Here is a 56241-nt window from a genome sequence, read left to right on the forward strand (position 1 = left end):
GCATGCCGTCGTCCCGTTTTAGGGTCCCGGTGAAACCGTAGACGTATTTGGCGTCGGATGCGCGGGCGATCGCTTCGGTGTCGACGGAGGCGACATGATGGCATTCGTCGAAGATAATCATGCCGTAATGTCCGATAAGGTCCTTGACATGCTTGTCTCCGGGGACGTCATCTTTGTCAAACAGTGATTGCGCCAATGCGATGTCGATGATGCCGCTTGGTTCGTTGCGTCCGGCTCCTATCTGCCCGATTACGTGTCGTTTCCTCCGGCTGACTCGTCCGGTTGCGGTCAATAGGGGAGGCAATGTAGCAGTGATGTCGAGGAACTGTCCGAGCCGTTCCCCTCCATTGTTCGAGCAGTGCGGAGGATCTCAGGACAATCAGCGTATTAGTTTTTCGCTCGGCGATGAGGTACGCCGCGATCACGGTTTTGCCGAACCCCGTCGGAGCGATGAGAATGCCGTCATCATGTGCCAGCAGGTTCTGCGCCGCGGCGTTTTGACGTTCGTAAAGCGTTCCCGCGAATTCCACTTGAATCCGCTTGCCCGGGTTGCGCTCGTTGCGATAATCCGCGGTGGTTCCGATGCGGTCCAACAGCGAGTCCAGGGATTCCTTGCACCCTCTTGGCAGAAGAATGGCTTTGTCGGTCTCCTCGCCACGATAGATGATACGCGGTTTGTTGTAGATGGGCTGTCGCATGGCTTGGGCCCGGTAGAAGTCAGGGTTGGAGAACGCGGCAAGGCGGCGTATAGCATTAAGCGCGGCTGCAGTCATGCCGTCTTTGGGAACGGAGAGCATACCCCGTTCGATGACGGTGACGGTTCGCGGCATATCCGTTGCGGACAGGGAATGCACCCCGGTTTTCGACGGCCGACAATCATTCTTCGCCGGCATGTCAGAGGACTGGGATGGAGAATCCTTGGAAACGGAGGGACTCCCCGGTGTACCGCTCACTGCTTTCGTTAGGGCAGCGATGGCGTGTACCCGTTCTGGCGTGATGCGTTTGATTGAGGAGAGATATGCCCACTGATCCTGGTATGGCACAAATCGTTTGTCGACGAATATGCTGTTGCCGTTGTCTCGCGCCATGCGCTGCAGTGGGAGCGCGATTAGGTTGCCGAATCCTCCTGCAGGCAGAACATCCTGATTGGGGAACATGCGGTCGTAGGATCGAAACTCGATGTGGGTCAGATCGGACGCTTCGTTCAGCAAAGCATCTCCCATGCGACGTACTTGCGCCGCATCCATCTGCTCGGCGAGAAACAACCACAAATGTCCACCGTTCCCGGACCGTGAACGTTCTATTGACGGTATTATGCCGTGCCGTTCGCAAACGTCTCGGACCGCCCTGATTTCATCCTGCCAGCCGTCGTCATCGAAATCGATGGCGAGGAACCAGACCTTCGATTCTTGGGACAGAGGGTAGAGCCCGACGACATTAACGAGTCGGTCGTCCCGTTTGGTGAAATGGTCGAGCAGCACCCGGTCGGTCAAGGGTTTGTATCGTCTCTGACCCGGCGACGTGGGAACACGTTTGCCGTCCGCCAAGGTGGTCCATTCGTTCCATGCCGCCGGCGCATATCCGGTTTTGCCGGTCTTCTTGGATATGAATCCATGCGCGTACACGTCATCGCGCCCACGGAACAAGGAACGGAACAGCCTGATCTTCCGCTCGGATTGACTGTGGGCCGTGACAGGGCCGTCGCCACCGCAATCGGGTTCCGTGACCTTCACCGTGTCGGAGATGGGTGTGCTTTTCGAATCCAGGCCTCTGTCTTCCGGATTCTCATGTTCCTGTGGGTTCAGGCGCCCGTACCAGCCGGACCAGTCGGTGACGGCTTCGATGTTGTTGCCGTCCGGGTCGAGCACGAACGCGGAATAGTATCCGGGATGATAGGGGCGCGGCCCGGGCGCCCCGTTGTCACGGCCTCCGGCGGCGAGTGCACTCGTGTAGAAGGCGCACACGGCGGCTTTGTCCTGCGCGAGAAACGCGATATGGGTGACTGGACGCGGCTGCCGCGCCGTATCTGGTTCGTCGGCGGGCGACAGGTAGAAATCGGAGTGCGGAGTACCGTCGTCGACGCCGAATCCGAGCGTGGGCTCGTGATGAGCTTTGACGATGTAGTCGAGCGGGGCGAGCGCCCGCATGTAAAAGGCGATGCTGCGGTCGATGTCGCGTACCTTAAGCGTCAAGTGGTCGAGCATGTCTCCATTGTCGCGCCGTGTCGGACGCGCCGTGTCGGACGCCGATTCCTTGGCCGCACCGGGTCCGGCGTGGACGGTGGTTGACTTCCGTGGTCTCGGGAGTGTACGATTGCTGGATCGTAGGCCGCGGCTACGGCAGCCGCTTGAAGCATCAGGAATCATCCGAACCACGGATACCGGCACAATTGATTGGATTGCATTCACCGGCCGAATCCGCATCATGCGATATGTCCTTTCGGTTTCCCATCGCATGGCACATGCGCGATGGCGATGCCGTGCTCCGACGCCGGGGGAAGGACGGCCGCCGGAGTCGATCGTTCGTTGTTCGGCAGGATCATTCAACAGGAAAGAGATGTCATATGGAGTTCATCACCATCGATTCGACCTTCGACCATGATTCGCGCGCGCAGGGCGTTCCGGAGGGCGTGCGCGTCCGTATCACCCGATTGACGCCCCATCTGGATTACGATGTCGCCGTCACCGTGCCGGAGGGCATGCTCCCTGCGGAGAAGGAGACCTCTATCGGGGCGTTGATCGTCGGAGGCGCCATGGTCCACCATCGTTCGTTCCGGAAGCTTGATGAGGCGGAGCGTTGGGCTCTGGACTTCACCGACGGTCTGCGCCGATCCGGCCGGATCAGTCGGTCTGACCGGTGACGGCTTCGATGTCGTTGCCGTCCGGGTCGAGGATGAACGCGGAATAATACCCGGGATGATAGGGGCGTGGACCGGGCGCCCCATTGTCGCGTCCGCCCGCGGCGATCGCCGCCCGCATGGCACGTCGCGACGGCGCGACCCTGAGAACCATCCACGTGCCGATCGACGCGGACGGGGATACGGTCGTCGACGTCGTGACCGCCGCGATGACGGACCGCACCTCGTTCATCGTGCTCGACCAGATCACCTCCGCCACGGCGATGCTGTTCCCCGCGCACCGCATCGCGGCCGAGGCGCACAGGCGCGGCATCCGCATCCTCATCGACGGCGCGCACGCCCCGGGCCAACTCGCCGACCCGATCGGCGGACTCGAATCGGATTGGTGGATCGGTAATTTCCACAAGTTCCCATGCGCGCCGCGCGGCACCGCCCTGCTGGTCCTGCCGCCCGCCGGAGGCCGGGACGGACAGGACCTGTGGCCGCTCATCGATTCGTGGGGATACGGCCGTCCGTTCCCGGAACGCTTCGACGAGCAGGGCACGCAGGACCTGTGCGGTCCGATCGCCGCACCCGACGCCTGGCATGAGATCGACCGGCTATGGGGATGGGATGCGGTGCGTTCGTACATGACGGCGCTCGCCGACTACGCCGAACGGCATGTGGCGCAATCGGCGAGCGAGATCTCCAGAGAGGACTGTTCGTCTCCGGTCCGACTCCCCTCCCCCGCCATGCGTCTGGTGCGTCTGCCTCTCTTCGGTCATGGGTACGCGACCACGGAACTCGCCGCGTTGTGCGCCGAATTCCGTTCACGTATCCTCACCGAGCTGGGTGCCGAGGTCTCGGTCACCGAGTTCGGCGGCGGACTCTACCTGCGTCTGACCGCGCATGCGTATATCACGGCCGATGACGTGGACCGTTTCGCCGAGCGTTGCGTGCCGCGCATCATCGGATGGCTGCATGGGTAGAGTGACGCCGACCATCCGCAACGCGGATCGTTTCCCGGGTCGGAGTCGTGTCCGAACGGTGAGACGGCCTCGCCCGACTCCTGTCATGTGCCGTCATTGGCTTTTATGACAGCACAGGAATATCCCGGACGCATCCGGCATCCCGCTGCATGAATGGCGCCCGGCCGGACCGCCCCGCAATCGGGAGTGATGTCATGCGATTGCTTGACGTGATGTTGTGCCGTCGGCCGTTCTTGGATTGAATGGATATAGTGATGAAACTGAGTCCCGAGGAAGGGAGTGATTGCAATGGGCAGGTTCACTCATAACACTTCGGTGCAAAATGGCGGCACCAGACGATTGGTCGTGATACTGCTGTGCGCATCCATAGCATTGCAGGCTCTCGCATTTGCGATTCCGGGCGACATTCTGAGCCTGCTCTGCCGGGCCGTTGGAGTGTTGCTGCTGGCCATGGCTCTGCTTGTAGCTTTGAAAGGCGGCGCTAGATCCTACTTCTTCCTTGCCGTAGGTTTTGGCATGGCCGTTGGTTTGACGGCTATCGCTCCGGTAATCGCGCTCCTGTAACCCAAGCCGCTGAACCCGCCGATGGTTTTCATAGCTTGCTCGGGATACGGATGTCCAATTGCCAGTGCCGCTGTTCCATCTGGATGGCGAAGCTTCCACCGGCCGTTTCGATGATGGTGCGGTAGCGGTCGAGGCCGCTGCGCAGCCCAAGTTTCCCGTCATGCTCAGCGACGGTGTCGCTGACGGAGACGCGGACATCGTCGTTCATATCGAAACTGATGGAGACCGCGTACCATTCGGCCGGGTCGGCGTGCTTGGCGGTGTTCGCGTAGAGTTCGGCCAGCAATCCCGTGAGCAGTCGCATCATGTCAGGTGAAAGCGGATGGCGGAGTTCGCCGAGCAGGTTGTCACCGGTGAAGCCGAGCGATTCGAGTTTCGCCTCCTCGTCGTCGATCAGAGATTGCAGCTCTCCTTGCTGCATGGCGACGTGATCTGCGGCCGGTACCAGCGGAAGAGCTGTCGTGCTGCGCGATTCCGACGGTTGTGATTGTGACTGTCGCTCCGGCCACGTCTCCAGTGAGTCGATGACCGCGTGCGTGTGGGTCATGGCACGATTGGCCGCGTCGCGTAGTTCCCGGAGCTGCTGCCGGTATTCATGCTCGACAGCGGGCATGCCGCTGGCCTCAGCATGATCGATGCGCAGGATGAGATAGGCGAGATCGTTACTGATGGTGTCATGCAGGTCGCGGGCCGTATCCTCGTGTTCCTGCTGGCGACGCAGCAGATACGAGTCATGATCACGTTGACGCATCATATGCAGCAACAGGCCGGTCAATAGCGGGAAACAATAGAGCGCGACATGCATCAACGTAGCCACCAACAGACGGTTGCTACTGGGCGGTGCGGGAGCGAACAATAACATGAGCAACAGTCCGGTGGCGATTGTGCCAGACCATGTATTGAGGTAGGCAAGGAATCCCGTACAGACAATACTGATCACTAGCGGAGTGATCATGAGCGTCCTCATCAGTAATATCTCACCGGCCACAAGCGCCGCCCACAGAAACCATCGCGGACGGAACATGCCACCGATCAGACCGACGAACGTCACCAGAGCCAATGCAAGATGCCGTACGCTCACCGTTGCGGAGACATCCGTCGTAACCTTGGTCAGGTATTCCGCGATGAGAGCCGCAGCTAGCAGCACGCATGCCGCCATGATGACCGGATGGTCGTTGCCCGGGCCAAGTTGCCTGATAAGCCGGTTTACAGCAGATCGTATCGGGCGCATGCCTCCAGCACCTCCCTGCGGCTGGTCACGCCGAGTTTGTCGGACGCCCGGTGCACGTACGTGAACACACTGCCCTTGGCGATACCCAACCGTTGCGCGATCTCGTCAGTGGTGAGGCGCTTCGCGTACAGGCGCAGGATGTCCTTCTCGCGTGAGGACAACGAGTCCTTCATGTCCTCGGACATCCTCGCCGGCACCGTACCGGACAGCAGCTCATGTGCCGATGCCGTGTCATGGAAGCCCAAGGCGGCCTGCTTCACGGTCGGTTTCCCGATGGCCGCCCGCCGCACCGCGTCGGCGATGTCGGCCCCGAGCCGTTCCTTGGCGAGCAGTCCCTGCGCGCCCGCTTTGATCGCTTCATCCCGGTAGACGTCCGTTGAATACGAGGTGACGCAGATGACGCCCACCTTGTTCGTTCTGCGACGGATGCGCCGGCACACGTCCGCGCCCGTGATGCCGCCCAACGCCATGTCCAGCACGAGCACGTCCGGCCGCGTATGCGCGTTGTGGCAGTGCTCGATCGCCGCCGCCGGCGACCCCGTGCCCCACACGATGCGGAAATCCCGGGACATGGCCGCGATCATCGCGCACATCGCATCCAACGCGAACGGATCATTATCCAACACGCCGATACGGACCACGCCCGTCGCGCCCGGCTCGTTCCCAAGTCCCATGACATCCACTGTACCGCCGGCGGCCATTGGTCCTCCGGTATGAAACGGCATCGCTGTCATGCGATTGCTTGACATGATGTTGCGTTTGTAGCTGCTAATGGATTGACTGAGTCGGTATCACCATTATCCGATGACTGCAAAAGGAGGACGGTCATGAATCAGCGGAAGGCCTCAGCTGGAATGGGGCCCGCTGCGGATGACCGAAAGAAGTCCTCAGCCCACCTTTTGCGGAGGCCTCCTAATCCGTGTTAATTCGTCACAATGTCGGGAAGAGACCATCAAAATCAAAATCGAACACATGAAGATATTCGGAGGGAAAGGACAGGCATGACGATTCGTATCGTTCCAATCGAACCGCGGTGGTTCGAGGAGAAGGCGCAGGTGCAGTCGCAAACGTGGCGGGAGCTCAATCAGGGGCATATCCCGCAGGAGATCGTGGATGCCATCACCCCGCAGCTCGCATTGAAACTCACCGAAGCCCACGCCAAGGACCCCGATCAGGTCGTGCTGGTGGCGCTCGATGACGATCATGTGATCGGGTTCACGGAACTACTGCGTACGCCTCGCCCACCAATCGATCGTCCCGAGACGGCGGAACTGGCTTCGCTGTACGTGCTGGCCGACCGGCATCGGCAGGGTGTCGGACGCAAGCTGGTCGAAGCCGGCAAACATGCCATCGGCAATGACCGGCTCGTGCTCTGGGTCGCCGGGTTCAACGACAACGCGCAAGGCTTCTACAGGCATATCGGATTCCACGAGACCGGCCTTACCCAAACCGAAGACATGGGGCCGGAATTTGAAATGACCAACTACCGATAGTGATGTCATCCATTGACGGAAGTTTTCCTGGATATCGGCATTTGCTTGGAATCCTCCACGTCCCCCGCCATACCCTGAAATGACAATCAGGGTGGCGAACCTCTGAGTCAGGGATACTACAGGCATGTTCCGCGTGGGGCGAACGCACACTGGAATCGTATCAACAGCAAGGCCATACGACGGGTCGCGAGGCGGCGGCCGACGATGGGAAGGAAGGCGTGATCATGGTCAATCGACGGTATTCAAGGCATCGCCACGCCATGTGCTTTCCAGCGAAGCGCAGGCCCCGCGCCGCGGTGGATTTCGCGGTTGACGTACATCCTGACCGCGGGGTCACGCTGTCCATCGTCGTGCCTTGCCATAACGAGGAGGCTTGTCTGCCGCTGTTCCTGTCGTCCGCCGAGCAAGCCGTCAACGAAATCATGGCGGCGCATCCCGGTACGACGGTCGAGGTGGTGCTGGTCGACGATGGTTCCACCGACGGCACCGCGACGCTACTGCGTCAGGCGGCGGATAATGATGATGACCGCACTCCCCCGTTCGCGGTCCGTTGGCTGTCGTTGTCGCGTAATTTCGGCAAGGAGGGTGCACTGCTCGCCGGACTTGACGCCGCGCAAGGCGATGTCGTGGCGGTGATGGACGCGGATCTGCAGGATCCGCCGTCGCTGCTGCCGCGCATGTTCTCGATGCTGACGGATGATTCGGCATTGGACTGCGTGGCGACGCGGCGCACCACGCGCGCGGGCGAGCCGCCGATCCGCTCCTTGTGCGCGCACCTGTTCTATCGGCTGATGAACGTCATGTCACCGGTCGAGGTGCCTGATGGGGCGCGTGATTTCCGTATGATGCGTCGCCGGGTCGTCGACGCGCTGACGTCGCTGACCGAACGCAACCGGTTCTCCAAGGGACTGTACGCATGGGTGGGATTCCGTACGGCGTGGATCGACTATCCGAACACGCGCCGGGCCGCGGGCAGGTCCAGTTGGAACTTCCTCGCATTGGTCCGTTACGCGATCGAGGGACTGGTCTCATGCTCCACGATGCCGTTGGCCGTGGCATCGTATATCGGGTTGCTGTTGTGCGTGGTCGCGTTCGGCGCGACCTGTTTCATCGCGGTGCGCGCGGCCGTGTTCGGCGACCCGGTGGCCGGTTGGCCGTCGCTCGCGTGCATCATCACGTTCATCGGCGGACTGCAACTGATGTGCCTGGGCATCATCGGCCGGTATCTGGCGAACACGTATCTGGAGTCCAAGCGCCGGCCGAACTACATCGTGCGTGACGGCAACATCAACGTCCACAATGCCGGCAATACACGTTGCGACCGTCCGGCGCATGACAGGGAGAAGCTGTCATGACCACAATGAATCGCGGAATCGCCGATCCGCGCGTCGGGCCTGTCAGCGGACGAGACGACGACCGTGTCGTTCCCCTCGTTCCCGCTGCCCGCCGCCCGGTTCTCGTTCCCGTATTGGCCGTCTGCTGCGCGCTGGCGACGACCGTGTCGAGCTGGCTGATGGGACGCGGCCAATCATTGTGGTTCGACGAGCAGTACTCGCTGATATTGGCGAACCGACCCATGCCACAACTGATCGCACTCACCGCCGTCGACGCGCATCCGCCGCTGTATTACCTTTTGCTCAAGGTATGGCTGTCCGTCGCCGGCGACGACGTCGCGTTGGTGCGGATCCCGAACTGCGTATGCCTTGGACTGGCTGTGTTCATGCTGGTCATGCTGATGCGCGACCTGTTCGGCGAACGTATCGCGATGGCGTGTATGCCGCTGCTGACGTGCGGCGGGTTCATGCTGCGATACGGCTACGAGCTGCGCATGTATTCGCCGGCGATGCTCTTGGCCGTGGGCGGCACGGCGATACTGCTGCGCGCCGTCGGGGTGATCGCACCGCAAGGCCGACGTCACCGGAACATGGACGACAAGCGTGACGGCCGTCGATGCGGCGATCGACCCCGTGGTCGCCGCCGCATCGCATGGTGGGCCGCATACGCCGTGACCGTCACGCTCGGCATGCTGACGCTGTACCTCACCGCGTTTGTATGGCTGACCCATGCGATCTGGCTGGTTGCACATTCGTGGCGTGCGCGCCGGTTATCCGCATTGCGAGGGTTGTTCGCCTATGCCGTGTCGATCATACTGTTCCTGCCGTGGATGCCGGCGTTGCTGGGCCAGCTCGGCGGAAGCTCTGTCCTGCCTCCGGTTCGCCGACGTATGAACATGTCCGGTGTGGCGAACGCATTCGACATCATGCTGCTCGGCATGACGGAACAGGAGCTGCCATCGATTGTCTCGCTGCTGGTCGCGGCCACGATGATCCTGATCATCGGCATACTCATCGCTCAACACCTGCTCGTGCGGCGGCGTTCAATCCGAGCATCGGCATCGCGACCGTCCGCTGAGGCCGCGGGGCTGATCGTCATGCTGTTCGCCGTGCCGACCGCGCTCCTGATGATCTGGTCCGCCGTCAAGGAACTGTCCAGCGGTGGATACGGCATGTTCTCTGTACGCTACCTGAGCGTGGTCGCACCATTCTTCTACGCCATGTTGATGTTGGCGTGCGTTGCCACGTACCGGTCACGCGGCCGTCGTACGGTGTTCGTCTACGTCGTTGTACTTGCGATACTGGCCGCCGGGACGATCACGTACGGCGTGCGCGGCAACCATAGTTTCGACCGCAACGATACGCCCAGATTGGCCGCACTCAGTCGACAGGTCACCTGTTCGGCAGCGCAACCGGTCGTCGCGCAGGACGAGTACACGTACATCGACGCATACTGGTACTACCGCGACTGCCCATACTACTACTTCCTCGACGTCGACGACGTTCCCACGCGCGGCGGATACGCGCCGCTGCACGGCTCCACCGCGCAACTGAGAACTATCGACGATCTCGATGCGGCTCGATTCACCCTGCTGTCATGGGCGACGACCCGCAACTACGACAAGTTCCTCGGCGACGCGGCTGGCCAATGGACGCAAACCGGCGTCATCAAACACGGTGCGAACGCGGCCATCACCTACCGCCGATAATCGGCGCCCCCGGAACGGGGAATCCTATGGAGCGCCTTTCCCGGGTACTGCGGGAACGTGGACGACGGAGAGACCGGAAGCTTGCCAACCGAGATTTGATGTCATGCGATTGCTTGACATGATGTTGCGGGCGATGAGGTGGAGTGTCTCTAATGGCCGTATCGGTTTGTCGCTTGATCCAGGGAGGCGTTATGGGTTATCTGCTTATCATCGACATGCTGCCCACGTATGGGCTGCTGTTCTATGTATTGGTTTCAGTGTGCGTCTTTGCATTGCTTCATGGTCTGCGCAAAACGTCTCTGGACCGGCGCCGGTTGCGATTCGTCACGGCTGCGACGTTGGTTGTCTCCTGGATCTGCGCTCTGTTTGCCGCATTGGTGTATGCCATGGCGACGCCGGCGTCGCAGCCTGATATGTCGGACTTCTACGTCATGTACCGGCCGGCTTCGCTGGGTGTTCTCTTGGTGCTGTTTCTAGTGCAGGTCGGGTATGGCATAAGGGCCATACGGCGATGATCGTTTTGTCATGCCGGGCGGTGCTGATTTTGCGCGGGCGGTGTGGTGAGACCGTGAACCATTGGCGTGTTCCCTGCTACGTATTCAGTGAGGTTTGCGGGATGTGCCGTGGAAGGAGCCGCATACGCAGGATGACATGACCTCGCCCGGTGGGGAGGCGATGCGCGACGAGGATCTGCTCGCGAGGGTCGCTTCCGGGGACGAGCGTGCCTTCGAGGCCCTGTATGGACGGGTACGCTGCGGCTGTGCGGGCGTTCGTACGTGCGCGCGTGTCGGATGCCGGCACGGCCGAGGAGGTGTGCGCCGACGTGTGGTTGGGCTGCTGGCGGTCGGCGAGGGCGTTCCGCGGTGACGCGAGGGTGCTGTCATGGCTGCTGGGCATCGCGAAACGGCAGATCACCATGCGTGTGCGGCGCGGGCGCCCGGACGTGACCGCGTTGGATGACGCGCCCGAACCGCGTGACGATGGCCCGAGCCCGGAGACGGCCGTGCTGTCCGAAGCGGGCATGGATGATCTGATGGCGTTGCTGCGCCGTCTGCCCGTCGAACTGGTGGAGACGGCGACGTTGGCGTGGCTGCACGGCCTGCCGTACCGGCAGATCGCCCGCCTGCTGGACGTGCCGGAGGGCACGGTCAAATCCCGTGTCTCGCGTGCGCGCCGTCTGCTGCGCACACAACTCGATCACAAGGATGATGCGGATGGAAAGGAACGGTGAACCCCGATGACCGATCATCTTGACGAAACGACCGGCCGCTTGACGGACGATGCGGCCGACGAGCGTCTGCTCGCGGCATTGGCCGCCGTGGAACGATCCCGTTCGGGAGAAACGCCTCCCGCTACGGCGGTGATGGCGCGCATCCGCGCATCGCGGTCCCCGCTGGACGGGCCCGCATGGTCGTGGACACGCAGTCTGCGGTTGTTCATGCTGCTGCTGGGCGGCAGATGAAGGTGGTGCCGTGGCAGGTGGTGCCGGCCACGCTGACGTTGATGGCGTTCGCCGGATTGGGGGCGCGGTTCTTCGCGGTCGGCTGGGGGTGACGGTCGTGTCCCGCGCGTTCTGCTCGATGGTGCTGGCCGGCGTGTTGTTGAGCGTGACGATGGCGTTCGGGAATTCCCGCATGGACATGATCTCGTCGGCCACACCGTTGGGTCCGGGGGCGGTCACGCTGGTCCGGCTGGTGTTCGTGCTCGCCTGCGACGTCGTGTTCGGATTGTTGGTGACCGTTGTGATGGGCGTGCAGGGTTATGGGGAGTTCGGCGTGCTGCTGGTCGGATGGCTGTCGCCTTTGCTGCTGGTCGCCGGCGTGGGCGCGATGCTCGCGATCCGGTTCTCCACGGGCGTCGGCTTCGGCGTCGGCCTGCTGCTGGTCGCCGTGATCCGTACGGACCTGCTCGGGCTCATGGGCCTGCCGGCCGCGGGCTGGATCGACATGATCCGAACATTCGGACCGCTGTTGCTGGCCGTCACGGGCGTGGCGGCGTGCGCGGCGGCGGTGGCGTGCGCCGGACGATTGTCCGAGGCGCGCATGACGGCCGCGGCCGTCTGAACGGATCGAGGTCGATGAGTCGCCGGTGGTCGTTCGGCGTGTCGTGTGAACCATGCGGTCGGCGTCCGCTACCTATCTGGTGACGGACGATAAGGAACGGCCGTCGATTTTCGGACTTCAGGGAGGGACGGCATGTCGGGAATGATTCGCGCGCAGGCCAGGCGCATTGGCGTGGGATTGCTGGCGGCGCCCGCGGTCTGCGGGATTGCTGTTGCGGTTGCCGGCATCATGGTGTCCGGCGTGTGGTCGCGTACGCAGACGTTGACGGTGGTGAACTGGCTCGCCCAGCTGATGGTGATCGGCTCGGGCGTGTGCGTGGCGGTCGCGTTGACCGGTGACCCGCTGGTCGAGGCGAGCGAGTCCACGCCCGTGGGCTGGCGGCGCGTTGAGGCCACGCGGTTCGTCCTGACGGCCGTGTCCGGTCTGGTCGGCGCCGTGTTCATGTTCATGCCGTTGCATGTGCTGGGCCTGTGGCCGCAGGACCTGGGATGGGTAAGCCTGATCGCGCCGACGGGCGCGGTGCTGGTCGTGGGTGCGGCCGGGTTCGTGGCCGCCGCATGGTCCATGTCCACGCAGGCCACGGTCATGGCGGTGGTCGCGGTATGGATGTTTCTCGCCCTCCTGTGGGATCCGTACGTGCTCGACCCGGTCGCGCAGCGCGGCATCCCGCTCGCCGCTGCCGTGATCGCCATCGGGGTCGCGTGGTGGCTGCTGGGCGACGAGGAACGCAACGTGACGCTTGCGAGGAGGAGCATATGAGCATGCGCATCGGTTTCCCGCGATTGGTCCGCGTCCACATGCTCATCGTGTGGCGGCAACGCTCCCTATGGGTCGCGGCCGTCCCATTGGCCCTGTTCGCGCTCCTGCTGGGCGTGATCTCCCCGGCCGGCCCGCACGACCACGGCGCTGGTGATCTGGCGTTCATGGCCAAGACGATGGCCATGTTCATGCCGATCGCCTACATGGCCGCGTTCACCGACTTCCACACGCGTCACGACCGGCTCGGCATCGGTCAGTTGGAGGACTCTACGCCCACACCCGCGCCCGTGCTGGCCGCGGCACGCACGCTCGGCGCGTTCCTGATTCTCATCGCCCCGTCGCTCCTGCTGCTGGCCTGCGCCGGCGTCGTGCGGACCCTGCACGGCTCGTGGTGGGCCATCCCGCAGGCGTTGGCCGCCGGATTCGCGATCACCGGGCCGGCCGTGCTGACCGCGATGAGCCTGTCCTCGCTGCTCGGCGCGATCCTGCCCATGATCGTCGCGCGCATCGCCGGCGTGCTCGCATGGTTCGTGCTCGTGTTCTCCTCGCCGATGCTGCCCGTGCCGACCGTCAACGGCACCATCCTCAACGTGATCGGCGACGCCGTCGGCGCCGGATGGTTCGGACTCAAGCCCGTCTACCCGGCCGTGGGAGGCGTCCTCACGGTCACCGGCACGCCCGCCAACGCGGCCATGTCCCTGATCGCGCAGCTCGCCGCCGCCATACTGCTCATGGCGTTGGGCGGATGGTGCTCGGCACGCCCGCGCACGGTGCGATGAACGACATCGGCGGAACCCTCATCGGAAACATCGACACGGGAAGGAAAAGCATCATGTTCATCTCCATCAGCCATCTGACCAAGGACTTCCCGAGGAAGCCCCGCGCGCTGGACGACGTGACCTGCGACCTGCCGCACGGCATGGTCGGCCTGATCGGGCCGACCGGCGCCGGCAAGACCACGCTCATGCGCATCCTCGCCGGCATCATCCGCCCCACGTCGGGCCAGGTGCTCATGGACGGCCACGATTTGAAGGACGCGAGGACCCGCCGCGCGCTCAAACGCACGCTCGGCTACCTGCCGCAGGACATCGAACCCTACCCGCAGCTCACCCCGCTCGAATTCCTCGACTACGTGGGCGTCCTCAAAGGCATCGACGACACCCGGGAGCGCATGCGCCAGGCACGCGAACTCAGCGACCGGGTCGGGCTCACGGACGTGGCCGACCGACGCATCGGCGGATTCTCCGGCGGCATGCGCCGCCGCGTCGGCATCGCCCAGGCCCTCATGGCGGACCCCCGGCTCATCATCGTGGACGAACCCACCGCCGGACTCGACCCCGAGGAACGCATGCGCTTCCGCACGCTGCTCGCCGGCCTCGGCGGCGACCGCACCGTGATCCTATCCACCCACATCCTCGACGACATCGCACAGACCTGCCCATACGTGTTCGTCCTGCGCCAGGGCCGCATCCGCTACGACGGGCCGACCGAACAACTCACCGGACACGCCGCAGGCCGCGTCTGGCTCACCCAGCCGGCCAACACCCCGCCACCCGCAGGCATGATCGTCGCCAACGCCGTCACCACCGCACGAGGCATACGCTACCGCGTCATCACCGACACCCCGCCCGCCGACGCGCAACCCATGGAACCCACATTGGAGGACGGCTACATGGCCCTCATCGAGGAACACCCCGACCACCACTGACGGCCGGCGGACAGGCAGTTCAATCATCGGAAACACAACGCAAAGGAAACCAGCATGACCAATATGACACCCGCCACCCAAACCATCACAGCCATTGGTCTCGCCGCCATCATGGCCCTGAGCCTGACCGCCTGCATGGACGGCATCAAGCATCCCGAAAACTATCCGACTGACGGAGCCAAGACAATCACCGCGACCAGCAACCCGCAGGACATCAGCGCCGACCAACTCGGCCACACCTGGCCCCTCACCGTCGACCACGGCACCGTCAGCTGCACGCACGACACCAAAGGCGACCCCGTCATGCGCTTCACCGCACCCGACGGCACCCGATACGCCCTCAACCAGACCAGCGACAACAAGGACCTGCCCGACATCGACCAGCTCCTCGCCAACGGCAAATCCACCGGTACCCTCACCAGCTTCGCCTTCACCGTCTGCGACGTGAAATGACAATGTCGGAATCATCGACGAAAGACCGCAGGACTTCTTCCCGAATGATCCTATAGTCTTATAGTCCGGTTTCCCGAGGCTCGTGTTCGAGCACGAGTTTCATCTTGCTGTTGCCCATCAGCCACGAATACAGGTCCCGATCCAGGATCATCGCCAGATCGAAGCACGCCTGCACTGCGTCCGCCAACGTGATGCGCCGGTTCTCGCCGGGAAGCGGGACGCCGTTGACGAGCGGCTCGTGATGGGCGACCCGGTTGCGCAGGGCGTGCACCGTCTTGACGATGTCCAGCGCAAAGCGTCTTGTCCAACGTTCTCCCATCGCACGCGCATACTGGCGCCCATTGGAGAACGTCTTGTCAAGTCCCTTGCGCCACAGATTGTTCTCGTAGTTGGCGCGCCTCTGGTCCGGCCACTTCGTATGAATCGTGCCGCCGTCCTCCAGAAGGTTGCGCCAGAAGCCGAACGTCAATGAAGCAACGAGATGACCGTGCGTATGAATTCTGCGCTGTTGCGGGGTGAGATGGTTCCATGCCTCGCGAATCTGGTATTGGGTACGGTCGTCGAAGCTGAGCCCCGCCATGTACCAGTCCTCGGTATCTGACTGTTCCAAAGCCATGAGGGACAACTGACGGTCCATGTGGTTGCGCAAAGCGACCTCAAGAATGGCGATATCACCCATACAAGCGCTGGCCATGTCATGGTCCCACAGATACAACTGCAGCGCCGGGCATGAACGCCGCCGCGCCTCGGAATCATAGGATGCGAGCCGCTCGTCGGTGATGCCTCCTCGCAGCGCCCTCTCCTGCGGACTGCCCTTGCGAGGAGGCTGTGAGAGGAAATCGGGCGCTGGGTTTGACTGTCGACTCATAACCCATTATCATATTCCATGAATTCCCCCAAAGGGCCTCTCCGGACGGTCATCGACTCAGCCGTGATGCACTGGGGGTTCTCTTTTATCCGGGAGCGTCATCGGTGGGATCTGTCACCCTAGGATCGTGATAAGAGAGCAAGGGAGACGGTTAGGCGACTAATCGAGACCTGGCTGGCGGACCCCGGAGCGCGCGTTTGACGCCACCGGTGTCCGCATCCGCGTGGACGGTCAAAGCATCATGTCGCCTTTGGTTGACGAGTATCCCTCCGATTGGCTGTCACGATGAGACCATGCCATCATTGGCTCTATGGCGGACTCGAGTTTCCGTTGTCGTGCTTGGAAAAGAGGAGAACGGTTACATGACGTGGAATGAGCGAATGATCACGACGGTCACCGCCGGAACGCAACTTCGTGATGCGCTGCTCGCCGTGGGACTGAAGCCGACGGATTCATGCATCGTGCATACGCGGCTCAGTGCGTTCGGTTTCGTTCCCGGCGGTGAGCAGACCGTGGTCGATGTACTCAAAGGCGTGCTATACGACGGCGACGTCATGATGTCCGCGCAGACCACGGATCTGTCCGATTCGCAGTGTTGGGGAGCGCCGCCGGTCAGTCCCGAACTAATCGAAACCGTGAATGCCGCACTGCCGGCGTTCGATCCGGCGACGACTCCGGCGCATGGCATCGGACGCACACCGGAGTACTTCCGCGCATTGCCCGGCACACGACGCAGCAATCACCCGCTGTACTCGATGAGCGCATGGGGACGCCACGCGGACTGGCTGTGCGACCCATGCGGAGGCGAGAACGGTCGCGATTACGACATTCCGTTCGGCGAACATAGTCCGCTCTCGCGTCTCTACGAAATCGATGGCAAAGTGCTCTTTCTCGGCACCGACTTCGGCACCTGCACCGCGATTCACTATGCCGAATCCACAATCGGCCGGCCGCATATCCACGAGACCGCACCGGTCGGCCACGTCGATGCCGTAACCGGCGAACGCACGACCGAATGGGTGACATTCGACACGGTGGAACTCGACCGTTACGACGATTTCGAGTCCTTCGGTGGGCGATTCCTCGCCGAGCATGCCGACTCCGTACGTGCCGTGACGTTGAACGAAGCGAGAATCCTCGCTTTCCCCGTCCGCGATCTGGTGGATGCCGCTCGTAGGTATTATGCGCGACTCGATTTGCGTCATAGCGGCAAGGACGGAGATGACGACAATCAGCATGCGTAGCAGAGCTTTGCTCTATGCGGAGCGATGCCAAAAAGCGGTTGGCATGGGGAATTGACCGATATGGTTTCCAGCACCTACCGGACGTTGATTGCGCAGCGCACGCGGGACATCTCCATGCTGCGCCTGATCGGAGCACGCGGGGCGAACCGCTACGATGGTCCACATCATCCGTGTAGACGAAAGGAATCCCATGCAGCGGCCGATCATCACCGACGAGGCGTTCCTCGCCGTCCCGTCCGAGCCCGCGACCGAGGCCGACGCGGGCATCGCCCGCGATCTTTTGGACACGCTCGCCGCGCACGCCGACGCGTGCGTGGGGCTGGCCGCGAACATGATCGGCGTGGCCAAGCGGATCATCGTCTTCCATGACGAGACGACCGGCCGGAACATGACGATGTTCAACCCGGTCGTCACGGCGAAGTCGAGCCGCTACGAGACCGAGGAGGGATGCCTGTCACTCAAGGGTGTGCGTCCGACGGTCCGCTACAAGCGCATCACCGTGACCTACCGCACGCGGCGCTGGCGCGAGGCGACCGCCACATTCGACGGGTTCACCGCCGAGATCATCCAGCACGAGATTGACCACTGCGACGGCGTCCTCATCTGACGGCATGACGGATGGTCGTCCGTTCCCCCTGATTCGGGCCATGCTCCGGGAACGAACAACCAGCCATGGATTACGCCTATAACGCCCGCCGCGCGGCCGCTCCATGCCGGCTGCATAATGGCGGGGGACGCCGGCGGCGAAGGGACTGCGGCGATGATACGAAAAGGATGGTCTGGGCCATGACGGACAAGCGTGTGAAGGTGGGAAACAGCGACCTGGAGGTGTTTCCGCTCGTGTTGGGCGGAAACACGTTCGGCTGGACGAGCGACGAGGTGACCAGCCGCAGGGTGCTCGACGCGTACGTGGAGGCCGGCGGCAACTTCATCGACACAGCCGACGTGTATTCGGCGTGGGCGCCGGGCAATGCGGGCGGCGAATCCGAGATCATCCTCGGCCGTTGGCTCGCCGTGCGCGGCAACCGCGACAAGGTGGTCGTCGCCACGAAGGTCAGCGAGCATCCGCAGTACACGGGCCTCTCGCACGACAACGTGCTCGCCGCCGCGGACGAGTCGCTGCTGCGCCTCGGCGTCGACGAGATCGACCTCTACTACGCGCATTTCGACGACAAGTCGACACCTCTCGAGGAGACCGCGGCCGCGTTCGACGAGCTCGTCAAGGCGGGCAAGATCCGAGCGATCGGCCTGTCCAACTACACGGCGGACCGCATCGAGGAATGGTTCCGCATCGCCCGCGAGCACGGCTACGCGCTGCCGGTCGCGTTGGAACCGCACTATAACCTCGTCACGCGCGGCAACTACGAGCGCACGCTCGCCCCCGTCGCCGCACGCGAGAACCTCGCCGTGTTCCCATACTTCTCGCTGGCCGCCGGGTTCCTCACCGGCAAGTACCGTTCCGCAGCGGACGCGGAGGGCAAGGCGCGTCAGGGCATGGTCGCCGACTACCTCACCGACGACGGCTTCGCGCTGGTCGACGCGTTGGACGAGGTCGCCAAGGCGCACGGCGTCGCGATCGCCACGGTCGCGCTCGCCTGGCTGCGCCACCGCCCGCAGGTCGCCGGCCCGATCGCTTCGGCTCGTACGCCCGAACAGCTGCCCGCGCTCCTCGCCTCCGTGGACCTCGACCTTACGGCCGACGAGACCGCCACGCTCGACAAGGCATCCGAACCGTTCACGAAGTAATACAATCGCGACACACGCGATAAGACGAAGCATCCATACGGTGGGTCGCTCCCCGTCGTCCGTCATGAGACGACCAGGGAGCGGCCCACCGTTATTCATATGCAAATGGCTTTCATATGAGATTCGCATCGCATCAGTTTCAAATGATAGCCAATTACTTATGAATTAAAACCGACAACAGCGCCACTTGTCTTATAGGCATCAAAACCTTGCGATTCCAACATTTTCAACCATATGAAAGCCGCTTTCATATAGAATGAACGCACAACAGTACACTGCAAATGGTGGCAACGCTTCCCGTAGCTCGGGCACCCCGGGGTTATTCAGACGGACAACGTCTCCATCGCCTCGGACACGACCTCGACGAGCATGTCGACGGCGGCATCGCCGTCGACATGCTCGTCGCAACGACGCGACCATTCCAGCAGGGATTCGACGATGCAGTCGATGATGATCGAAACGGACAGACGCACGGGGAAGGCGGCTCGCGCATCGCCGTCGGCGACGGCGTCACCGCTCCCCCACAATGCAGCGACGGCGTCCGTCCACTGCGGTATGCGCGCGTACATCGCCACGCGCAAACCGTCGTCGGAACGCACGATACGCAGCCGGCGCGCCAAGTCCTTCAACTGAGCCGCCTCAAGCGACCCAAGCACCTGTGGAACCATGTGGCGGACGAGCCCAATCGGGGAATCGCCCTTCCGTTCGGCGATTTCCCGGCGCAGGTCGGCGAACAGCCCACCGTCCGTCGGGAATCCCAGGACGAGATCCTCCTTCGACGGGAAATACCGGAACAGGGTGATCACAGACATGCCCGCCTCGTCGGCGATGCGTTGCGTGGTGACGTTGCCGTAGCCCTGCTCGGCGAACAGACGCAACGCCACGTCACGAATCGTCCGACGCGTGGCGGCCTTCTTACGACGCTGCCAACGGGCGCGCGCCACGGTCGCCTTCACCGAGACGCCGCGACGGTTCGCCGGACGGGAAACGGCATCCGACGCCGATTGTGCGGGCGCAGCGTCCGATGCGGCGACGTCAAGGCCACGGTCCGGCGTCGTCCCGTCAGGTTCCATCACGTCAATGGGCATTTCGAGCTCCTCGCATCTTCCGTACATCGTCGCCGGCCCGGCATCCTCCATCGTACCCGCGCGCGGCCCGTTCCACGGCCCGGCGGACGACGGCGACGGACAGGACACCCGCATCACGCGTACACTGGGCCGCATGTGCAGAAGGTTCGCGCTCGATCTGGATTGGGATGCGGTCGCCGCATGGCTTGGCGTCGACGACGGCGACGTCCGCCGCGACCGGCTGCCGCGTCCCTCGTACAACATCGCGCCCACGCAGACCATCGGCGTCGTCGCGCAGGGCAGGGAGGGCCGCCGGCACCTGACCGGCGCGTACTGGACGCTCGTGCCGCGCTGGAGCCAGAGCAGGACGCTCCCCTACCCCACGTACAATGCGCGCATCGAATCCATCCACGCCAAGCCAACGTTCGTCGACTCCACACGGTCCATGCGCTGCATCATCCCCGCAAGCGGCTACTACGAGTGGAAGGGCAGGCGCCCGTTCTACTTCCACGTGGACGGCGACAGGCCGTTGGCGATGGCGGGACTGTACTCATGGTGGCGGGCCTCCACGGCCGCGCCATGGCTGCTGACCGCCACGATCGTCACATGTCCGGCCGTGGACGGACCGAAAAGCGTGCATGACCGCATGCCGCTGCTCGTGCCGGACGGCATGGCCGCCGCATGGCTGGACCCTTCGCTCGACGGCGCGAAGCTGACCAGCCCCTTGCGCGAACAAGGCACGGAGCTGTCGCGACGGCTGCGGTTCCACGAGGTCGCTCCGCTGCCCGCAAACGGGGACGGACGCCGGCTCACCATGCCGGTCGAACACATCGAGCCGATCGCGCTGTTCTGAACGTCGGACGGAGGGACGTTCAGCGTTCAGGGAGGAATCAGGGAATCCCCTGATGGAGGGCCATGCCAGGCGATGCGATAATGGGACGATTACGGCACATGGAATCCATGCATTCGAAGGAGCGAAGAGAACATGCGTCTGATCGGCAATATCCTGTGGCTGGTGCTCGGCGGACTCGCCATCGCGTTCGGATGGGCGGTCATCGGCCTGGTGCTGTGCGTCACGATCGTCGGCATCCCGTTGGGGCTGCAGGCGTTCAAGATGGCCGGGCTCACACTCACCCCGTTCGGCAAGACCGTACGCTACGGCGGCGGCCTCGGCTCCACGCTCGCGAACATCATCTGGGTGGTGCTCGCCGGAGTCTGGATGGCGCTCGGCTATGTCGCCGCCGGTCTCGCCAACTGCGTGACCATCATCGGCATCCCGTTCGGCATCCAGTCGTTCAAGATGGCGAAGCTCGCCCTCTGGCCGTTCGGCGCGCAGATCTACGATCTGTAAGAGGCACCTGGCGGACATGCCGGAAGGCATCACCATCGTCCCCACGAACAACGCTAATGCCTCAGCCCGCGCAGCAGGGCGATCTCCTCGCGATGCGTGGACTCGGTGAGCTCCTTGGTCTCGAGGATCATCGGCAGCCGCGCCATGCACGGATCGTTGACGAGCCGCTCGAAGAACGGCAGCCCCAGCTTCCCCTCGCCGATATTGGCGTGACGGTCCTTGTGCGAGCCGAGCCCGAACATCGAATCGTTCGCGTGGATGGCTTTGACGTTCTCGAGCCCGATGACGTCGTCGAGCGAGCGCATCACGCCTTCGTAGTCGCCGAGGAGATCATAGCCGGCGTCGAACACGTGGCAGGTGTCGAACGTGACGCCGATACGGCTGCGGAAGGCGTCGTCGACCCCCTCGATGATCGAGCGCAGCTCCTCGAAGGTCCGGCCGCATTCGGTGCCCTTGCCCGCCATCGTCTCCAGCAGAATCATGACGCCGCCGTCCCCATCCACCGTGCCGTCCAAGGTCCCGAACACGCGGTCCAGCCCGTCGGCGATGAGCCGGCAACCGGTCTCGGCGCCCTGCCCCACGTGCGCGCCGGGATGGATGTTGAGATACGTCTCCTGCCCGCCCGCACGGATGGCGCCGAGCAGTGTCAGGTCCTCGACGAGCGCATTGATCGCGAACCCGCGCTTGGCCGAATCCTTACCGGCGAGGTTGTATACGTACGGCGCGTGGACGACCAACGGGCCGTACCCTTCCGCCTTGAGCGCACGACCGAACTCCACGGCGCCGGCCGGGTCGAGCGCCTTGGAGCGTTTGCCGTACGGCGAGCGCGGGAAGAACGCGAACGCGGTCCCGTCCTCCTCGTGCGAGCGTTTGATGAGCGCCTTCCATCCGCCCGCGGTGGACAGATGCGAACCGATGAGGAGCGTCGGGCGGGCGTCGCCGGCGTCGGTTTGGCCGGTGGTCTGCGGATCGGTGGTCTGCGGTGTCGTTGTCGAATCTTCCATCACAAGGCACAAGCATATGCGTCCCCGACGATGGCGTGGGAGTCGCACGACGATCCGCCCGTCGCACTGCTAGACTGAACGTATCCCTATGTCCCGCCGACGATGGCGGGCCGCAACCACAATCAGTCAAGGACGCTTCATCATGTACCAGGTTCTGGTCTCCTTCGCATACGACTAGTCGCCGCGCGATTCCCCGCCGCCGACCACTTCGGTCGCGACCGCCGCACGCAGTCGCGATGTCTTTCCATGCGAAATTCCAGAACATACTCCCATGAGCCGTGCGGGAGGCCCGGTATTCCGGTCTCCGCGCCACGCACGGTCCGGCACCGCCGAGATTCGGACGTACCTCCACGCACCCGGCATCATGGGACGCCCATGAAACGAGACCTTGCCATGAACACCATCACATCCTCATCTTCTTCCACGCGCCGACCGCATTCGTTGTGGCACCTGCCCGCCTACCGCAATTGGTTCGTCGCGGACACCGCCGACGTGTTCGCGGTCAGCCTGCGCACGTTCGCCATCCCGTTGATCGGACTCGCCTTGTCCGGCTCGCCGTTCGTCGCGGGCCTGCTCGTCACCGTCGAATCGACGATCGGACTCACGCTCATGTCCATCGGCGGGGCACTCGCCGACCGGCATGACCGTCGTCGCATGATGATTCTGCTCGGCCTGGTCGGCGGGACACTGTCGGCCGCGGCGACCGTCCTGCTCGCGACCGGGACGATGGGCACGGGCCTGTTCGCGATCACGGTCGCACTGTTCGCCGTCATGAACGGGCTGCTTGGACCGTCCAACGACGCGATGCTGAAATCATTGGTGCCGATGGACCGGTTCGCCAAGGCGCAGGCCATCCGCGAGGCGCGCGAATCCTGTGTGGAGCTGTCCGGCGGGGCCATCGGCGGACTGCTGTACCGCGTCGCGGGATGGTTCCCGTTCCTCGTGTCCGCCGTGCTGTACCTGATCGCCGCCGTCACGGCGGTGAAACTGCCCCGGCATGCGGCGGATGACACGCCGTCTTCGGATGCCGCGCCTCAGGTTTCGGTCGCCGGCGAACCGAACGCGGTGGGAACATGTGACTCGAACGACGCCGAGCTGACCGTGACAGCAACCGATCCGGCCGCCGGCAAACACGGGAACGGCCATGCCCCGGGACGAGAATCCGGCCCTGCCCCGTCGTTCCTCGCGCACTTCGTCGAGGGATGGCGGTGGACGCTGACGCGCGGGACCATCCTCGCGGCGATCGCGCAGGGCGCCGTCGTGAACGTCGCCTGCTACGGGAGTATCGTCGGCGTGCAGATCATGCTGGCCGAACGCGGCACGGATGCGGCGCTCATCGGACTGGTCGGCACCGCGACGGGCGTCTCGGCATTGATCGGCTCGCTCATCGCCGGATGGCTGGTCGACCATATCCCGACCGGACGGCTCATCATCCTCACGTTCGCGGTGTTCACCGCCGCGATGCTCCCGCTCCTGTTCACCGACTCGTACGGGGTGGTCGTCGCGTGCATGGCAGCCACGTCGCTGCTGTTTCCCGCGTTGAACGCGGGCGAGCTCGGGTTCATCTTCGGGCGCACGCCCGACGACATGCAGGGTCGGGTTTCGACGGTGTTCGAGACGACGATCGGGGTTCCCGGCGCGTTCACTCCCGCCCTGGTCGGCTGGCTGCTCGGAACGCCGGGATTGGGTTTTCGTGCGGTCATGATGCTGGTCGTCGGATGCGCGGCCGTCGGTCTCGTCCTCGCCTGCGTCACCCCGACCCGCCGCATCCCGCGCCCCGAGCACTGGGAGCGGATGGAGTTGTGAACATTGAAGCAGGCTGGCGCCTTTCTCTGAGAGGAGCCAGCCTCTCCCGCCATGCCGTCTTTCGGTGACGGGCCTGGACTCCCATTATCGGAATAGCATGGGGAAACGGAACGGCCGTCGCGCCGGAATCCGGAGAATCCGCCCGCGGGTCGGTATGGACCGTGAGCCCGTCGAACGAGGTGTCCTATGAATCCGTCGCCGATCCCCCGCGCATCGCGCAGCGAGCGCCTTCCCCGGAACGAGGATTGGCCGATAGCCGCCCTGCCGTACGATCCGCAACCGGCCGTGCGTCGGCACGACCGCGCCGTGGTCATCGGCATCGTCGCCGGCATCGCGTTAGCCGTCACGCTGTTCACGCTGGCCGCATTGCTGGGCTCGTCCGTGCCGCAGCCGGTGTACGTGCTGCTGGGTGTGGCGCTGGTCACCGTGGTCATCATCATGCTGGAGGACGTGTACGAGGATTTGCGGCAGCGTCGCCTTCCCACCGAGCCGGGGCTCATGATCACCGGCGCCATGATCGGGCGGGCGTATGCAGACCGGCTGCCCCTGCGCCGACTCGCGCTGTCCACGCCGATCATCGGCCACGACCCGTTCAGCGGCGGCGATTTCAGCTATTTCACCCACTACCGGGTCTGCGCCAACGACGTGCTCGTCCTGAGGTTCGCCCCGACCGACCGCGTCCGCTCGTACCTGCTGTACTGGAGCGACCACGATGTCGACTGGACGGACAAGCTGCCCGGCCGATACCGTATGGGCGACTATGCGAAGCCCACGCCCCGGGCGCTGCAGCTGTCGCAACGGCTCCTGAGAAAGCTGGCCCGAGACCGGGGCGTCGACCCGCGCATGCGACCGTGCACGCTGCAGGTGTACGGGGACCGGGCAAGGATTGTCCTACCGTCGAACGCGCCCGAACTGGAGACCGGCGCGCAGGACCCCAACATCGGGCCGCGCATCGACGGCGTCGCCATCCTCACCGACACATTCCGGCGGCAGCGGTAGTCGACGACGGGACGGCTCACCTCACTACTTCGGGGCCGAACCGCTGATACTCCGGCGTCCCGTCCGTCAGAAGTCGAAGTGATCCGGGTCGGCGCCGTTGCGCTTGCCCGTGTCGATCGCGTCGATCGCGGCCATGTCGGCGTCGGTCAGGGTGAAGTCGAACACGTCGATGTTCTGGCGGATGCGTTCGGCGTGCGTGGACTTCGGCAGCACCACGACGCCGCGCTGGATGTGCCAGCGGATCACGACCTGCGCGGCCGACTTGCCGTACCGCTCCCCGATCTCCTTGAGACGCGGATCGGCGAGCAGGTCGCCGCCGGTGCCGCCGAGCGGGCTCCACGCCTCCACGTCGATGCCCTGCGCGTGCGCGAAGTCGATGAGCTCCCGGTTCGCGAACTGCGGCGAGGACTCGATCTGGTCGACCGCCGGCCTCACATCGGTGTGGGCGAGCAGCTCCTCCAGATGATGCCGTTCGAAGTTGCTCACGCCGATCGCCTTCGCGCGTCCGGTCGCGTAGATCGCCTGCAGGTCGTCCCATGCCTGGTTCCAGCCGTCCGCCGGCCAGTGGATGAGGTACAGGTTCACGTAGTCGAGGCCCAGACGATCGAGGCTCTCCTCGAAGGCGTCCCTGCCGCGGCGGGCGCGGATGTCGTCGTTCCACAGCTTGGTCGTCACGAACACGTCGTCGCGCGGCACGCCGGATCGGCGCAGCCCCTCGCCCACGGACGCCTCATTGCCGTAGATCATCGCCGTGTCGATATGGCGGTATCCCGCTTCGAGCGCGGCCGTGACCGCGTTCACCGTGGTCTCGCCGTCCGGGGTCTGGAACACGCCCAGTCCCACCTGCGGGATGACCGTGCCGTTGTTCAGCGTAATCGTCGACTGAATCGCCATGATGCCTCCGTTCCCGTTGGATGTGCTTCCTCACGCATTGTATATGGGCGCGAGCGGCGTCTTCCCCTCCCTCGCCGCGGGATGGGCTCGTCCCGTGAGATGATGGTCACGTAGCGTTCCGGAGGGAGGCCGTCGTGGACGGGACCGATTTCAACCTGATGATGTTCGCTCTGCCGTTCGCCATCGTGGGCTTGGTGCTCGTGTTCGCCGGCATCGCCGTATCGCGCAGCATGCGTCGACGGACCACGCGGTGCGTCGTCTCCACCACGGGCGTCGTGGACCGTATCGTCTCGGTCTACGACGAGGAGGATGGCCATCACTACTACCGTCCGATGGTCTCGTACATCGTCGACGGCGTCACGTACGAGGTGACGACGGACGCGCCGCGCGGCAGCGCGAAATGGAGCATGGGCGAGCCGATGATCGTCGACTACGATCCGTCCGACCCCGCCTTCGCCTACCTGCCGTCCGAGGATCCGGCCACATCGGGAGGAGGCGAAGTGCTTGCCATCGGCGCGCTCTGTGTGTTGATCGCTGCGGGCGCGATCGGCTGGGCCTTGATCATGTGACGGGATTCGACGTTTCTGCGGTTCGATGGCTGGCATGCGGTAGACGACGAATGCAATGTCCGGCCTGTCCCCTAAACTGTGGCGAGGAGCGTTCTCGTCTCGTGATCGTAGGCGACGCCGGGTTCCAACCATCGCAGACTCTCGGGCAGCTTCGGATCCACCGGCACCGGCGCCTCGGCGCGCAGCCCGTCGAACCGGAGACGTCCGGACCTGATCGTAAGCGCCGCGGAACGCGTCGCGGACCCGTCCATCACCGGCAGCACGAGCGTCCGGTCCACGCCGGGCGTGAACAGGATCCATTCGACGTCACCCAGCCACGGATTGCCGTCGACATCGGTCGTGTCCGGGAAGGCGACCAGACGGACAGGCCATGCGCGACGGACCGCCAGAACCCCTTTGGGCAGGCAGCGGAGACGCCGCCACCAGTACAAGCACGGCCCGGCCACAGCGGACACGACGACGATCACGACCGTCGGCGTCTCCCCCGTCCAACCGAACCAGACGTCCAACGGCAACAAGCCCACCACGGCGACGCCCAACGCCAACGACAGCAACAATGCGAGAGGCCAACCCCTCGCCCGCCGCAACCAGATTCGTCGAGCCAACCGTCCGTTACCCTCGATCCATGCGTCATGCTCCATATCACGGATTCCACCACACGAAAGTGAACGCGACACGGACGCCCTTCCTTCCGTGGATTGAGCCTAGTCCGTCTCTTCCCTGTCGATGGCCGTATCGCCTTACCGTGGATAGTCCACAATGTTCCGATGACGGAGCGCGTGACGGCGCCGCTACATGAGCAGTGCACAGGTGATCGCGGTTGCGCCGATGAGCAGGGCGAGGATGCCGGCGGCGACGCCCACGCCCGCGGTCGGCGTCGAACTGTTTTCGGACGGCAGGTAGGCGTACTTGGGGTCGGTCGGATCGTAGGCGACGGTCATCGGATCGCCCACACGCCATTTCGGCGTCCGGCTGCTCCCGTCCGGCGCAACCTCGTACGTGGCGCCGTCGACCGTGTACGAGACCAGTGGATGGTAGTCGTACTCATTGCCCTCATCATGGACCCTGACGACACGGGACACGACGCCTGTGGTGGAGGCGACGCAGCGCTCGGCCCGTCTTCTGTCCCTACGGGCGAACCCGATGCCGATGAGCATGCAAATGAGCCCCACTCCGGCGAACGGCAACGCGAACATCAGCAGCTTGAATTTCATATCGTCCATATCGACTTCCCCTTCGCGGTCCCGACAACTCCATCATCCCATGACCCGTCCTCCTTCGACTCCTATGACGCACCGGAGCCGTTTCAGTGTCAGACCGATCCGCGAGGCGCCGTCCACCGAACCGTTCCCGCCTCCCTGCCAACGTCCCATAATCACTGATGGACCATCGGATTCGGAGTAGTGAATGGAAAACGTCTTCAGCTGATGACACCCCTGTCGATCATCGTCCCGTCGAGGAACCAGTAGTCGTGCGGGTCGCCCCGCAGCGCGGTGAACGGAGTCAGTGTGACGCAGCGGGCGGCGGCCTCGTCGAGGAGGTAGCCACGCACGATCCACGGATATTCGAGGACGCCGGATTCCAAGTCGATGATGGTCTCGATGCGTGAGGCGTCGACGCCGAAGTGTTCGGCGACCTCGCCGGCGGTCAGGTTCAGTCGACGTAGGTTCTCATGGAACTCGCGGATGGTCGCCTCACGTTGCGCAGTGGTCAATGACATATCTGCCCCTCTACCCCTATCGTTGGAATTCCCGGTCATGCCCAATCGTACTTCACGCATATGCGATAGGGCATGCCGCCGCTTCGCGCCGCCGGTACCAGGTGGGACGCTCCCCTATTGGGAGATACAATGTCCCCTCGTGACGCAACGAGAGACAAGTGGACGGGCGACGGCACGGACAACGTCGCGGACGGCACCAGCGGACAAACGGCCGACGGACAAGTCCGGCCTCGGCACGAGGCCGATCGGACGGTTGGCGGTGTCGCTGGCGGTCCCGGCGGTGGTGGCGCAGGCGTGCAACGCGCTGTACACGATCGTCGACCGGCTGTTTCTCGCGCACATCCCCGGCGTGGGCGATCTCGCGATGACCGGCGTGGGCGTATGCTTCCCGATCACGCTGGCCGTGTCCGCGTTCGCGATGCTCATCGGCATGGGCGGAGGCCCGCTCGCCTCGATCGAGCTGGGACGCGGCGACCGGGACAGGGCGGAACGCTATCTCGGCACGTCGGTGGCTGCGATCGTCGCGATAGCGATTGTGCTGTCGGCGCTGCTCCAGCTGTGCAAGACGCCGATTCTCGTGCTGTTCGGTGCGAGCGATGCGACGCTGCCGTATGCGGTCGACTTCCTCACCGTCTATTTGTGCGGCACGCTGTTCGTGCAGCTGGCGTTGGGGCTCAACACGTTCATCACCGCGCAGGGGCGGGCGCTCGTGGCGATGGGTTCGGTGCTTATCGGCGCGTTGAGTTCGTTGGCGCTCGACCCGCTGTTCATCTTCGCGCTCGGCATGGGCGTGCGCGGCGCCGCGTTGGCGAACGTGATCGCGCAGGGCTTGTCCGCCGCGTGGGTGGTCCGTTTCCTCGCCTCGCAGGACAGCGCGATACGGCTGCGCATGCGCGACGTCCGTCTCACGCGTCTGCTCGGCCCGGTGCTGTTCCTCGGCGTCTCGCCGTTCATCATGCAGATCACCGAATCGGTGATCCAGGTGGTGTTCAACGCCTCGCTGCAACGTTATGGCGGCGACGTCTATGTGGGCGCGATGACGATCATGACGAGCCTCATGCAGCTGATCTTCGTGTTCTCGCAAGGCATTTCGCAGGGCGTGCAGCCAATCATCGGCTACAACTACGGCGCGGGGCTGTACGACCGCGTGCGGCGTGCGTATTCGGGCACGATGGTCGTGCAGGTCGCCATCAACTGCACGATGACGACGCTGCTCGCGCTCTTCCCCGGATTCGTCGCCTCCCTGTTCACGTCGGATGCGGCGATCATCGACGTGGTGTCGCGTACGCTGCCGTACTTCGTGTGCGGCATGGGCATCTTCGGCGTCCAGAACGTCGTCCAATGCGCGTTCGTGGGCATGGGGCAGGCGAAACCGTCACTGTTCCTCGCGGTCTTCCGCAAGCTCATCCTGCTGGTGCCGTTGGCATTGCTGCTTCCCCGGCTCGGGCTCGGCACGACGGGCGTGTTCGTCGCGGAGCCGGTTTCGGACATGACGTCGGCGATTGTGGCCGGACTCCTGTTCGCATGGGTTGCGCGAAGGCTGCTGCCGCCGAGGGAAACGGCCCGGGCGGACGTCAACGCCACGCTTTGAGGACGGACGCCGGCACCTTGGAGGCGTCGAAGCGGTAATGGCCGGTAACGGTCATGTGCTTGCGGAACGTAAGGTAGTCGTTCTCACGCTGCTTCTGCCCCATGTTGTGCAGGATGTAGGCGACGCCGTCCTTGTCACGTTTATCGGAGACGACGCCGATGTGTTTGACGTGTTGAAAGACGACGATGTCACCGCCCTGCCACGCCTCGCGGTCGGACGGGTCGAGGGTAAGCGACTGTCCGTATTTGGCGAAGAACACGTCGAGCACGCCGGTGCGGCGGAAGTCGATGTTCGGGTCCGGTTTGGGCGCGACGGCCCGGTAGCTTGCGGAATCGGCGGCGATGTCCGCGTCGACCATCGCTTTGAGGTCGTAGCCGGCGGCGCGAAAGGCGCGCCAGACGAGGTCGGTGCATGCGCCACGGTCGGACGGCGGGTAGCCGCCCTGATAGTAGCCGTCGTCGTAGGCGGGACGGGCCTCGGCGTCGGCACGCGCGCCCGCGACGATGTCGGCGTAGTCGTCCGTGCCGTTGCCGTTGAAGTCGACGGGGCTCACGGCCTTCGGATACTCCTTCGAGGCTTCGGACCGCGGCATCACCGTGCCATCCGATGAATCGCCGCCTTTCGTGGCGGTCGAGGCGACGGACCTGCCCATCGCCTCCCACGGCAACCCGGACAGTCGCCGAATGGAGAACACGCCGCCGGCGACGAGCGCGACGGCCAACACAACCGCCAGCACCGCGCAGACCGTACGTCTCGCACCTTGCCGCATCGAATTGTTCCCTTCAAGACGAGCCATATCGCATTCAGACCGTATCAGCCGCGGCGGAGACGGGAGCGGTGGCGTCATGTCCGCCATGCGGTCCATGCGCCGAGGCCGGTTTGGGCCTCGACTTGGCGGTGGGATGGTCCGAGTCGATCCTCCACACCGTGACGCTCCGCACTTGCGCGTCGGTGAACGTCACGTGCGGCATATGCGCCTGATGCGCCATCAGCAGCTGCAGTCCATGACGGCGTTCATCGAGGTCGTCGACGATGGAGGCGACGCCGCTGCCGACGATGGATTTGAACGATTCACCCCAGGCGCACGCCGTGCGTCCCGAGACGACCTCACAGTCCGTGTGCATCGAGAACGCGACCGGCAGCCGGTTGTCGGCGGCGCGTATCGCGTCGAGCTTGCGGCCGCGGGAGGCCGAGTGCATCCACAAGGTGAGCCGGCCGCTCCCCCGGTCGTATTCGTAGCCGAAGTTGAGCGGCACCACCGTCAGTCCTTCCGCATCCGCATATGCGACGTCGACGATATCGCAGCCGGCGATGATCGCCGCGATTGCGTCGGGATCGGTGACTTCGCGGTCCGCGCGTCGCATCATGCGGCGTCCGCCCGCCACCGTGCACTCGTCGTCACGGCGTCGCGGACGCCGTTCCCGGCCCTGCTCCGGCCCATGCGTCTCATGGGCGTATTCCACGCTCATCCTCGGCCCCTTTCACGGCTTTCCGCTGTGAGCCCCATGATACAAGGTACGGCGGTTCCGGACGGTCGCATCCATCACCGGGAACGACGGGAGATCCCCGCGACAATCACGGTGGTCGCGACGATGATGACCGTGGCCACGGCAAAGCTGCCGAACATGGCGGACTCATAGGCGCGGGAGGCCGCCTGACGCAGCATGTCGCCGGACGCCTTCCCGAGATGGACGGCCTGTTGAAAATCCAGCGTCACCGAGCCGGCGGAGACGCGTTCCCCAAGCCCCGTGACCCGCGCGGCGTCACGGAACCGTGAAACGTACAGTCCGCTCTGCACACTGCCGAAGATGCCCACGCCGATGATGGAACCGAACTGGCGGAACACGGTCAGCAGACCCGATCCCGCGCCGGACCGGCCGGCCGGCACCCGACCCATGGCCCAGGTGAGCATCGCCGGAGTCAGAGCCCAGATCGGCGGTATGACCGACCGATTCACCGCACAACTGCCGTGGGGGCAGATCGGCGTTCTCATCCCCATCATCCTCGTCGCGGGGATCCTCGCCTCGGTCATACCTGCACGCAGCGCCACCCGCATCCAGCCGGTGCGGGGATTGACCAGCTGAACGGCGGCTTTATCCGGACGACATGGTGTTCATATAACGTATCGGAAAGCAATATCAACATCATGTCGTCTGGATAACGTCGACCGCCATGCTCCGTCGCACACCACCGCATCGTTCCCGGGGATGACCCGGTTCCTCTCCTCCCCGCATATCCCGGAGAATCTCGATCCGATGGACGATGACCACTCACGGCGGATGCCCCTATCGTGGATGGCGTTCCGAAGGAGAAGGAGAGGGAATCATGGGGTTTCTGGCGAATTTCTCGGCGCCGTTCCTGCTGGCGGTCGCCATGTGGCCGATCGCGTCGTTCATGCTCACGGTGCCGGTGCTGGCGATGCTCTACCACCGCGACAACCGCATCGGCTTCACCGCAGCGCTGTCCGCGTACGGCACGGTGCTGTACGCGCTGGGTCTGCTGTGCTTCACGCTGTATCCGATGCCGTCCGATCCGGCCGCATACTGCGCGACCCACCATCTGGCCCCGCAGTTGAACCCGTTCCAGTTCATCAGCGACATCCGTTCCGACGGTCTGACCGCGATCATGCAGATCGCGATGAACGTGGTGTTCTTCCTGCCGCTCGGATTCATCGCCAGGCGCGTGTTCCGGTGGCCGTTCGCCGCATCGCTCCTCGCAGGATTCCTCGCCTCGCTCATGGTGGAGACGCTGCAGCTGACCGGAGTGCTCGGCCTGTTCCCCTGCTCGTATCGCCTGTTCGACGTAGACGACCTCGTCTGGAACACGGCCGGGGCGGTCGCCGGCTACGGCTGCGCGATGCTGCTCGACCGCGTCCTGCCGGTGCGCGAGGCGGACACCACGACCGTCACGGATCCGGGATTCGTGCGCCGGCTCGTCGCGTTCATCATCGATTTCGGCCTCGCCACCGTGTGCGCGCTGCCGCTGACCATCGCGGGCGACGCGCTGTGCTCGTTCGTCTCGGGCCGCGGACTCGGCGTGATAACGAACACGGACGGCAGCGATCCGCTCGACATGTCCTCCATCATGATGCTGCTCGCACTCGCGGTCTTCGAAGTCGTCATCCCGTGGATGAGACAGGGCCGCACGCTCGGCGGCGGCTATACGCACATGACCTGTGAGTCGCGCCCGCGTGAAGGCGTACGCCGCATTGCGTTCTACGCCGCCCGGTTCGCCGTGATCTGCTGCGTCAGGTTCCCGGACTACATCCCGCATGCGGGTCTGGTCCTGTTCGCGACGCTCGTCTTCTGGCTGATCAGGAAGCGGATGCCCTACGATCTCATCTGACGGTCGGCTCCAGCTCTTCCACCTGATCGGAACGCATCCCACATGGAAACCGCGACCCATCCCACACCGGAGAATCCCGCCATACGCAAGTCGCGCCCCACAAGCTTATAGTGGATTGCGTCACGCTGGCTGGCAACAGACATCGGGCGACAGCGGAAACGACGCGGACGAAACAGTAGAAGGACTGATCATCATGGCAGATGAGAACAACCAAGGAAACGGGACGACCAAGCCGGGCGCGACGGGAACGGCGACGGCAAGCCAGACGAAACCGGACGCGGCGAAACTGCCCGAACCGTATGAGAAGGCCACGCGCCACACCATCGACGTCGACGGACGCACGCTTCACTACTCCGCCACCGTCGGCACCATCCTCATCGACACCCCCAAGGTGAAGCCGGCCGCGAGCATCTTCTTCACCGCGTTCGCACTGCTGGATGACGACGGCAAGACGGATACGACCCGCCCGGTCACCTACGTCTTCAACGGCGGCCCCGGCTCGTCCACCACGTTCCTGCTCATGGGGTCCATCGCACCGAAACGGATCGACGTGCCGGACGCCGCGCCCGTGCCCGCCGCTCCATACCGTCTTGAAGACAACCCGTACACGCTGCTGCCGATCTCCGACCTGGTGTTCATCGACGCTCCCGGCGCCGGTTTCTCCGAGATCGCCGACAAGGCGAAGCCGGAACTGTGGTCGGTGGACGGCGACGTCGCCGGATTCAGCGCGTTCATCCGCGCCTACTCGAGCAAGTACCACCGTTGGAACTCCCCCAAGTACGTGCTCGGCGAATCGTACGGCACCACGCGCGGGGCGACCCTCGCCTACCGTCTCCAGCAGGATGGCGTCGCGCTGAACGGGCTCACGCTCATCTCGAACATCCTCGACTACGCGTACACGCTCGACACATCCGACCAGTTCTACGTCGGCTACTTCCCGACCTACGCGTCCGTCGCCCAATACCATGGCCGCGCCGGCAAGGGAGTGGAGCCCGCCGAACATCTCAAGGCCGCGCGCGCATTCGCGAACGGACCGCTCCGCCTCGCGCTGGCCGCCGGAGCCTCGCTGGATGACGACGTCAAACACCGCGTGGCGGAACGCTACGCCGAACTGACCGGACTGGACGCGAAATACGTCTACGACTCCGACCTGCGCGTCGTGGACATGCGGTTCCGCAAGGAGCTGCTGCGCGACGAGGAGAGGATCGTCGGCCGCTACGACGGTCGCGTCGCCGGATATGACCTCGACCGGATGAACGACGAGGAGACGTTCGTCGTCGACGACGCCTACCTCGACCCCGCGTACTCGAGCCTCGCCAACGCGTATCTGAGGGACGAGCTCGGCTGGGACAGGGCTCCCGAACGCCGCGGGTTCGCCGACTTCGACTGGGACGCCACCGAAGCCGGCAAGGGCTGGACCTGGTGGCACAGGCAGCCGGAGATGACCAAGTCCTCCTGGGGTCGGAACATCCCGTTCCCGAACGTCGTACCTGACCTCGCCGCCGCAATCGCGCACCAGCCCACGCTGAAGGTGCTGATCGGCAACGGCGTGTACGACCTGTGCACCCCGTTCGGCCAGACCGAATACGACATCGACCATCTGGGCCTGCCGAAGCCGCTACGCGGCAACGTCGCGTTCACGTACTATCCGGCCGGGCATATGCTGTACTCGTCCGAACCGAGCCTCGCGAAATTCTCCGACGACCTGAAACGCTTCTACGCCGCGGATGTTCCCGGTCTTCGCGCGATCGACGAGCGTCCCGCCGTGCCCGCGCCGGACATCCGGCTGTAGGAACGTCCGTCGGAAGCCTCACCACAGGAGCCGCATCACAGGAAAGGAAACGACAATGCTCGATGGTTTCAAGAAATTCATCGCACGAGGCAACATGATCGACATGGCCGTCGGCGTGGTCATGGGCAGCGCGGTCACCTCCGTGGTGAACGCGATCGTGGACAGCCTTATCAACCCGCTCATCGCGATGGTGTTCGGCAAACCGGACATGAGCGGTCTGCTCGCGTTCACGTTCAACGGCGCGACGGTCTCGTTCGGCGCGGTGCTGGGGGCGCTGCTCAACTTCCTCGTCATCGCCGCGGCCGTGTACTTCTGCGTCCTCGTGCCGATCAACAAGTTCCGTGACATGACCGACGTGATGCTCATCAAGGCGAAGCTCAAGCAGGAGGCGGACGAGAAGGCGAAGGAGCCCGAGGTCACGCCCGAGGAACGCACCGTCGAGCTGCTCACCGAGATCCGCGACCAGCTGGCCGCCGCGGACCGGGATTCCACTGCGCGGAAGGATACGACGGACAGCAGGGTCGATTGAACCGCCGGTTCCATCGACGATGACGACGCAACCGCATCGGCCATGACGAACGGATGACAGTGGATGGTGGTGCCCGCTACCCCTCGAGGTCCGCGGCGCGCAGGTTGCGGGTGATGGCGCGTTCGCGGGCGCCCTTCGTGGCATAGAGTCCCGCTGCGACGAACAGAAACATCGCCGTGCAGCAGATCCACAGCACACGACCGCCGAACCCGCTGATGACCCATCCGCCGACCAGCGGCGCCGCGCCGTTCGAGAGCGCCCAGACCAGGTTGTACAGACCCTGATAGGTGCCGCGGGCCTCAGCCGGCGCAAGGTTCGCGACGGTCGTCGCGGCGATCGGGAACGTGCCGAGCTCGCCGAGCGTCCACAGCACGGTGGCGACCGCGAATCCATGCCATGTGGTCGCGCCGATCTGGAACATGTAGCCGAACGCCGTCATCAGCATGCCGAGCACGAGCACACGTGTGTTGCTCATCCGGTTGAACACGGCGATGGCGGGAATCTGCAGCAGACACAGCATGCCGCCGTTGATGGTGAGCAGCACCGAATACTGGTCCGTGCCCATGCCAAGCCCGGTCATCGCGATCGGCAGTCCGCTGGTCATCTGGAAGTACGCAATCGTGTAGCCGAACATGAGCACCACCATCGACAGGAACGGCCAGTCGGTGAGCGCGCGACGGTAGTTCGCCAGCATCGACACGTTCCGCCGCCCCACGGCATCGGCGGGGCGCGTCTTCACGACGGCTCCACCGACGGTTCGCGCCGCATGCACGCGAGCCTCGTGGAAGAAGAACGCGAGCAATCCGGTGGCGACCACGAGGATGAGCGCCTCCGCATAGAACATGAGCGTGTACGAGATCTTGACGAGCTGGTTCGCGATAATCGGCCCGATGGCGAACCCGAAGTTCACCGCCCACGTCTGCAGCGTATAAGCGCGCTTCTGGTCGCGCATCGGCACCACGTCGGCGATGTACGCGGCGATGGCCGGCGTGGGGATGGACGAGATGGCGCCGTAGACAAGCAGCATCGCGCCCATGACCATGGGATCGTCGATGAAAGAGAGCAGCACGAGCATCGCCGCGGCACCGAGCTCGCCGGCTATGATCATGGCCGGCCTGCCGAACCTGTCGGACAGGGAGCCGCCGAACAGGCAGCCGAAGATGCCGCCGAACCCGTACATGGAGACGATGGTGCCGGCAAGCCCCGCATCCACATGCAGATCCTTGACAAGATACATGGACATGAACGAGATGACGAACCGGCCCATCCACAGGATAAGCAGGGCGAGCCACAGGCCCCAGAACAGCAACGGCAGACCGAAGACGACGCGACGGCCCATCCCCTCATTCGTCTTTTCACACATGGGGCACCATCCTATGGGCACGCTCGTACACGGCCCGCATGGACCGCCATGCGTATCCACCCGTTGCCGGAACCGGCGTCCGAACGTTAGAGTGAGCCTCGGACAGCGGACCACCGAAAGACAAAACAAGGAGACACCATGACCCGGAAGGCGTTGATCGTAGTGGATGTGCAACCGACGTTCTGCGAAGGCGGCGAACTCGGCGTGGAAGGAGGCAACGCGGTCGCCGAACGCATCGCGACGTACGTGAAGACGCATCGCGGCGACTATGCGTACATCGCCACCACGCAGGACTGGCACATCGAGCCCGGCTCCCACTGGTCCGAGACGCCCGACTTCGTGGACACCTGGCCCGTGCACGGCAAGGCCGGCACACCGAACGCCGACCTGCATCCGGCAATCAAGACGCTGGACATCGCACACCACTTCAAGAAAGGCCAGTACGCGGCCGCCTACTCCGGATTCGAAGGCATCGAAGACGACACCGACACGATCCAGAGCCGAGAGGAGGTCAACGCGGCACTCGCCGCCGGTCGCACGCTTGCCAACGCGCTGAAGGCCGCGGACGTGACCGAGGTCGACGTCGTCGGCATCGCCGAATCGCATTGCGTCAAGGAGACCGCGCTCGACGCGGTGAAGCTCGGTTATCCGACCACCGTGTTCGAAGACCTGACCGTGCCGGTCAGCGAGGAGCTGGGCGTCGCCGCACGCAAGGAGATGGCGGAGGCCGGCGTCATGCTCACCGAATCGCACTGAACCGTGCCGGCCGCTGATCGACGGCCTGATGCCCGAACATCAGGGGCGATTCAGGCATGTCCCCGATTGCCCGTTCGGATTCCCGGTGCGATGCTGGGATTGGTTCGCGGCCGGAGGCGCGACGCGTCGGCCGTAGCCCGTGACCGGCGCATGAACCGCAAGGAGGACGTGACGGTATGACATGGAACGACGGAACGCATGGTCCGAAAAGGACGGCCGTCCCGATCGCGATCCTCATGACGACCGGGGCATGTCTCATCGTGGTCGCGTTCGTCGTCGTGTTCCTATGGGCCCGTTCCGGCACGGCCGGACGGACCGTATCGCAGCCGGCCGACCACTGCACGGTGACGACCGCGGACGGCGGGTATCCGTTGAGCCCCACGCAGACGCGCAACGCGTCGCTCATCGCCGCAATCTCCGTCCGACGAGGGCTCCCCGACCATGCTGCCACGGTGGCGATCGCGACGGCGATGCAGGAATCGAAGCTCGTCAACCTCGACCATGGCGACCTTGATTCGGTGGGATTGTTCCAGCAGCGGCCGAGCCAGGGGTGGGGCACAGTGGAGCAGCTGACGGACGAATCGTATGCGACGAACGCTTTCTACGACGAACTGGTGAAGGTCGCCGACTGGCAGACGATTCCGGTGGAGGACGCCGCACAGGCGGTGCAGCGTTCCGGCTACCCCGACCTGTACGCGCAATGGGACGGCATGGCCCGCGCATGGGCGGCCGCGTTCACCGGCGAGACCGCGGCCGGCGTCACCTGTTCGATCCATACGAAGATCTCCCCCGATCCGGACGGTCTCGTCACGGCATTCCGGGACATGTTCCCCTCGGCGACGATCGCGGGCCAGTCCACGACGGACGACGGCTCGGCCGCCTCCCCCACGGCGCTGACCATTACATTGCCGGAGGGATCGTCCGGATCGGATCCGGGGCGCCAAGGATGGCAGGCCGCGACGTGGCTGGTCGCGCACGCGCACGAATACGGCGTGGACGCCGTGCATGCGAACGGCATGGATTGGGCCCGGACCTCAGGCAGGTGGACCGGGGCCGAAAGCATGGAGCGGACGGTCACCGTGACGCTGCGATAGGTACTCCGCTCCCCGCAAAGTACACGCTTCCCCCCCCTCGGCGGAGTCGGACCGCGACACGCTGTGGGTACGATTATCCGCCGCTTTTCTCCCGCATCCCCGAAGTCGCGGTTATCGTGGGTCCGCAATACGGCAATCCTCATGGAATCGGAGGTTCGACATGACCGTGTCACGGGGTTCATGGAATCGTCGGGAGAAGGCGAAGCACAGGAAGGACGCGAAGGATCGTCTCAAGCGGGAGCGGACCGCGAACGAGGCGGCGGCCCGCGATTTGGTGGCCGTATCCACGGCGGCGACGGACCCGTTCACCTTCTACTCGTCGTATCGTCACGGAAGCCGCCGCTTCACGATCCACGTGGGACCGACGAACAGCGGCAAGACGCACGACGCACTGGAGGCGTTGAAGTCCGCAGGCTCCGGCGCGTATCTGGCTCCGCTGAGGCTGCTTGCGTTGGAGACCGGGGAACGCCTGCGCGCCGAAGGACTGCCGACAGACATCATCACGGGTGAGGAACGGTCTTTGGACGGGGACGGACGCTTCGTCTCGCAGACCATCGGGACCCTGCGCCTGGACCGCGAATACGCATGCGTGGTGATTGACGAGGCGCAGATGATCGCGGACCCCGCCCATGGCGGCGCGTGGACGAGGGCGATCCTCGGCGTGAACTGCCCGGACATCCATGTCTGCTGCGCACCCGAGGCACTGGCCATCGTCGAATCGCTGATCGCCATGTGCGGAGACCGGGCGGACGTGGTACGTCACGATCGTTCCACTCCGCTCCTGGTGGAGACGAAGCCATGGGACGGTACCCCTCGGGAAGGCGACGCGATCATCGAATTCTCCCGTCACGACGTGTTGAGGACCGCCTCCGCAATCGAGGAGGACGGCATCCCGACCGCGATCGTGTACGGGGCGCTGCCGTGGGCGGCGCGACGCGCCGAGGCCCGACGCTTCGCTTCCGGCGAGGCGAAAGTGCTGGTCGCGACCGATGCGATCGGCATGGGCATGAACCTGCCGATACGCCGCATCGTGTTCGGCGCGAACCGTAAATTCGACGGCATGCGGAAACGGATGCTCGACGCGGTGGAGGTCAGACAGATCGCCGGACGTGCGGGACGTCTCGGCATGTTCGACAAGGGACTGGTCACTTCGGACGCACGGTCGAACGCATGGCTGGAGGATTGCCTGACCGGCACGGTGGCGCCGATCAGCAAGGCGAGGGTTCCGTTCCCTCTCGGACTCGGACTGGACGACTCCGTGCCGCTGACCACGATCCTCAAGGTGTGGGCGAACGCCCCCATCCGATTCGACACGCTTGAACGAGAACGCCTGAACCGGCAACGCGCCATCGCGACACGGTTGGAGACAATCGCCGGCACGCGCAGGGACTTCCCCTACGACCGGCACACCATCCTGACCATGTCGTTCCTCCCCGCGGATGAGGTCCGTGACATGGATGAGCTCGTCTCCCTGTTCAGGGGACTGGTCCAGTCGCGCCATCCGATGCTGCCGGGCGGCGCCGAATGGCGGGAACGGTTCGCCGCCGAGCCCGACCGTCTTGGGACGCTCGAACGGGACATCCGGATTCTGACGCTGCGCTACGCATTCGCCGACGCGCTCGGACTCATGGACGAGGCGATGGACGGAATATTCGCCGTGACCCGTGAACGTTGGGACCGGGCCGTGATCGACAAGGTGGCCGGACCGAAGGCGTCCCTGCTGGGTTCGCGCATGTACGGCCGCGCCGAATGGGACGATTGGGACGACGATGAGGACCCTTATACGGACGGCGCATGGCGGTTCTGAAAGGGCGGTCCGAAAACGCGCCCTGCTCCCCCACGTCCGTGGAGGAGCAGGGCCGTCTCCGCACGCATCCACGGTCCTGATCGCGCGAAACACGCCATATGGTTTTCCGACGGTTTTCCCAGTGTCGGCTTTCGCCGGTTGTATAATTGACGACTATCGGGACACGGGACGACGCAGTCCATCGCGGTTCCGAAACGGATCTCCCTTCAAGGAGGTCTGGTTCACGAAGAAGTGAAGGAGTTACCAATGAAGACGAAGACGACCGTCAAAGCGACCGCCTTGCTGGCGGCCTCGGCGTTGGTCCTGCTGTCCGGATGCGGCGCGTCCCAGCAGCAGCCGGCCGACACGGAAGGCGAAGCGAGCGGCACCGTGACCGTGTGGGCGTGGGAGCCCGCGCTCAAGCCGCTGGTCAAGAAGTTCGAGAAGAAGTACCCGAACATCAAGATCAAGCTCACGAACGTGGGCACCGCTCCCAAGACGACCTCGGCGTTCACCAACGCGTTCGCCGCCGGCTCAGGCATGCCCGACGTCGTCCAGTTCGAGTACTCGACGCTGCCCCAGATCGTGTACGGTTCGGAGGGTGCGCTGGAGGACCTCTCCACCTACCCGATCTCCGGCTGGAAGGACTTCTACACGTCCGGCCCGTGGAGTTCCGTGAACGTGAACGGCGGCATCTACGGCGTGCCGATGGATTCCGGACCGATGGCGCTGTTCTACAACAAGGCCACCTTCGACAAGGCCGGCATCAGCGAGCCGCCGAAGACGTGGGACGAGTTCTATGAGGACGCGAAGAAGATCCATGCGCTCGGCGACGACTACTACATCAGCTCGTACGCGGGCGACACGAACGACTCCAACAGCATCGTCGCGTTCTGGGCGCAGGCCGGGGCCAAGCCGTTCTCCATGGACGGCGAGAACCTCACAATCTCGCTGAAGAACGACGCGACCATCAAGAAGGTCAACGACTACTGGCAGCGCATGATCGACGAGGGATTGATCGCGAAGAACATCCCGAGCTGGTCGGACGAATGGTTCCGCAGCTTCGCCGACGGCACGAACGCGGCGATCGTCACCGGCGGATGGATGCCCGCGAACCTGGCCGGCAGCTCCGCCGCCGCATCCGGTGATTGGCGCGTCGCCCCGACTCCGGTCTGGAGCGATTCCGACACGATCAACAGTTCGAACGGCGGTTCCACGCTCGCGTTGGTCTCCTCGTCGAAGAACAAGAAGGCCGCATGGAAGTGGCTCGAGTACGTCACGCACGACAAGGAGGGCATCGCCGCGTACACGGACGCCGGCGGCTTCCCGCCCAGCAAGGACCGGCTCCAGGACGAGGAGTTCCTCAAGGGCTCCGAGGAGCTGTCCGCGTACTTCGGCGGGCAGGAATACAACAAGGTTCTCGCCCAGTCCGCGCTCGACGTGAAGGAGGCGTTCGTCTTCCCGCCGTTCTGGGGCTACGCGATGACCGCGTTCGGCGACTCCTTCGGCTCGGTCTTCCAAGGCTCCGGCAAGCTCGACGACGCTGTGGGCACCTGGCAACAGAAGCTCGTCGACTATGCGGGCCAGCAGGGTTTCACCGTCAAGGAATAGTCGGCTGACAGGTTGATTCCGCTGATACGCGGGGAGGGCCGCCACGTGGAATACGTGGCGGCCCTCCCCGCGTATCAACGCGTTATCGTCGCATTATCGTCGATGACACGCACGCCGATCACAGCGTCTTGAGCTGTGCGGCGATCTGCACGGCCTCGACGCTGGCCTCGGCCTTGTTGCGTGTCTCCTGCCATTCGGTCGCGGGCACGGAGTCGAGCACGATGCCCGCTCCGGCCTGCACGCTCGCCTCATGGTCGCGCAGAAACGCGGTGCGGATGGCGATGGCCATATCGAGGTTGCCGGAGAAGTCGAAGTAGCCGACGGTGCCGCCGTAGATGCCGCGGTCAGCGACCTCCAGCTCGTCGATGATCTCGACCGCACGCGGCTTGGGCGCGCCGGAGAGCGTGCCCGCGGGGAATGCGGACTTGAACACGTCGAACGCGGTCAGCGACGGGTCGACGCGGCCGGTGACCGTCGAGCAGATGTGCATGATGTGGCTGAACCGCTTGATGTCCATCAGGGAGACGACTTCGACGGACTGCGGAACGCACACCTTGCTCAGATCGTTGCGTGCCAGGTCGACGAGCATGATGTGCTCGCTGCGCTCCTTCGGATCGGCGAGTAGCTCCTTGGCGAGCTTCGCATCCTCCTCGGGGGTGGCGCCACGCGGACGGGAGCCGGCGATCGGGAAGGTCATCGCGTGGCCGTTGTCGACCTTGATGAGCGTCTCGGGGCTGGAGCCGATGACGTTGAAATCGCGGCCCTCGGCGTCGGTGAGCGCCATGAAATACATGTACGGGCTCGGGTTCAGGGTGCGCAGCACACGGTACACGTCGAACGGGTCGGCCGGCGAATCGATGTCGAGACGCTGGGAGATGACGACCTGGAACACGTCACCGTCCACGATGTGCTTCTTGGCGGCCTCGACGGCCTGCTCGTACCGGCTCTTCTCCGTACGGAAGCGCAGCTGCGGCTGTGCCTTCGACGGGTCGAGCGCGTTGACGCGCGCCTCGCCGGGCGTGGGTGTGGCCGCGTTGCGCTGCATCCGCTCGAGCCGCGCCACGGCCTGATCGTAGGCGATGTCGGCGCGCGTGGGCTTGTCATCCACGTTGACCGCGTTGGCGATGAGCCACACGGATCCGGAGACGTGGTCGACGACGGCGATGTCGGTGGCGAGGGCGAGCACCATCTGCGGCTGGCCGGTCTCGTCCGGGGCCTCGGCGCGCAGGGTCGGCTCCCAGTGGCGGATCGCATCCCAGCCGACGGTGCCGACGAGACCGGAGGTGAGGTTCGGCAGTCCCTCGACGTGCGGCGCCTTCAGCGTCTTTAGCGCGGCGTGCGCGACCTCGACGACGTCGCCCTCGGTGGGAACTCCCGTGGGCACGGTGCCGAGCCAGCTCGCGTTGCCGTCCTTGTCGGCGCGCAGCTGGGCCATGGAATTCACGCCGATGAAGCTGTATCGGCTCCACGTGCCGCCGTATTCGGCGGATTCGAGGATGAACGTGCCGCTTCGGCCGTTGGCGAGGCGCTCGTAGAAGCCGACCGGGGTGAGCGAGTCGGCGAGGAGCCTCCGCACGATCGGGATGACGCGATAGCCTTCGTCGGCGAGCCTATGGAACTCCTGGCGGGAGGGCCAGGTGTCGCCCCAGTTCAGGTCCCTGACGCTGTTGGCATGTGCGGCGCCGTCCGCGGCGTTCGTGCGCTCGCTCATCGTTCCTCCTCCTGTTCCTTCGTGCGATGCCCGACGACGACCGGCAGCGGACCGCCTTCGAGGAAGCAGCTGCGCTTGCCGGTGTGGCATGCGGCACCGACCTGGTCAACCTCGACGAGCAGCGCGTCGCCGTCGCAGTCGAGCGCGACGGATTTGACGTACTGCACGTGGCCTGAGGTGTCGCCCTTGCGCCAGTACTCCTGACGGGATCGGGACCAGAAGGTCACGCGTCCGGTGGTGAGGGTGCGGCGCAGCGCCTCGTCGTTCATGTAGCCGACCATAAGCACCTCGTGCGTGTCGTACTGCTGGATGACTGCGGCGACGAGGCCTTTGGCGTCATGCTTGAGACGCCGCGCGATGCGCGGGTCGAGTTCGGTGGTGTTGTCGTATGCGATGTCTGTCATGTTCTCTCTGCGCTTTTCTGCATGCTGCAGTCGGAACGGTTTTGCCGCGGGTCGCCCGTGTCACCTTCCGATTGCTGGTGTCTGTTGTGTCCGATGTCAGCGCACGGTGTAGCCGTGACGTTTGAGTTCGGCCTTGACGTCGGCGATGGTCATGAGCCCGTAGTGGAAGACGGACGCGGCGAGCACCGCGTTGGCGCCGGCCTCGATGGCGGGTGGGAAGTCCTCGACCTTGCCGGCGCCGCCGGAGGCGATGATCGGGATCCTGACCTCCTTGCGCACGGCACGGATCATCTCCAAGTCGAAGCCCTGTTTGGTGCCGTCGGCGTCCATCGAGTTGAGGAGGATCTCGCCGGCGCCGAGCTGTTCGGCGCGCTTGACCCACCAGATCGCGTCGATGCCGGTGGACTTGCGTCCGCCCATCGTGGTGACTTCGAAACCGGACTGCGTGTGCTGCTCGCCCTTCTCGCGACGGGCGTCAACGGAGAGGACCAGCACCTGGTTGCCGAAGCGTTCGGCGACGCGGCTGATGAGCGTGGGGTCGTTGATGGCGGCGGTGTTGACGCCGACCTTGTCGGCGCCGCAACGCAGCAGCGAGTCGACGTCCTCGGGGGTGCGCACGCCGCCGCCGACGGTCATCGGAATGAAGACCTGTTCGGCTGTACGGCTGACCACGTCGATCATCGTGCCGCGGTGTGAACTGGAGGCGGTCACGTCAAGGAAGGTGAGCTCGTCGGCGCCCTGACGGTAGTATTCGGCGGCAAGCTCGACGGGATCGCCGGCGTCCTTCAGGTTCTCGAAATGGACGCCCTTGACCACTCGTCCGGCATCGACGTCCAGGCACGGGATGACTCGAACCGCCAGCGACATAACTTGCACTCCCCTGTTCTAGGCTTTCGTTGTTCCGCGTTCCAGAGTACCGGCGGCATGTCGCACGGACGTCCGCCGTCTCATTTCTCCGGGAGGCGGCCGTCACGCCTTGCCGAACGCCTCCCGGGTCTTGGCGGCGAGCTGTCCGCAGGCGCCGTCGATGTCTTGGCCGCGGGTGTCACGCAACGTGGCGGTGATGCCGGCGGCGTGCAGGATCTCCAGGAACCGGGCCTCGTCCTCCGGCTTGGAGGCGGTCCAGCGGGAGCCTTCGATCGGGTTGAGCGGAATCGGGTTGACGTGCGCCCAGTTGTCGCCGTAGTGGTTGATGCGTTTGGCGAGCAGGCGTGCGTGCTCGGCCTGGTCGTTGATGCCGCGCATCAGCGCGTATTCGATGCTGACGCGGCGCTTGGAGGCGAGGAAGTAGTCGTGAGCGGCATCGAGCACCTGCGTGGTGTCGAAACGCTTGTTCATCGGCACGAGCTCGTCGCGCAGCTCGTCGCTCGGCGCGTGCAGGGAGACGGCGAGACGGACGGGGATGCCTTCGGCGGCGAGTTTCCTGATGCCGGGGACGACGCCGACGGTGGACACGGTGATGTTGCGCGCGGAGATGCCGAAGCCCTCCGGCGGCATCGCGGAGATCTGGCGTACGGCGGACAGCACGGATCGGTAGTTGCCCATCGGCTCACCCATGCCCATGAACACGATGTTGCTGAGCCTGCCGGGGCCGCCTGCGACCTCGCCGTCGCGCATCATACGGGCGGCGACACGCACCTGTTCGAGAATCTCGCCGGCGGACATGTTGCGCGTGAGTCCCAGCTTGCCGGTGGCGCAGAACGGGCATCCCATGCCGCAACCGACCTGGCTGGAGATGCACAGGGTGGTGCGGGTCGGGTAGCGCATGAGCACGGATTCGATGTGGGAGCCGTCGAACAGCCGCCACAGGGTCTTAATGGTGGTGCCTTCGTCGGCGACCTGACGGGTGACCTCGTGGATGAGCTCGGGGAAGAACGCGGCGGCGGCCTCGTCGCGCTTGGCGGCGGGGAAGTCGGTGAATTCGGCGGCGTTGACGTCGAAGTGGCCGTAGTAGTGGTTGGCGAGCTGCTTGACGCGGAACTTCGGCATGCCGAGCTCCTTCGCCTTCGCGACGCGCTCCTCGTCCGTCATGTCGGCGAAGTGCAGCGGTGGCTTGCCGCGACGGGCGTGGTCCTTGGAGAGCACGTCACGGAACGCGCCTGTGGTGCCTCCGGGGGTGATGCCGGTTTCCGGGATGTCCTGATGCTGGTCGACCATCTGCGGCTTTCCTTCGATGTCATGTCGTTGTCTGGTGCGGTATGGGACCGCACGGCCCTTCCATCGCGAAGGCCGGGCGATGCATGGTGCAATCGGCCCGGCCCGTGCGATGCGGTGTTCATGGGATCGTCGTCACAGTCCGGTGAACCACAGGAGGATGCAGGTGAACGGCGCCGCCATGAGGATGGAGTCGACGCGGTCCATGACGCCACCGTGCCCCTTGAGCAGATGTCCCATGTCCTTGATGCCGAGATCTCGTTTGATCATCGAGGCGCACAGGTCGCCGAAGGTGCCCACCACGCCGACGAGCACGCCGGAGAGGACCGGGACCCACCACTTGGAGGCCCACACGTCGGACGTGTACGTGCTGAACATGACGGCGAAGGCGCCGGCCATCGCGAAGAGGACGGATCCCGCCAGCCCCTCCCAGCTTTTCTTCGGGGAGATGCGCGGCGAAAGCTTGTGCCTGCCGAGCCATGCACCGGCGAACAGACCGCCGGTGTCGGACAGGGCGGGCAGGAACACGAGCATGATCGCATGAGCCACCGGGTGTCCGTGGAAGGTCAACGGGATGATGATGCAGCAGGCGAGCAGCGGGATGTACAGCACGGTGAGCACGGACACGGCGACGTGGCTCAGCCGGGAGTGATGCTGCTCTCCCCCGTCGTGGTTGAACGAGGATTCGAGACGGGCGCCGGCCTCGGTGCTGGAGAGCTTGGCGGCGACGGCGAGCGACAGACGGTTGCCGAAGCTCATCTTCGCGGTGGCGGTGACGGCGACGAGCATGATGGACGCCATCACGCACAACGCCATGGCAACCACGTGCAGCGGCGCGTAGTACGTGGCGAACAGCGTCGCCGTCGAGCACAGCCACAGCATGACCACGGGGATATGCAGCCCCACCGTGGCGAAGTCCACGCGCAGCTCCCACAGGGCCAGCAGCATGAACACGACGACCAACGCCACGAAGAGGTCGATGTCGATGAGCAATGCGGCGAGAATGACCGCGATGAGCAGAACGGCCGTGCCGATCGCCTGGGGCATGTTGCGGCCGGTCTTCTTGTTGATCTCGTCGAGAGCGACCTCGGCCTCTTCGTGGAGTTGTTCGTTGCGTTCCATAGTCGTTCGAGGAGGGTCGGTCAGACCTCCATGATCTCCTTCTGCTTGGTCTCGAGCAGGGCGTCGATTTCGTCGGTGACGGACTTGGTGACCTTGTCGAGGTCCTTGAGCAGGCGGTCGCCCTCGTCCTCGCCCATGTCGCCGTCCTTGACGGCCTTGTCGATGCCTTCCTTGGTCTTGCGGCGGATGTTGCGCACCGCGACCTTGCCGTCCTCGGCCTTGCCCTTGGCGAGCTTGACGTACTCCTTGCGGCGTTCCTCGGTCAGCTCCGGCATGGTCAGGCGGATGACGTTGCCGTCGCGGTTCGGGCTGACGCCCAGATCGGAGTTGCGGATGGCCTTCTCGACGGCGGCGGCCTGGGAGGCGTCGAACGGGGTGACGGACAGGGTGCGCGGCTCCGGGACGCCGATGGAGGCGACGGCCTTGATGGGGGTGGGGGCGCCGTAGTAGTCCACCACGATGCCGTTGAGCAGCGCCGGGTTGGCGCGGCCGGTGCGGATGCCCGCGAAGTTCTCCTTGGTGTTCTCCACCGTCTTGGCCATCTGTTCCTTGGCCTGATCGATGACGTTTGCCATTGTTGGTTCTCCTTTGGTGGTTCGTCCGTGAACGGTTTCGGTTTCGATTGTAGATGGTGCGGATCGGGTCGGCTCAGTCCGCCACGCGCGATTCGGCGGTAGACACGAGCGTGCCGATCTCCTCGCCGAGCAGGGCGCGGGTGACATTGCCCGGCTCCTCGAGTCCGAAGACGCGGATGCGCTTCTTGTTGTCGCGCGCCATGGACAGGGCGGAGGCGTCCATCACGGCGAGGTTGTCGACGAGGGCGCGGTTGTAGCTCAGAGTCTCGAAGCGCTTGGCGTTCGGGTCCTTGCGCGGGTCGGCGGTGTACACGCCGTCGACGCCGTTCTTGCCCATGACGACCTCGTCGCAGTGAATCTCCAGAGAGCGCTGGATGGACACGGTGTCGGTGGAGAAGTACGGCATGCCGGCGCCGGCGCCGAAGATGACCACGCGGCCCTTCTCGAGATGGCGGATGGCCTTGAGCGGGATGTACGGCTCGGCCACCTGACCCATCGTGATGGCGGTCTGCACGCGGGTGGCCTGGCCTTCCTGCTCGAGGAAGTCCTGCAGCGCGAGGCAGTTCATCACGGTGCCGAGCATGCCCATGTAGTCGCCGCGGGAACGGTCGATGCCGGCCTGCTGGAGTTCGGCGCCGCGGAAGAAGTTGCCGCCGCCGGTGACGATGGCGACCTGCACGCCCTGCTCGACCGCGGGGACGATCTCCTCGGCGATGCGACGCACCACGTGCGGGTCGATACCGACCTTGCCGCCCCCGAACGCCTCGCCGGAAAGCTTGAGCAGCACCCTGCGCGGTTTGTCCTTTGCCTCGTTGCCAGTCATACGTTTCGCCTTTCGTCCTAGGGCCCCTCGGCGTCCATGGCCGGGGTGTCCCACGAAAATTACCGTCTAACAGGTTATCCGGGATTCGCGACAGACGTTCCGCGAGCCGTCACCGGCGATGCGACGCCCACCAGTTGAGCACCGATCCCGCCACGACGAGCAGCGTGCCGCACCAGAACGGCAGGGACAGCGAAAGTCCCAGCATCAGCGCGCTGGCCGCCACCGAGAGCACGGGTGTGGCGTAGGAGGCGACGGCGAGCGTGTTGAGGCTGCCATGCAGGATGCCGTATCCCCAACATGCGTAGCCGCCGGCGATGACGGCCGCGCAGCCGAGGACGGCGAGCCAATCGACGATTCCCGGCATGGCTGCGGGCATGCCTTCGCCGGAGACGAAATGGATGATCCACAACGCGACGGCCACGCCCGGGAAAAACACCGATGTGCCGTCGAGTCCTCCGGACATGGATGGGGTGGCGACCGCGTACACGGACCATGCGAACGCGCCGAGGAACGCCAGCAGGTACGGCAGCGGGTTGGCCGCGATGTGCCCGACGGTCGCGGACGGGTCGAGTCCGCTGTTGCCGCCGACCGCCAGGGCGACGCCGAACGTGGCGACGACGGCCCCGGGCAGGGCCCGCCATACGGCGCCTTTGGCTCTGGGCCGTGCGAAGCCGGCGGCGAGCAGCACCATCATCGTCGGCCACAGATAGTTGACGAGGCTCACCTCCACCGATTGCGCGGCGTCGGACGCGAGCCCGATGGACAGGGAGATCGAGGACTCGTAGAAGACAAACAGTATGCCGCCGATCATGAGGTATCTCTTCGGATATGACCTGAGCGGCGCAGGCCTGTGGAACACGAGCAGCAGCACGACGCCGGTGGTATAGATCAGTGCGGATCCCAGTGTGGCGCCGAACGCCTCGGCGACGATGCGCACGAGCGCGGTCATCATGCTCCACAGCAGGATCGCGGCGAGTCCCACCGCCGTGGCGCGCGTGGCGGGAACGTGTTTCGGATGCGCTCCCCCGTCGTTCATCGGTCCGTTCATGTTCGTCTTCCCCTCCGTCGGCTCCGTTCCATGTGTCCCATACGTCCCCCATACCTTCGCAGCAACGACGATGGCCGTGCACCCCGGTCGATTGACAGGGGTGCACGGCCATCGACAACCGTCATTCACCGGACGGCTGGCTTAGAGGGGAATCAGTCCTCGTCGCCCTTGCCGACCTCGACGCGGGCGAAGGCCAGGGCCTTGCCGCCGACCTCTTCGAACAGCTTGCCGACGGTCTTGGACGGATCCTTGACGAACGGCTGCTCGAGCAGGACGACCTCCTTGAAGAAGGCGTTCAGACGGCCTTCGACGATCTTCGGGACGATCTTCTCCGGCTTGCCCTCGGCGAGGGACTTCTCGGTGGCGACGCGACGCTCGGACTCGACGACCTCGGCCGGGACGTCCTCGCGGGTGAGCCACTTGGCGCTCATCGCGGAAATCTGCAGCGCGGCCTCGTGGGCGACGGCGGCGCCGGCCTTGTCGGTGGCGATCATCGCGACGATGCTCGGCGGCATCTCGGCGGACTTCTTGTGGGCGTAGATCTCGACGTGCTCGCCGGAGATCTTCGCGAACTGGCCGACCTTGACGTGCTCGCCGAACAGGGCGGCGGCCTCCTCGATGGCCTCCTTGACGGTCTCGTCACCGGCCTTGGCGGCCAGCAGCTCGTCGGCGTTGTTCGCGTCGGCGGCGACGGCGTAGCCGAGGATGGTGTCGGCGAATTCGACGAACTTCGGGGTCTTGGCCACGAAGTCGGTCTCGGAGTTCAGCTCGACCGCGTAGCCGGTCTCGCCGTTGGCGCCTTCGACGACCTTGGAGGCGATGGTGCCTTCCTGGGCCTTGCGGCCTTCACGCTTGCCGGCGGCGGCGATGCCCTTGGCGCGGATGATCTCCTTGGCGCGGGCGACGTCGCCTTCGGCCTCGGTCAGGGCCTTCTTGACGTCGAGCATGCCGGCGCCGGTGTCCTCGCGGACCTGCTTGATCAGAGCGGCGGTAATAGCTGCCATGAAACTTGTCTCCTTGAGATGAAACTCGATTGTTGTCCCCTAGGAAAGGAGGTGCAATCCTTGCTGCACCTCCAATCCTAGCGTCAGGTGGACCCTAGCGGGTCACTCGGCCTTGGCTTCGCCTTCGGCGGATTCAGCCGGAGCGGCTTCCTGGTTCTCCAGGAGGTCCTTCTCCCAAGCGGCCATCGGCTGCTCGGAGGCACCCTCCTCCTTGGCGGCCTTGCCGGAACGCTCGATGAGGCCATCGGCGACGGCGTCGGCCATGAGGGTGGTCAGCAGCTCGATGCCGCGGATGGCGTCATCGTTGGCCGGAATCGGGTAGTCGACGGACTCCGGGTCGGTGTTGGTGTCGACGATGGCGACGACCGGGATGCCCAGCTTGTGGGCTTCCTCGACGGCCAGCGCCTCCTTGTTGATGTCGACCACGAACATCGCGGACGGGGTGCGGCCCATGTTGCGGATGCCGCCGAGCTGCTTCTCCAGCTTGTCCTTCTCGCGCTCGAGGAGCAGCAGCTCCTTCTTGGTCAGGCCGGAGCCGTGCACGTCGGAGAAGTCCATCTCCTCGAGCTCCTTGAGGCGGCTGACGCGCTTGGAGACGGTCTGGAAGTTGGTCAGCATGCCGCCGAGCCAACGCTCGGAGACGTACGGCATGTTCACGCGGGTGGCCTGGGCGGAGACGGCCTCCTGGGCCTGCTTCTTGGTGCCGACGAAGAGCACGGTGCCGTTGTGGGCCACGGTGGTCTTGATGAAGTCGTACGCCTTGTCGATCAGCTCGAGCGACTTGAACAGGTTGATGATGTGGATGCCGTTGCGCTGGGTGAGGATGTACTGCTTCATCTTCGGGTTCCAGCGGCGGGTCTGGTGGCCGAAGTGCAGGCCGGCCTTCAGCATTTCGCTCATCGTGATCTGAGCCATGGTAATACTTACCTTTCTGTCGGTTATTGCCTGGTCATGCGCACCCGAGTGCAGCCTTCGCCTGTGTCGCCACAGGTTCGGGCCGACCGACACGGGCCGTCGCGGACATGACGCGAATTCGTTGCGCGCCGGTTGACGATATTGGGTGGCCCGGAACGGCTGCGACTCCGTCCCACGCCGGTTGGCGCACAAACAGTCAGGCTATCACGGCCTATGGAAAAGGCGTCGGCTCCCCTTCCCGGGGAACCGACGCCTTCGAATCGAACAGGTCGGATTCACGGCCGCATGGCTCAGGCGGGCTGATGCTCCCGCATGTACTTCAGCGCGGCCCGGCGTTCCGCCTTTTCGAGACGGTCCAGATAGACATGGCCGTCGAGATGGTCGGTCTCGTGCTGGAGCATGCGGCCCATCAGGCCGTCGCCTTCGAGCACGATCTCCTTGCCGTCCAGGTCGATGCCGCGCACGCGGGCGTAGTCGGCGCGGCGCGTCTTGTACCACAGTCCCGGCACGGACAGGCATCCCTCGTCGCCGTACTGCTCGCCGCGGGTCTCCTCCAACACGGGGTTGAGGATGTAGCCGATCTTTCCGTCGATGTTGTAGGAGAACGCCCTGAGGCTCACTCCGATCTGGTTGGCGGACAGGCCCGCCCTTCCGGGGTCGTTGACGGTCTCGAGCAGGTCATCCACCAAGCGGCGGACCGCGGGCGTGATCTCCCGGATCTCGTCGCACGGCGTGCGCAGCACGGGGTCGGGAACGATGCGAATCTCACGGATGGCCACGGTCTCACTCCTCCTTGTCGTCGGCGTTCGGAGCGTGGGCGCCGTCATCCCGTGCGTCGTCCGCCTGTCCGCGGCCGGCCTCGGCGGCGTCCCCCTGTTCCTCCTGCCGTTTGATCTTCTCGGATACGCTAGCAATGGAATCCGACACGTTCTCCCGGGCCTGCTCGTAGGCGGACCTCAACGCTTTGGGGTTGACGCTCTCGGAGGCCTGCTTGACGGTCTCGGCCGTGCGCTTGACCGATTCCGTGGTCCTGTCGAGGATGCGCACGGTGGCGGGCAGCGGCTTCGACGGTCCCTTGGGCGTGTAGATGTCGTTGTCGATGATGTCCGCGTACCGTGCGAGCACCTTCGGACGCACCACCTTGAGGCTCGGCGTGAGCGTACCGGCGTCTTGGCTGAACTCCTCGTCCAGCACCACGAACTTGCGCACCGATTCGGCCCTGGAGACGTTAGCGTTCGCCTGGTCGACGTACTGCTGGATGAACGCGCGCACGGCGTCGTTCCTCGACACCTCGTCCATGGGGGCGTCGGGGTCGAGCCCCTGCGAGGCGAGCCAGGTGCGCGTCATCTCCGGATCGAGTTCGATGAGCGCGGCGATGAACGGCTTGCCGTCGCCGACCACCACGGCGTGCGCCACGATGGGGCAGGTGGCGATGGTCTCCTCCATCGGCGCGGGGCTGACGTTCTTGCCGCCCGCGGTGATGATGATGTCCTTCTTGCGCCCGGTGATGGTGACGAAACCGTCGTCGTCGATGGTGCCGAGATCCCCGGTGCGGATCCAGCCGTCCGCCGTCTTGGTCTCGGCGGTGAGCTCCGGCTGCCGGTAGTATCCGAGGAACACGTTCGGTCCGGTGAGCAGCAGTTCGCCGTCCTCCCCCTGCTTCACGCCCATGCCGGGACCGGGCTTGCCGACGGAGCCGACCTTGTTGTCGTCCTGCCAGTTGACGAGCATGGGGGCGGCGGTCTCGGTCATGCCGTAGCCCTGGATGAACGTGATGCCGTCCATGCCGTTGAAGAAGTGGGCGAGGTCCGGGTTGAGCGGCGCGCCGCCGCATGCCAGCCATGCCAGATTCGGGCCGAGCGCGGAACGGACCGACTTGCCGACCGTGCTCATGAAGAACGCGTGCTGGATGCGTGCGGCCGGCGAATGGCGCTTCCCGTCCTGTTCGTCGCGGGACCACTGCACGAAATGCCTGTACGCCGCGGCGAAGATGCGGCCGGCGATGCCGTTGCCGGCCTTCTGGGATGCGGCGTTGTAGACCTTCTCGAACACGCGGGGCACGCCGAGCAGATACGTCGGCTTGAACGAGCGGATGTCCGCGAGCAGATGCTTCGCGCCCGGGATGTAGCCGACGACGCCATGCCCGCCGATCGCCACGTATTGGATGTACCGGGCGAAGCAGTGCGCCAGCGGCAGGAACAGCAGCAGCCGGTTCGACGTGTACAGCATGTCCTCGAGGATGATGTAGCCGTTCTTCACGATATGCGTGAAGTTGCGGTTGGACAGCATCGCGCCCTTCGGCTTGCCGGTGGAGCCGGAGGTGTAGACGATGGTGGTCATGTCGTCCGCCTTCACCCGCTTGATGGCGGCGTCGAGCTCCTCGTCGGTCACGTGGGCGCCGAAATCGGCGACGGCGTCAAGCCCGTCCGCCTTGAAGTTGAACACGTATTCGAGCCCCTTCACCGACGCGCGCACCTGTTCGAGCGTCTGCGCGTGCAGGTGGTCGCCGGCGAACGCGATGAGGGGCGAGGTGTCCGCGATGATCGACGTCGCCTGCCTGGCCGAGTCCGTCTCGTAGATGGGCACGCTCACCGCGCCGATGGCGGCGCATGCGAAGTCCGTGACGCCCCACTCGTAGCAGGTGGCGGAGTAGATGGCGACCATCGTGCCCGGGCGCACGCCCAGGCCGAGCAGCCCCTTGGCGACCTCACGCACCCGGGCGAGCATGGCCGATGCGGTGACCGTGTGCCAGACGCGGTCGGCGTCCTGGTATTCGGCGATCTCGTCATCGGGAGCGCTTGAGGCGCGGTCGGCGAGCAGCGAGAATATCGTGTCGTCGTCGGTGGTCACGTATTCGGGTTCGGAAACAAATTCACGCAACATAGTCCCAGACTATACCCACTGCCCTGTCCGCCGTCATCCCGCGTCGCGTCCCGCGCGGAGGGCTCACCCGAGGTCCGCCACCGAGCACATCCACCGGCATCCGATGTAGACGAGCTTGAGGTTCGTCCAGAACGTGGTGCGCCCCACCGTCAGGTGCACGGCCACTTCGAACGTGGTTGGCCCCACCAGCATGCCGGTGACCGAGTGGGGTATGGACGGCAGGTACTTGAGCATCATCCGCAGCTCTTCGTCGCGCTCCATCCTCGTACGCATGAGGTATGAGAAGGTCTCGAGCCGTCTGAGGCAGGGCGCGGTCAACGCCTTCCGCAGCGTCGACGAGGCGATTTGCCCACGGACGACATCCAGCGACAGGCACGCCACCCGGCACGAGGAGAGCGCCAGCGCATGGCATTCGCCCTCGTCGGGGCATTCGCCGAACGTGGTGATGATATGGTATGGCACCGGCTCGGCGGACAGCTCCACCTGGATGAACCCGTCGCGCGAGTTCGGCTGCCGGCATGGCCCTCGGACGGTCCCGTCGATCGTCTCCCCGCAACCTCTCATATGTCCTCCTTGTCCGGGCCTCGCCGTCGAGGCCGGTAGAGGACCAGCACACCATACGGATGCGCCCCGCGTCAATGCCGCGGGGCGTATGGTGCATGGATGTGGATGGGCCTGTGGATAACCCTCAGCGCTGTCCACCGTACGGCGTGACGACCACGCCGCAGCGCTGGAAGTTCTTCACGTCCACGTAGCCGGTGGACGCCATGGCGCGGCGCAGCGCGCCGATGAAGTTGGTGGTGCCGTCAGCGGTGTGGCTCGGTCCGAACAGGATCTGCTTGAGCGGGGCCACGGTGCCGACGTCCGTGCGGAAACCGCGCGGCAGCGTCTGGTGGCGCGCCTCGGCGCCCCAATGCTTGCCCTTGCCGGGGGCCTCCTTCGCCCGGGCGAGCGGGGCTCCGAGCATGACGGCGTCCGCGCCGAGTGCCAGGGCCTTGACGAAGCTGCCGGAATCGCCCATGCCGCCGTCGGCGATGACCTGGACGTATCGTCCGCCGGACTCGTCCATGTAGTCGCGACGGGCCTCGGCCACGTCGGCGATGGCGGTGGCCATCGGCGCCTCAACGCCGATGGTGCGGCGGGTGGCGGAGACCGCACCGCCGCCGAAGCCGACGAGCACGCCGGCCGCGCCGGTGCGCATCAGGTGCAGGGCCGCGGTGTAGTTGGCCGCGCCGCCCACGATGACGGGCACGTCGAGGTCGTAGATGAACTGCTTGAGGTTCAGCGGTTCATGGTCCTGGGAGACATGTTCGGCGGAGACCACGGTG

59 protein-coding genes and 3 pseudogenes (2 of these 62 running past the window's edge) are annotated in these 56241 nt (G+C 64.7%); 30 read left to right on the plus strand and 32 right to left on the minus strand.

All coding sequences use genetic code 11. The features are described 5' to 3' along the window. The 4 genes and pseudogenes from KIH78_RS00620 to KIH78_RS10510 all read right to left on the minus strand — a co-directional run. Positions 1-292, minus strand: the start of a protein-coding gene (locus KIH78_RS00620) for a DEAD/DEAH box helicase family protein (protein ID WP_338024087.1). It extends 1223 nt beyond the left edge of the window; 292 of the gene's 1515 nt are visible here — the first part of the coding sequence; the start codon lies at positions 290-292; its stop codon lies beyond the left edge, outside the window. Continuing rightward, entirely contained in the window at positions 177-830 is a 654-nt protein-coding gene (locus KIH78_RS10835) for a DEAD/DEAH box helicase family protein (protein WP_420830091.1), read from the minus strand. The genes KIH78_RS00620 and KIH78_RS10835 overlap by 116 nt, the downstream gene beginning before the upstream one ends. 156 nt (positions 831-986) lie before the next feature. Further along, a pseudogene (locus KIH78_RS10840) lies at positions 987-1733 on the minus strand (TOTE conflict system archaeo-eukaryotic primase domain-containing protein); the annotation flags it as partial. A gap of 87 nt (positions 1734-1820) precedes the next feature. Further along, positions 1821-2204 (minus strand): annotated as a pseudogene (locus KIH78_RS10510) (VOC family protein); the annotation flags it as partial. Between the two features lie 359 nt (positions 2205-2563). Here KIH78_RS10510 and KIH78_RS00630 point away from each other — a divergent pair. Then, positions 2564-2860 carry a hypothetical protein gene (locus tag KIH78_RS00630; protein ID WP_214313285.1) on the plus strand — a complete coding sequence of 99 codons (297 nt, stop codon included), beginning with the start codon at positions 2564-2566 and terminating at the stop codon, positions 2858-2860. On the opposite strand, the pseudogene KIH78_RS00635 reads toward KIH78_RS00630, so the two are convergent. Then, positions 2841-2972: pseudogene (locus tag KIH78_RS00635) on the minus strand (VOC family protein); the annotation flags it as partial. The gene KIH78_RS00630 and the pseudogene KIH78_RS00635 sit on opposite strands and share 20 nt — an antisense overlap. A 4-nt stretch (positions 2973-2976) precedes the next feature. Here KIH78_RS00635 and KIH78_RS00640 point away from each other — a divergent pair. Both KIH78_RS00640 and KIH78_RS10515 read left to right on the plus strand, forming a co-directional pair. Further along, a complete protein-coding gene (locus tag KIH78_RS00640; protein WP_219130809.1) occupies positions 2977-3825 on the plus strand; it encodes an aminotransferase class V-fold PLP-dependent enzyme in 849 nt (282 codons plus the stop codon). 288 nt (positions 3826-4113) lie between these two features. After that, positions 4114-4389 (plus strand): hypothetical protein, encoded by a 276-nt coding sequence (locus tag KIH78_RS10515; protein WP_236034309.1) that lies wholly within the window; start codon positions 4114-4116, stop codon positions 4387-4389. A gap of 28 nt (positions 4390-4417) precedes the next feature. Here the strand turns inward: KIH78_RS10515 and KIH78_RS00645 are convergent, their stop codons facing one another. Together KIH78_RS00645 and KIH78_RS00650 are read right to left on the minus strand one after the other, a co-directional pair. Further along, complete coding sequence (locus KIH78_RS00645; protein WP_236034310.1) at positions 4418-5620, minus strand: histidine kinase; 1203 nt, start codon at positions 5618-5620, stop codon at positions 4418-4420. Further along, positions 5596-6294, minus strand: a complete 699-nt coding sequence (locus KIH78_RS00650; RefSeq protein ID WP_219130810.1) for a response regulator — start codon at positions 6292-6294, stop codon at positions 5596-5598. The genes KIH78_RS00645 and KIH78_RS00650 overlap by 25 nt, the downstream gene beginning before the upstream one ends. A 327-nt stretch (positions 6295-6621) precedes the next feature. Here KIH78_RS00650 and KIH78_RS00655 point away from each other — a divergent pair, with 327 nt between their 5' ends. The 11 genes from KIH78_RS00655 to KIH78_RS00700 all read left to right on the plus strand — a co-directional run bounded on the left by KIH78_RS00655 (position 6622) and on the right by KIH78_RS00700 (position 15139). Next, a complete protein-coding gene (locus KIH78_RS00655; protein WP_214313289.1) occupies positions 6622-7113 on the plus strand; it encodes a GNAT family N-acetyltransferase in 492 nt (163 codons plus the stop codon). Between the two features lie 350 nt (positions 7114-7463). Then, positions 7464-8468 (plus strand): glycosyltransferase family 2 protein, encoded by a 1005-nt coding sequence (locus KIH78_RS00660; RefSeq protein WP_338024088.1) that lies wholly within the window; start codon positions 7464-7466, stop codon positions 8466-8468. A 143-nt stretch (positions 8469-8611) separates the two neighbouring features. Continuing rightward, positions 8612-10156, plus strand: coding sequence for a glycosyltransferase family 39 protein (locus KIH78_RS00665; RefSeq protein ID WP_219130812.1), 1545 nt, complete (start codon positions 8612-8614; stop codon positions 10154-10156). Positions 10157-10347: 191 nt separating this feature from the next. Next, positions 10348-10671 (plus strand): hypothetical protein, encoded by a 324-nt coding sequence (locus tag KIH78_RS00670; protein ID WP_219130813.1) that lies wholly within the window; start codon positions 10348-10350, stop codon positions 10669-10671. A 224-nt stretch (positions 10672-10895) separates the two neighbouring features. Beyond that, positions 10896-11387, plus strand: a complete 492-nt coding sequence (locus tag KIH78_RS00675; RefSeq protein ID WP_236034311.1) for an RNA polymerase sigma factor — start codon at positions 10896-10898, stop codon at positions 11385-11387. A 6-nt stretch (positions 11388-11393) separates the two neighbouring features. After that, positions 11394-11618: a hypothetical protein gene (locus tag KIH78_RS10520; RefSeq protein WP_236034312.1), complete on the plus strand. Its 225-nt coding sequence runs from the start codon at positions 11394-11396 to the stop codon at positions 11616-11618. A 10-nt stretch (positions 11619-11628) separates the two neighbouring features. Further along, positions 11629-12219 (plus strand): hypothetical protein, encoded by a 591-nt coding sequence (locus KIH78_RS00680; RefSeq protein ID WP_236034313.1) that lies wholly within the window; start codon positions 11629-11631, stop codon positions 12217-12219. A gap of 132 nt (positions 12220-12351) precedes the next feature. Beyond that, positions 12352-12978 (plus strand): hypothetical protein, encoded by a 627-nt coding sequence (locus KIH78_RS00685; RefSeq protein ID WP_219130814.1) that lies wholly within the window; start codon positions 12352-12354, stop codon positions 12976-12978. After that, complete coding sequence (locus KIH78_RS00690; protein WP_219130815.1) at positions 12975-13757, plus strand: murein hydrolase transporter LrgB; 783 nt, start codon at positions 12975-12977, stop codon at positions 13755-13757. Before KIH78_RS00685 ends, KIH78_RS00690 begins: the two co-directional genes overlap by 4 nt. Before the next feature lie 53 nt (positions 13758-13810). Beyond that, positions 13811-14686: an ABC transporter ATP-binding protein gene (locus KIH78_RS00695; RefSeq protein WP_219130816.1), complete on the plus strand. Its 876-nt coding sequence runs from the start codon at positions 13811-13813 to the stop codon at positions 14684-14686. 54 nt (positions 14687-14740) lie between these two features. Further along, the gene (locus tag KIH78_RS00700; protein WP_214313305.1) at positions 14741-15139 is read left to right on the plus strand and encodes a superoxide dismutase; all 399 of its coding nucleotides are present in this window, start codon (positions 14741-14743) and stop codon (positions 15137-15139) included. A 58-nt stretch (positions 15140-15197) separates the two neighbouring features. Here KIH78_RS00700 and KIH78_RS00705 read toward each other — a convergent pair whose 3' ends face one another. After that, entirely contained in the window at positions 15198-16007 is an 810-nt protein-coding gene (locus KIH78_RS00705; RefSeq protein WP_219130817.1) for a DNA-binding protein, read from the minus strand. Positions 16008-16387: 380 nt separating this feature from the next. Between KIH78_RS00705 and KIH78_RS00710 the strand changes: the two genes are divergently transcribed. The 3 genes from KIH78_RS00710 to KIH78_RS00720 all read left to right on the plus strand — a co-directional run bounded on the left by KIH78_RS00710 (position 16388) and on the right by KIH78_RS00720 (position 18997). Then, a complete protein-coding gene (locus tag KIH78_RS00710) occupies positions 16388-17251 on the plus strand; it encodes an AAC(3) family N-acetyltransferase (RefSeq protein ID WP_236034314.1) in 864 nt (287 codons plus the stop codon). A 190-nt stretch (positions 17252-17441) separates the two neighbouring features. Further along, on the plus strand, positions 17442-17858 hold the full coding sequence (locus KIH78_RS00715) for a peptide deformylase (RefSeq protein ID WP_219130819.1): 417 nt from the start codon (positions 17442-17444) through the stop codon (positions 17856-17858). A 179-nt stretch (positions 17859-18037) separates the two neighbouring features. Continuing rightward, the gene (locus tag KIH78_RS00720) at positions 18038-18997 is read left to right on the plus strand and encodes an aldo/keto reductase (RefSeq protein WP_219130820.1); all 960 of its coding nucleotides are present in this window, start codon (positions 18038-18040) and stop codon (positions 18995-18997) included. A gap of 323 nt (positions 18998-19320) precedes the next feature. Here the strand turns inward: KIH78_RS00720 and KIH78_RS00725 are convergent, their stop codons facing one another. Further along, a complete protein-coding gene (locus KIH78_RS00725) occupies positions 19321-20085 on the minus strand; it encodes a TetR/AcrR family transcriptional regulator (protein WP_219130821.1) in 765 nt (254 codons plus the stop codon). A gap of 133 nt (positions 20086-20218) precedes the next feature. Between KIH78_RS00725 and KIH78_RS00730 the strand changes: the two genes are divergently transcribed. Together KIH78_RS00730 and KIH78_RS00735 are read left to right on the plus strand one after the other, a co-directional pair. Then, a complete protein-coding gene (locus tag KIH78_RS00730; protein ID WP_214313571.1) occupies positions 20219-20917 on the plus strand; it encodes an SOS response-associated peptidase in 699 nt (232 codons plus the stop codon). A 132-nt stretch (positions 20918-21049) separates the two neighbouring features. After that, entirely contained in the window at positions 21050-21415 is a 366-nt protein-coding gene (locus KIH78_RS00735) for a YccF domain-containing protein (RefSeq protein WP_214313315.1), read from the plus strand. A 53-nt stretch (positions 21416-21468) separates the two neighbouring features. Here the strand turns inward: KIH78_RS00735 and KIH78_RS00740 are convergent, their stop codons facing one another. Beyond that, positions 21469-22419: a deoxyribonuclease IV gene (locus KIH78_RS00740; protein ID WP_219130822.1), complete on the minus strand. Its 951-nt coding sequence runs from the start codon at positions 22417-22419 to the stop codon at positions 21469-21471. A 393-nt stretch (positions 22420-22812) separates the two neighbouring features. Between KIH78_RS00740 and KIH78_RS00745 the strand changes: the two genes are divergently transcribed. Beyond that, positions 22813-24225 carry an MFS transporter gene (locus KIH78_RS00745; protein ID WP_219130823.1) on the plus strand — a complete coding sequence of 471 codons (1413 nt, stop codon included), beginning with the start codon at positions 22813-22815 and terminating at the stop codon, positions 24223-24225. A gap of 186 nt (positions 24226-24411) precedes the next feature. Next, positions 24412-25224 carry a hypothetical protein gene (locus KIH78_RS00750; RefSeq protein ID WP_219130824.1) on the plus strand — a complete coding sequence of 271 codons (813 nt, stop codon included), beginning with the start codon at positions 24412-24414 and terminating at the stop codon, positions 25222-25224. Positions 25225-25290: 66 nt separating this feature from the next. On the opposite strand, the gene KIH78_RS00755 is transcribed toward KIH78_RS00750, so the two are convergent. Continuing rightward, the gene (locus KIH78_RS00755) at positions 25291-26118 is read right to left on the minus strand and encodes an aldo/keto reductase (protein WP_219130825.1); all 828 of its coding nucleotides are present in this window, start codon (positions 26116-26118) and stop codon (positions 25291-25293) included. Between the two features lie 134 nt (positions 26119-26252). On the opposite strand from KIH78_RS00755, the gene KIH78_RS00760 reads away from it, so the two are divergent. After that, on the plus strand, positions 26253-26687 hold the full coding sequence (locus KIH78_RS00760; protein WP_219130826.1) for a DUF3592 domain-containing protein: 435 nt from the start codon (positions 26253-26255) through the stop codon (positions 26685-26687). 71 nt (positions 26688-26758) lie between these two features. Here the strand turns inward: KIH78_RS00760 and KIH78_RS00765 are convergent, their stop codons facing one another. The 3 genes from KIH78_RS00765 to KIH78_RS00775 form a co-directional block, all read right to left on the minus strand. Then, complete coding sequence (locus tag KIH78_RS00765; protein ID WP_219130827.1) at positions 26759-27244, minus strand: hypothetical protein; 486 nt, start codon at positions 27242-27244, stop codon at positions 26759-26761. A 234-nt stretch (positions 27245-27478) separates the two neighbouring features. Further along, on the minus strand, positions 27479-27910 hold the full coding sequence (locus KIH78_RS00770; protein ID WP_219130828.1) for a DUF3592 domain-containing protein: 432 nt from the start codon (positions 27908-27910) through the stop codon (positions 27479-27481). Positions 27911-28107: 197 nt separating this feature from the next. After that, complete coding sequence (locus KIH78_RS00775) at positions 28108-28407, minus strand: DUF2316 family protein (protein ID WP_219130829.1); 300 nt, start codon at positions 28405-28407, stop codon at positions 28108-28110. A gap of 259 nt (positions 28408-28666) precedes the next feature. On the opposite strand from KIH78_RS00775, the gene KIH78_RS00780 reads away from it, so the two are divergent. Further along, a complete protein-coding gene (locus KIH78_RS00780) occupies positions 28667-29998 on the plus strand; it encodes an MATE family efflux transporter (protein ID WP_338024089.1) in 1332 nt (443 codons plus the stop codon). On the opposite strand, the gene KIH78_RS00785 is transcribed toward KIH78_RS00780, so the two are convergent. The 3 genes from KIH78_RS00785 to KIH78_RS00795 form a co-directional block, all read right to left on the minus strand. Further along, a complete protein-coding gene (locus tag KIH78_RS00785; RefSeq protein WP_420830092.1) occupies positions 29982-30650 on the minus strand; it encodes a DUF1287 domain-containing protein in 669 nt (222 codons plus the stop codon). The genes KIH78_RS00780 and KIH78_RS00785 overlap by 17 nt on opposite strands. A 151-nt stretch (positions 30651-30801) precedes the next feature. After that, on the minus strand, positions 30802-31467 hold the full coding sequence (locus KIH78_RS00790; RefSeq protein ID WP_219130831.1) for a pyridoxamine 5'-phosphate oxidase family protein: 666 nt from the start codon (positions 31465-31467) through the stop codon (positions 30802-30804). A gap of 74 nt (positions 31468-31541) precedes the next feature. Next, positions 31542-31991 (minus strand): MFS transporter, encoded by a 450-nt coding sequence (locus tag KIH78_RS00795; protein ID WP_219130832.1) that lies wholly within the window; start codon positions 31989-31991, stop codon positions 31542-31544. Between the two features lie 332 nt (positions 31992-32323). Here KIH78_RS00795 and KIH78_RS00800 point away from each other — a divergent pair, with 332 nt between their 5' ends. From KIH78_RS00800 to mscL, 3 genes are all read left to right on the plus strand, one after another. Beyond that, positions 32324-33343: a VanZ family protein gene (locus tag KIH78_RS00800; protein WP_219130833.1), complete on the plus strand. Its 1020-nt coding sequence runs from the start codon at positions 32324-32326 to the stop codon at positions 33341-33343. A gap of 193 nt (positions 33344-33536) precedes the next feature. Further along, the gene (locus KIH78_RS00805) at positions 33537-35135 is read left to right on the plus strand and encodes a S10 family peptidase (RefSeq protein ID WP_219130834.1); all 1599 of its coding nucleotides are present in this window, start codon (positions 33537-33539) and stop codon (positions 35133-35135) included. A gap of 55 nt (positions 35136-35190) precedes the next feature. After that, complete coding sequence (gene mscL, locus KIH78_RS00810; RefSeq protein ID WP_219130835.1) at positions 35191-35664, plus strand: large conductance mechanosensitive channel protein MscL; 474 nt, start codon at positions 35191-35193, stop codon at positions 35662-35664. A gap of 76 nt (positions 35665-35740) precedes the next feature. On the opposite strand, the gene KIH78_RS00815 is transcribed toward mscL, so the two are convergent. Then, positions 35741-37027: an MDR family MFS transporter gene (locus tag KIH78_RS00815; RefSeq protein WP_236034318.1), complete on the minus strand. Its 1287-nt coding sequence runs from the start codon at positions 37025-37027 to the stop codon at positions 35741-35743. A gap of 138 nt (positions 37028-37165) precedes the next feature. Between KIH78_RS00815 and KIH78_RS00820 the strand changes: the two genes are divergently transcribed. The 4 genes from KIH78_RS00820 to KIH78_RS00835 all read left to right on the plus strand — a co-directional run bounded on the left by KIH78_RS00820 (position 37166) and on the right by KIH78_RS00835 (position 42274). After that, positions 37166-37783, plus strand: a complete 618-nt coding sequence (locus KIH78_RS00820; protein WP_219130836.1) for an isochorismatase family protein — start codon at positions 37166-37168, stop codon at positions 37781-37783. A gap of 176 nt (positions 37784-37959) precedes the next feature. Then, a complete protein-coding gene (locus KIH78_RS00825; protein WP_219130837.1) occupies positions 37960-38877 on the plus strand; it encodes a cobalt transporter in 918 nt (305 codons plus the stop codon). Positions 38878-39037: 160 nt separating this feature from the next. Continuing rightward, a complete protein-coding gene (locus tag KIH78_RS00830) occupies positions 39038-40684 on the plus strand; it encodes a helicase-related protein (RefSeq protein WP_219130838.1) in 1647 nt (548 codons plus the stop codon). A gap of 246 nt (positions 40685-40930) precedes the next feature. After that, a complete protein-coding gene (locus tag KIH78_RS00835) occupies positions 40931-42274 on the plus strand; it encodes an ABC transporter substrate-binding protein (RefSeq protein ID WP_219130839.1) in 1344 nt (447 codons plus the stop codon). A gap of 118 nt (positions 42275-42392) precedes the next feature. Here the strand turns inward: KIH78_RS00835 and trpE are convergent, their stop codons facing one another. The 14 genes from trpE to KIH78_RS00905 all read right to left on the minus strand — a co-directional run. Beyond that, complete coding sequence (gene trpE, locus KIH78_RS00840; protein ID WP_219130840.1) at positions 42393-43985, minus strand: anthranilate synthase component I; 1593 nt, start codon at positions 43983-43985, stop codon at positions 42393-42395. Further along, positions 43982-44389, minus strand: coding sequence for a phosphoribosyl-AMP cyclohydrolase (gene hisI, locus KIH78_RS00845; RefSeq protein WP_219130841.1), 408 nt, complete (start codon positions 44387-44389; stop codon positions 43982-43984). Before hisI ends, trpE begins: the two co-directional genes overlap by 4 nt. Positions 44390-44485: 96 nt before the next feature. Next, the gene (gene hisF, locus KIH78_RS00850; protein WP_219130842.1) at positions 44486-45256 is read right to left on the minus strand and encodes an imidazole glycerol phosphate synthase subunit HisF; all 771 of its coding nucleotides are present in this window, start codon (positions 45254-45256) and stop codon (positions 44486-44488) included. A 102-nt stretch (positions 45257-45358) separates the two neighbouring features. Then, positions 45359-46546, minus strand: a complete 1188-nt coding sequence (gene rlmN, locus KIH78_RS00855; protein ID WP_214313411.1) for a dual-specificity RNA methyltransferase RlmN — start codon at positions 46544-46546, stop codon at positions 45359-45361. Positions 46547-46678: 132 nt separating this feature from the next. Continuing rightward, complete coding sequence (locus KIH78_RS00860; RefSeq protein ID WP_219130843.1) at positions 46679-47665, minus strand: phosphatidate cytidylyltransferase; 987 nt, start codon at positions 47663-47665, stop codon at positions 46679-46681. Between the two features lie 20 nt (positions 47666-47685). Further along, positions 47686-48240: a ribosome recycling factor gene (frr, locus tag KIH78_RS00865; protein WP_214313415.1), complete on the minus strand. Its 555-nt coding sequence runs from the start codon at positions 48238-48240 to the stop codon at positions 47686-47688. Positions 48241-48313: 73 nt separating this feature from the next. Next, positions 48314-49063, minus strand: a complete 750-nt coding sequence (pyrH, locus tag KIH78_RS00870; RefSeq protein WP_214313424.1) for a UMP kinase — start codon at positions 49061-49063, stop codon at positions 48314-48316. A gap of 109 nt (positions 49064-49172) precedes the next feature. Further along, positions 49173-50111: an aromatic amino acid DMT transporter YddG gene (gene yddG, locus KIH78_RS00875; protein WP_219130844.1), complete on the minus strand. Its 939-nt coding sequence runs from the start codon at positions 50109-50111 to the stop codon at positions 49173-49175. 152 nt (positions 50112-50263) lie between these two features. Further along, positions 50264-51115: a translation elongation factor Ts gene (gene tsf, locus KIH78_RS00880; protein WP_214313428.1), complete on the minus strand. Its 852-nt coding sequence runs from the start codon at positions 51113-51115 to the stop codon at positions 50264-50266. A gap of 102 nt (positions 51116-51217) precedes the next feature. Next, positions 51218-52030 carry a 30S ribosomal protein S2 gene (gene rpsB, locus KIH78_RS00885; protein WP_214313430.1) on the minus strand — a complete coding sequence of 271 codons (813 nt, stop codon included), beginning with the start codon at positions 52028-52030 and terminating at the stop codon, positions 51218-51220. A 290-nt stretch (positions 52031-52320) separates the two neighbouring features. Next, on the minus strand, positions 52321-52809 hold the full coding sequence (gene def, locus KIH78_RS00890; RefSeq protein WP_219130845.1) for a peptide deformylase: 489 nt from the start codon (positions 52807-52809) through the stop codon (positions 52321-52323). A gap of 4 nt (positions 52810-52813) precedes the next feature. After that, on the minus strand, positions 52814-54913 hold the full coding sequence (locus tag KIH78_RS00895; RefSeq protein ID WP_219130846.1) for an AMP-dependent synthetase/ligase: 2100 nt from the start codon (positions 54911-54913) through the stop codon (positions 52814-52816). Positions 54914-54976: 63 nt separating this feature from the next. Beyond that, positions 54977-55477 (minus strand): hypothetical protein, encoded by a 501-nt coding sequence (locus KIH78_RS00900; protein WP_219130847.1) that lies wholly within the window; start codon positions 55475-55477, stop codon positions 54977-54979. Between the two features lie 124 nt (positions 55478-55601). Then, positions 55602-56241, minus strand: the 3' portion of a protein-coding gene (locus tag KIH78_RS00905) for a GuaB3 family IMP dehydrogenase-related protein (protein WP_219130848.1). The gene runs 488 nt beyond the window's last position; 640 of the gene's 1128 nt are visible here — the last part of the coding sequence; the start codon falls outside the window, past its right edge; its stop codon occupies positions 55602-55604.

Origin of the sequence: Bifidobacterium saguinibicoloris (assembly GCF_019331725.1) — a bacterium.
Taxonomy (GTDB): Bacteria; Actinomycetota; Actinomycetes; order Actinomycetales; family Bifidobacteriaceae; genus Bifidobacterium; species Bifidobacterium saguinibicoloris.

Coding starts and splice junctions, on each gene's coding strand:
- KIH78_RS10835 (WP_420830091.1), bottom strand. CDS start 830: ATGCCGCGAACCGTCACCGTCATCGAACGGGGTATGCTCTCCGTTCCC.
- KIH78_RS00630 (WP_214313285.1), top strand. CDS start 2,564: ATGGAGTTCATCACCATCGATTCGACCTTCGACCATGATTCGCGCGCG.
- KIH78_RS00640 (WP_219130809.1), top strand. CDS start 2,977: ATGGCACGTCGCGACGGCGCGACCCTGAGAACCATCCACGTGCCGATC.
- KIH78_RS10515 (WP_236034309.1), top strand. CDS start 4,114: ATGGGCAGGTTCACTCATAACACTTCGGTGCAAAATGGCGGCACCAGA.
- KIH78_RS00645 (WP_236034310.1), bottom strand. CDS start 5,620: ATGCGCCCGATACGATCTGCTGTAAACCGGCTTATCAGGCAACTTGGC.
- KIH78_RS00650 (WP_219130810.1), bottom strand. CDS start 6,294: ATGGGACTTGGGAACGAGCCGGGCGCGACGGGCGTGGTCCGTATCGGC.
- KIH78_RS00655 (WP_214313289.1), top strand. CDS start 6,622: ATGACGATTCGTATCGTTCCAATCGAACCGCGGTGGTTCGAGGAGAAG.
- KIH78_RS00670 (WP_219130813.1), top strand. CDS start 10,348: ATGGGTTATCTGCTTATCATCGACATGCTGCCCACGTATGGGCTGCTG.
- KIH78_RS00675 (WP_236034311.1), top strand. CDS start 10,896: ATGGACGGGTACGCTGCGGCTGTGCGGGCGTTCGTACGTGCGCGCGTG.
- KIH78_RS10520 (WP_236034312.1), top strand. CDS start 11,394: ATGACCGATCATCTTGACGAAACGACCGGCCGCTTGACGGACGATGCG.
- KIH78_RS00685 (WP_219130814.1), top strand. CDS start 12,352: ATGTCGGGAATGATTCGCGCGCAGGCCAGGCGCATTGGCGTGGGATTG.
- KIH78_RS00690 (WP_219130815.1), top strand. CDS start 12,975: ATGAGCATGCGCATCGGTTTCCCGCGATTGGTCCGCGTCCACATGCTC.
- KIH78_RS00695 (WP_219130816.1), top strand. CDS start 13,811: ATGTTCATCTCCATCAGCCATCTGACCAAGGACTTCCCGAGGAAGCCC.
- KIH78_RS00700 (WP_214313305.1), top strand. CDS start 14,741: ATGACCAATATGACACCCGCCACCCAAACCATCACAGCCATTGGTCTC.
- KIH78_RS00705 (WP_219130817.1), bottom strand. CDS start 16,007: ATGAGTCGACAGTCAAACCCAGCGCCCGATTTCCTCTCACAGCCTCCT.
- KIH78_RS00710 (WP_236034314.1), top strand. CDS start 16,388: ATGATCACGACGGTCACCGCCGGAACGCAACTTCGTGATGCGCTGCTC.
- KIH78_RS00715 (WP_219130819.1), top strand. CDS start 17,442: ATGCAGCGGCCGATCATCACCGACGAGGCGTTCCTCGCCGTCCCGTCC.
- KIH78_RS00720 (WP_219130820.1), top strand. CDS start 18,038: ATGACGGACAAGCGTGTGAAGGTGGGAAACAGCGACCTGGAGGTGTTT.
- KIH78_RS00725 (WP_219130821.1), bottom strand. CDS start 20,085: ATGCCCATTGACGTGATGGAACCTGACGGGACGACGCCGGACCGTGGC.
- KIH78_RS00730 (WP_214313571.1), top strand. CDS start 20,219: ATGTGCAGAAGGTTCGCGCTCGATCTGGATTGGGATGCGGTCGCCGCA.
- KIH78_RS00735 (WP_214313315.1), top strand. CDS start 21,050: ATGCGTCTGATCGGCAATATCCTGTGGCTGGTGCTCGGCGGACTCGCC.
- KIH78_RS00740 (WP_219130822.1), bottom strand. CDS start 22,419: ATGGAAGATTCGACAACGACACCGCAGACCACCGATCCGCAGACCACC.
- KIH78_RS00745 (WP_219130823.1), top strand. CDS start 22,813: ATGAACACCATCACATCCTCATCTTCTTCCACGCGCCGACCGCATTCG.
- KIH78_RS00750 (WP_219130824.1), top strand. CDS start 24,412: ATGAATCCGTCGCCGATCCCCCGCGCATCGCGCAGCGAGCGCCTTCCC.
- KIH78_RS00755 (WP_219130825.1), bottom strand. CDS start 26,118: ATGGCGATTCAGTCGACGATTACGCTGAACAACGGCACGGTCATCCCG.
- KIH78_RS00770 (WP_219130828.1), bottom strand. CDS start 27,910: ATGGACGATATGAAATTCAAGCTGCTGATGTTCGCGTTGCCGTTCGCC.
- KIH78_RS00775 (WP_219130829.1), bottom strand. CDS start 28,407: ATGTCATTGACCACTGCGCAACGTGAGGCGACCATCCGCGAGTTCCAT.
- KIH78_RS00785 (WP_420830092.1), bottom strand. CDS start 30,650: ATGGGCAGGTCCGTCGCCTCGACCGCCACGAAAGGCGGCGATTCATCG.
- KIH78_RS00790 (WP_219130831.1), bottom strand. CDS start 31,467: ATGAGCGTGGAATACGCCCATGAGACGCATGGGCCGGAGCAGGGCCGG.
- KIH78_RS00795 (WP_219130832.1), bottom strand. CDS start 31,991: ATGAGAACGCCGATCTGCCCCCACGGCAGTTGTGCGGTGAATCGGTCG.
- KIH78_RS00800 (WP_219130833.1), top strand. CDS start 32,324: ATGGGGTTTCTGGCGAATTTCTCGGCGCCGTTCCTGCTGGCGGTCGCC.
- KIH78_RS00805 (WP_219130834.1), top strand. CDS start 33,537: ATGGCAGATGAGAACAACCAAGGAAACGGGACGACCAAGCCGGGCGCG.
- mscL (WP_219130835.1), top strand. CDS start 35,191: ATGCTCGATGGTTTCAAGAAATTCATCGCACGAGGCAACATGATCGAC.
- KIH78_RS00815 (WP_236034318.1), bottom strand. CDS start 37,027: ATGTGTGAAAAGACGAATGAGGGGATGGGCCGTCGCGTCGTCTTCGGT.
- KIH78_RS00820 (WP_219130836.1), top strand. CDS start 37,166: ATGACCCGGAAGGCGTTGATCGTAGTGGATGTGCAACCGACGTTCTGC.
- KIH78_RS00825 (WP_219130837.1), top strand. CDS start 37,960: ATGACATGGAACGACGGAACGCATGGTCCGAAAAGGACGGCCGTCCCG.
- KIH78_RS00830 (WP_219130838.1), top strand. CDS start 39,038: ATGACCGTGTCACGGGGTTCATGGAATCGTCGGGAGAAGGCGAAGCAC.
- KIH78_RS00835 (WP_219130839.1), top strand. CDS start 40,931: ATGAAGACGAAGACGACCGTCAAAGCGACCGCCTTGCTGGCGGCCTCG.
- trpE (WP_219130840.1), bottom strand. CDS start 43,985: ATGAGCGAGCGCACGAACGCCGCGGACGGCGCCGCACATGCCAACAGC.
- hisI (WP_219130841.1), bottom strand. CDS start 44,389: ATGACAGACATCGCATACGACAACACCACCGAACTCGACCCGCGCATC.
- hisF (WP_219130842.1), bottom strand. CDS start 45,256: ATGTCGCTGGCGGTTCGAGTCATCCCGTGCCTGGACGTCGATGCCGGA.
- rlmN (WP_214313411.1), bottom strand. CDS start 46,546: ATGGTCGACCAGCATCAGGACATCCCGGAAACCGGCATCACCCCCGGA.
- KIH78_RS00860 (WP_219130843.1), bottom strand. CDS start 47,665: ATGGAACGCAACGAACAACTCCACGAAGAGGCCGAGGTCGCTCTCGAC.
- frr (WP_214313415.1), bottom strand. CDS start 48,240: ATGGCAAACGTCATCGATCAGGCCAAGGAACAGATGGCCAAGACGGTG.
- pyrH (WP_214313424.1), bottom strand. CDS start 49,063: ATGACTGGCAACGAGGCAAAGGACAAACCGCGCAGGGTGCTGCTCAAG.
- yddG (WP_219130844.1), bottom strand. CDS start 50,111: ATGAACGGACCGATGAACGACGGGGGAGCGCATCCGAAACACGTTCCC.
- tsf (WP_214313428.1), bottom strand. CDS start 51,115: ATGGCAGCTATTACCGCCGCTCTGATCAAGCAGGTCCGCGAGGACACC.
- rpsB (WP_214313430.1), bottom strand. CDS start 52,030: ATGGCTCAGATCACGATGAGCGAAATGCTGAAGGCCGGCCTGCACTTC.
- KIH78_RS00895 (WP_219130846.1), bottom strand. CDS start 54,913: ATGTTGCGTGAATTTGTTTCCGAACCCGAATACGTGACCACCGACGAC.
- KIH78_RS00900 (WP_219130847.1), bottom strand. CDS start 55,477: ATGAGAGGTTGCGGGGAGACGATCGACGGGACCGTCCGAGGGCCATGC.